This window comes from Streptomyces sp. NPDC088197 (genome assembly GCF_044741185.1).
GTDB lineage: Bacteria > Actinomycetota > Actinomycetes > Streptomycetales > Streptomycetaceae > Actinacidiphila.
In genome coordinates, this window is record NZ_JBIUSD010000013.1 from 54618 (window position 1) to 112288 (window position 57671).

At 74.0% G+C, this 57671-nt stretch carries 43 protein-coding genes, 3 pseudogenes and 1 riboswitch (2 of these 47 cut by a window edge); of the genes and pseudogenes, 28 read left to right on the forward strand and 18 right to left on the reverse strand.

Annotated features, from left to right (window positions below; genetic code table 11):
* A protein-coding gene (locus tag ACIOC1_RS26820; RefSeq protein WP_401313225.1) for a class II aldolase/adducin family protein crosses the window boundary here: on the reverse strand, positions 1-68 show its start. The gene continues 595 nt to the left of window position 1, outside the view; only the first 68 of its 663 coding nucleotides appear in the window; the start codon lies at positions 66-68; the stop codon falls past the left edge of the window.
* Between the two features lie 196 nt (positions 69-264).
* On the opposite strand from ACIOC1_RS26820, the gene ACIOC1_RS26825 reads away from it, so the two are divergent.
* The 15 genes and pseudogenes from ACIOC1_RS26825 (at position 265) to cobC (ending at position 21016) form a co-directional block, all read left to right on the forward strand.
* Positions 265-1515 carry an anion permease gene (locus ACIOC1_RS26825; RefSeq protein WP_401856586.1) on the forward strand — a complete coding sequence of 417 codons (1251 nt, stop codon included), beginning with the start codon at positions 265-267 and terminating at the stop codon, positions 1513-1515.
* Positions 1516-1569: 54 nt separating this feature from the next.
* A complete protein-coding gene (locus ACIOC1_RS26830) occupies positions 1570-1839 on the forward strand; it encodes a hypothetical protein (protein ID WP_355333741.1) in 270 nt (89 codons plus the stop codon).
* A gap of 115 nt (positions 1840-1954) precedes the next feature.
* A riboswitch (cobalamin riboswitch) is annotated at positions 1955-2084 on the forward strand.
* 159 nt (positions 2085-2243) lie between these two features.
* A pseudogene (locus tag ACIOC1_RS26835) lies at positions 2244-3179 on the forward strand (cobalamin biosynthesis protein); the annotation flags it as partial.
* Positions 3180-3325: 146 nt separating this feature from the next.
* Positions 3326-4870 (forward strand): cobyric acid synthase, encoded by a 1545-nt coding sequence (locus ACIOC1_RS26840; protein WP_401856587.1) that lies wholly within the window; start codon positions 3326-3328, stop codon positions 4868-4870.
* A 182-nt stretch (positions 4871-5052) separates the two neighbouring features.
* Positions 5053-8730: a cobaltochelatase subunit CobN gene (cobN, locus tag ACIOC1_RS26845; protein ID WP_401856588.1), complete on the forward strand. Its 3678-nt coding sequence runs from the start codon at positions 5053-5055 to the stop codon at positions 8728-8730.
* A 331-nt stretch (positions 8731-9061) separates the two neighbouring features.
* On the forward strand, positions 9062-11161 hold the full coding sequence (locus ACIOC1_RS26850; protein WP_401856589.1) for a putative cobaltochelatase: 2100 nt from the start codon (positions 9062-9064) through the stop codon (positions 11159-11161).
* Positions 11161-11757 (forward strand): cob(I)yrinic acid a,c-diamide adenosyltransferase, encoded by a 597-nt coding sequence (gene cobO, locus ACIOC1_RS26855; RefSeq protein ID WP_355333755.1) that lies wholly within the window; start codon positions 11161-11163, stop codon positions 11755-11757. The genes ACIOC1_RS26850 and cobO overlap by 1 nt, the downstream gene beginning before the upstream one ends.
* Positions 11754-13199 (forward strand): cobyrinate a,c-diamide synthase, encoded by a 1446-nt coding sequence (locus ACIOC1_RS26860; RefSeq protein WP_401856590.1) that lies wholly within the window; start codon positions 11754-11756, stop codon positions 13197-13199. The genes cobO and ACIOC1_RS26860 overlap by 4 nt, the downstream gene beginning before the upstream one ends.
* A complete protein-coding gene (cobI, locus tag ACIOC1_RS26865) occupies positions 13196-13939 on the forward strand; it encodes a precorrin-2 C(20)-methyltransferase (RefSeq protein WP_401856591.1) in 744 nt (247 codons plus the stop codon). Before ACIOC1_RS26860 ends, cobI begins: the two co-directional genes overlap by 4 nt.
* Positions 13936-14835 (forward strand): precorrin-4 C(11)-methyltransferase, encoded by a 900-nt coding sequence (gene cobM, locus ACIOC1_RS26870; protein WP_401856592.1) that lies wholly within the window; start codon positions 13936-13938, stop codon positions 14833-14835. Before cobI ends, cobM begins: the two co-directional genes overlap by 4 nt.
* A gap of 4 nt (positions 14836-14839) precedes the next feature.
* Positions 14840-16084, forward strand: coding sequence for a precorrin-6y C5,15-methyltransferase (decarboxylating) subunit CbiE (cbiE, locus tag ACIOC1_RS26875; protein ID WP_401856638.1), 1245 nt, complete (start codon positions 14840-14842; stop codon positions 16082-16084).
* Complete coding sequence (gene cobJ / locus ACIOC1_RS26880) at positions 16081-18279, forward strand: precorrin-3B C(17)-methyltransferase (RefSeq protein WP_401856593.1); 2199 nt, start codon at positions 16081-16083, stop codon at positions 18277-18279. Before cbiE ends, cobJ begins: the two co-directional genes overlap by 4 nt.
* 64 nt (positions 18280-18343) lie before the next feature.
* The gene (locus tag ACIOC1_RS26885; protein WP_355333767.1) at positions 18344-18994 is read left to right on the forward strand and encodes a precorrin-8X methylmutase; all 651 of its coding nucleotides are present in this window, start codon (positions 18344-18346) and stop codon (positions 18992-18994) included.
* On the forward strand, positions 18991-19887 hold the full coding sequence (locus tag ACIOC1_RS26890) for a sirohydrochlorin chelatase (protein WP_401856594.1): 897 nt from the start codon (positions 18991-18993) through the stop codon (positions 19885-19887). The genes ACIOC1_RS26885 and ACIOC1_RS26890 overlap by 4 nt, the downstream gene beginning before the upstream one ends.
* Entirely contained in the window at positions 19871-21016 is a 1146-nt protein-coding gene (gene cobC / locus ACIOC1_RS26895; RefSeq protein WP_401856595.1) for an Rv2231c family pyridoxal phosphate-dependent protein CobC, read from the forward strand. Before ACIOC1_RS26890 ends, cobC begins: the two co-directional genes overlap by 17 nt.
* Positions 21017-21045: 29 nt before the next feature.
* Here cobC and ACIOC1_RS26900 read toward each other — a convergent pair whose 3' ends face one another.
* The 4 genes from ACIOC1_RS26900 to ACIOC1_RS26915 all read right to left on the reverse strand — a co-directional run bounded on the left by ACIOC1_RS26900 (position 21046) and on the right by ACIOC1_RS26915 (position 28111).
* Positions 21046-24180 carry an ABC transporter substrate-binding protein gene (locus ACIOC1_RS26900; RefSeq protein WP_401856596.1) on the reverse strand — a complete coding sequence of 1045 codons (3135 nt, stop codon included), beginning with the start codon at positions 24178-24180 and terminating at the stop codon, positions 21046-21048.
* Between the two features lie 134 nt (positions 24181-24314).
* Positions 24315-25529: an SCO1860 family LAETG-anchored protein gene (locus tag ACIOC1_RS26905; protein ID WP_401856597.1), complete on the reverse strand. Its 1215-nt coding sequence runs from the start codon at positions 25527-25529 to the stop codon at positions 24315-24317.
* Between the two features lie 415 nt (positions 25530-25944).
* Positions 25945-27033, reverse strand: a complete 1089-nt coding sequence (locus tag ACIOC1_RS26910; RefSeq protein ID WP_401856598.1) for an amidohydrolase family protein — start codon at positions 27031-27033, stop codon at positions 25945-25947.
* A 106-nt stretch (positions 27034-27139) separates the two neighbouring features.
* Positions 27140-28111, reverse strand: coding sequence for a helix-turn-helix domain-containing protein (locus ACIOC1_RS26915; protein WP_355333782.1), 972 nt, complete (start codon positions 28109-28111; stop codon positions 27140-27142).
* Between the two features lie 70 nt (positions 28112-28181).
* Between ACIOC1_RS26915 and ACIOC1_RS26920 the strand changes: the two genes are divergently transcribed.
* Both ACIOC1_RS26920 and ACIOC1_RS26925 read left to right on the forward strand, forming a co-directional pair.
* Positions 28182-29684: an MFS transporter gene (locus ACIOC1_RS26920; protein ID WP_401856599.1), complete on the forward strand. Its 1503-nt coding sequence runs from the start codon at positions 28182-28184 to the stop codon at positions 29682-29684.
* 144 nt (positions 29685-29828) lie between these two features.
* Complete coding sequence (locus tag ACIOC1_RS26925; protein ID WP_391044287.1) at positions 29829-30209, forward strand: DUF488 family protein; 381 nt, start codon at positions 29829-29831, stop codon at positions 30207-30209.
* Positions 30210-30296: 87 nt separating this feature from the next.
* Here the strand turns inward: ACIOC1_RS26925 and ACIOC1_RS26930 are convergent, their stop codons facing one another.
* Complete coding sequence (locus ACIOC1_RS26930) at positions 30297-31829, reverse strand: aldehyde dehydrogenase (NADP(+)) (RefSeq protein WP_401856600.1); 1533 nt, start codon at positions 31827-31829, stop codon at positions 30297-30299.
* Positions 31830-32129: 300 nt separating this feature from the next.
* Between ACIOC1_RS26930 and ACIOC1_RS26935 the strand changes: the two genes are divergently transcribed.
* The 4 genes and pseudogenes from ACIOC1_RS26935 (at position 32130) to ACIOC1_RS26950 (ending at position 35528) form a co-directional block, all read left to right on the forward strand.
* Positions 32130-32900 (forward strand): IclR family transcriptional regulator, encoded by a 771-nt coding sequence (locus ACIOC1_RS26935; protein WP_355333788.1) that lies wholly within the window; start codon positions 32130-32132, stop codon positions 32898-32900.
* A 47-nt stretch (positions 32901-32947) separates the two neighbouring features.
* Complete coding sequence (locus tag ACIOC1_RS26940) at positions 32948-33715, forward strand: class I SAM-dependent methyltransferase (RefSeq protein WP_355333790.1); 768 nt, start codon at positions 32948-32950, stop codon at positions 33713-33715.
* A gap of 140 nt (positions 33716-33855) precedes the next feature.
* A pseudogene (locus tag ACIOC1_RS26945) lies at positions 33856-34401 on the forward strand (SigE family RNA polymerase sigma factor); the annotation flags it as partial.
* 197 nt (positions 34402-34598) lie between these two features.
* Entirely contained in the window at positions 34599-35528 is a 930-nt protein-coding gene (locus ACIOC1_RS26950) for a hypothetical protein (RefSeq protein ID WP_401856601.1), read from the forward strand.
* A gap of 278 nt (positions 35529-35806) precedes the next feature.
* Here ACIOC1_RS26950 and ACIOC1_RS26955 read toward each other — a convergent pair whose 3' ends face one another.
* Together ACIOC1_RS26955 and ACIOC1_RS26960 are read right to left on the reverse strand one after the other, a co-directional pair.
* A complete protein-coding gene (locus ACIOC1_RS26955; RefSeq protein ID WP_401856602.1) occupies positions 35807-37042 on the reverse strand; it encodes a hypothetical protein in 1236 nt (411 codons plus the stop codon).
* A gap of 22 nt (positions 37043-37064) precedes the next feature.
* The gene (locus ACIOC1_RS26960) at positions 37065-37997 is read right to left on the reverse strand and encodes a 5-dehydro-4-deoxyglucarate dehydratase (protein ID WP_401856603.1); all 933 of its coding nucleotides are present in this window, start codon (positions 37995-37997) and stop codon (positions 37065-37067) included.
* A gap of 252 nt (positions 37998-38249) precedes the next feature.
* Between ACIOC1_RS26960 and ACIOC1_RS26965 the strand changes: the two genes are divergently transcribed.
* On the forward strand, positions 38250-39080 hold the full coding sequence (locus ACIOC1_RS26965; protein ID WP_391159679.1) for an NAD-dependent epimerase/dehydratase family protein: 831 nt from the start codon (positions 38250-38252) through the stop codon (positions 39078-39080).
* Positions 39081-39161: 81 nt separating this feature from the next.
* On the opposite strand, the gene ACIOC1_RS26970 is transcribed toward ACIOC1_RS26965, so the two are convergent.
* The 3 genes from ACIOC1_RS26970 to ACIOC1_RS26980 form a co-directional block, all read right to left on the reverse strand.
* Entirely contained in the window at positions 39162-39602 is a 441-nt protein-coding gene (locus tag ACIOC1_RS26970) for a response regulator (RefSeq protein ID WP_355333804.1), read from the reverse strand.
* A complete protein-coding gene (locus ACIOC1_RS26975) occupies positions 39599-41395 on the reverse strand; it encodes an ATP-binding protein (protein WP_401856604.1) in 1797 nt (598 codons plus the stop codon). The genes ACIOC1_RS26970 and ACIOC1_RS26975 overlap by 4 nt, the downstream gene beginning before the upstream one ends.
* A 278-nt stretch (positions 41396-41673) precedes the next feature.
* Positions 41674-42885 (reverse strand): SpoIIE family protein phosphatase, encoded by a 1212-nt coding sequence (locus ACIOC1_RS26980; protein WP_355334674.1) that lies wholly within the window; start codon positions 42883-42885, stop codon positions 41674-41676.
* Positions 42886-43242: 357 nt separating this feature from the next.
* On the opposite strand from ACIOC1_RS26980, the gene ACIOC1_RS26985 reads away from it, so the two are divergent.
* Together ACIOC1_RS26985 and ACIOC1_RS26990 are read left to right on the forward strand one after the other, a co-directional pair.
* Positions 43243-44001, forward strand: a complete 759-nt coding sequence (locus tag ACIOC1_RS26985) for an alpha/beta fold hydrolase (protein WP_355333809.1) — start codon at positions 43243-43245, stop codon at positions 43999-44001.
* Between the two features lie 179 nt (positions 44002-44180).
* Positions 44181-45407 carry a TerD family protein gene (locus ACIOC1_RS26990; RefSeq protein ID WP_355333812.1) on the forward strand — a complete coding sequence of 409 codons (1227 nt, stop codon included), beginning with the start codon at positions 44181-44183 and terminating at the stop codon, positions 45405-45407.
* A 210-nt stretch (positions 45408-45617) separates the two neighbouring features.
* Here ACIOC1_RS26990 and ACIOC1_RS26995 read toward each other — a convergent pair whose 3' ends face one another.
* The gene (locus tag ACIOC1_RS26995; protein WP_355333815.1) at positions 45618-46034 is read right to left on the reverse strand and encodes a CBS domain-containing protein; all 417 of its coding nucleotides are present in this window, start codon (positions 46032-46034) and stop codon (positions 45618-45620) included.
* Positions 46035-46364: 330 nt separating this feature from the next.
* Here ACIOC1_RS26995 and ACIOC1_RS27000 point away from each other — a divergent pair, with 330 nt between their 5' ends.
* Complete coding sequence (locus ACIOC1_RS27000; protein ID WP_355333817.1) at positions 46365-47009, forward strand: HNH endonuclease family protein; 645 nt, start codon at positions 46365-46367, stop codon at positions 47007-47009.
* A gap of 139 nt (positions 47010-47148) precedes the next feature.
* On the opposite strand, the pseudogene ACIOC1_RS27005 reads toward ACIOC1_RS27000, so the two are convergent.
* The 3 genes and pseudogenes from ACIOC1_RS27005 to ACIOC1_RS27015 all read right to left on the reverse strand — a co-directional run.
* Positions 47149-47481, reverse strand: a pseudogene (locus ACIOC1_RS27005) (Tat pathway signal sequence domain protein); the annotation flags it as partial.
* 156 nt (positions 47482-47637) lie between these two features.
* A complete protein-coding gene (locus ACIOC1_RS27010; RefSeq protein WP_355333820.1) occupies positions 47638-49167 on the reverse strand; it encodes a hypothetical protein in 1530 nt (509 codons plus the stop codon).
* 304 nt (positions 49168-49471) lie between these two features.
* The gene (locus ACIOC1_RS27015; RefSeq protein WP_401856605.1) at positions 49472-50965 is read right to left on the reverse strand and encodes a carboxylesterase/lipase family protein; all 1494 of its coding nucleotides are present in this window, start codon (positions 50963-50965) and stop codon (positions 49472-49474) included.
* Between the two features lie 118 nt (positions 50966-51083).
* Here ACIOC1_RS27015 and ACIOC1_RS27020 point away from each other — a divergent pair, with 118 nt between their 5' ends.
* On the forward strand, positions 51084-52757 hold the full coding sequence (locus tag ACIOC1_RS27020) for an ATP-binding cassette domain-containing protein (protein WP_401856606.1): 1674 nt from the start codon (positions 51084-51086) through the stop codon (positions 52755-52757).
* On the opposite strand, the gene ACIOC1_RS27025 is transcribed toward ACIOC1_RS27020, so the two are convergent.
* Positions 52735-54138 (reverse strand): aminotransferase class V-fold PLP-dependent enzyme, encoded by a 1404-nt coding sequence (locus tag ACIOC1_RS27025; protein ID WP_355333828.1) that lies wholly within the window; start codon positions 54136-54138, stop codon positions 52735-52737. The genes ACIOC1_RS27020 and ACIOC1_RS27025 overlap by 23 nt on opposite strands.
* A gap of 224 nt (positions 54139-54362) precedes the next feature.
* The gene (locus ACIOC1_RS27030; RefSeq protein ID WP_401856607.1) at positions 54363-54827 is read right to left on the reverse strand and encodes a DoxX family protein; all 465 of its coding nucleotides are present in this window, start codon (positions 54825-54827) and stop codon (positions 54363-54365) included.
* A 207-nt stretch (positions 54828-55034) separates the two neighbouring features.
* On the opposite strand from ACIOC1_RS27030, the gene ACIOC1_RS27035 reads away from it, so the two are divergent.
* Entirely contained in the window at positions 55035-55649 is a 615-nt protein-coding gene (locus ACIOC1_RS27035) for a pyridoxamine 5'-phosphate oxidase family protein (protein WP_355333834.1), read from the forward strand.
* A 71-nt stretch (positions 55650-55720) separates the two neighbouring features.
* The gene (locus ACIOC1_RS27040; protein WP_401714623.1) at positions 55721-56686 is read left to right on the forward strand and encodes an NAD-dependent epimerase/dehydratase family protein; all 966 of its coding nucleotides are present in this window, start codon (positions 55721-55723) and stop codon (positions 56684-56686) included.
* A 22-nt stretch (positions 56687-56708) separates the two neighbouring features.
* On the opposite strand, the gene dapD is transcribed toward ACIOC1_RS27040, so the two are convergent.
* Positions 56709-57671, reverse strand: partial view of a 2,3,4,5-tetrahydropyridine-2,6-dicarboxylate N-succinyltransferase gene (dapD, locus tag ACIOC1_RS27045; protein ID WP_355333839.1) — the 3' portion only. It continues 18 nt past the right edge of the window; the window shows 963 of its 981 coding nt (coding positions 19-981); the start codon falls outside the window, past its right edge — the gene reads right to left on this strand; its stop codon occupies positions 56709-56711.

A 57671-nucleotide genomic window follows, 5' to 3' on the forward strand; every position in this document is an offset into this window, starting at 1 on the left:
CCGTCGGCGACCGTGCGCCGGGCGGTGTCCACCACGTCCGACCAAGCCTTCTCCAAGGAGTCCTGCACACGGGCATTATCACCGCCCGGCCCCCGACGGGCGCGGATCGCCTCCCCGAGGGGTCCGATCGGCCGGATCGGCTTGATACTGACTGAGGCCGCCCGACCGCTCCGGCACCACAAAGCCGCCGTCAGTTCATCTTCCGTTCATCCGCTCTCCGTACGGTCGCCTCGCCACTGTCCGATCAAACGAATGCCTGGGTACATGGAACACATCACGCTCCTGATCGGAATCGTGATCGTCACCGCACTCGTGTTCGACTTCACGAACGGTTTCCACGACACCGCCAACGCGATGGCCACCACCATCTCGACCGGCGCACTCAAGCCAAAGACGGCGGTGGCCATGTCCGCCGTGCTCAACCTCGTCGGCGCCTTCCTCTCGGTGGAGGTCGCCAAGACCATCTCCGGCGGCATCATCGACGAGTCCTCCGGCATCAGACCGGAAGTGATCTTCGCCGGGCTCGTCGGCGCGATCGTCTGGAATCTGCTCACCTGGCTGGCCGGGCTCCCGTCCAGTTCCTCGCACGCCCTGTTCGGCGGCCTCATCGGCGCCACCCTCGTCTCGGTCGGCACCCACGGTGTGCACGGCGAGGCGGTCGTCATGAAGGTGCTCATCCCGACCGTCGCCGCGCCGATCGTGGCCGGTCTCGCCGCCACGCTCGCCACCCGGCTCACCTACCGGATCGGCCGCCACGCCGACCCCGAGGCCACCTCGAAGGGCTACCGGGCGGGCCAGATCGCCTCCGCGGGCCTGGTCTCGCTCGCGCACGGCACGAACGACGCGCAGAAGACGATGGGCGTCATCACGCTGGCGCTGATCACCGGCGGCGTCGTCGCCCCGCACGCCGACCCGCCGCTGTGGGTCATCGTCTCGGCGGGCAGCGCCATCGCGCTCGGTACGTACATCGGCGGCTGGCGGATCATCCGCACGATGGGCAAGGGCATCACCGACATCCAGCCGCAGCAGGGCTTCGCCGCCCAGACCGGCGCCGCGGCCACCATCCTCGCCTCCTCGCACCTCGGCTTCGCGCTGTCCACCACGCAGGTCTGCTCCGGCTCCGTGATGGGCGCGGGCCTCGGCCGCAAGGGCGCGGTGGTCCGCTGGAGCACCGCGGGCCGCATGGTCGCCGCGTGGGGGCTCACGCTGCCCGCCGCCGGACTGGTCGCGGCCGGCGCCGCGCTGCTGGCCGACGAGGGCACCTGGGGCGTCACCGCCGTGGCGGTCCTCGGCCTGGCCGTGTGCGCGGTCATCCGTACGGCGTCGCGCCGCAAGCCGGTCACGCACGCCAACGTCAACGACCTGGACGGCGACCCGGCCGCAGGTCCGGACGCGGCGGTCGAGCCGCAGGGCGCGGTCACCGCGGCCATCGCGGCCGTCATCCCGCCGCCCGCCGGGCCCGTCGCGCCCGGCGCCCCCTCCGACACCGTTCCCGGCGCACCCGCCACGGCCTGACCTGCCCCTCCCCCGCGCCTCCCCGCTCTACCTCAAGGACCCAGGGACCCCCTCATGAGCATCGACTGGCACGCGCTCGGCACGGTCTTCGGCGTCACTCTCGTGGCGACCGTGGGCCTGGTCGGCCTGTTCACCCTCGGCATCGTCGGCCTCACCAAGCACGGCTCCGCTCCGGCGTCCGATTCCGGCTCCGGCTCCCCCGCCGCATCCGGGTCCGGCTCCGTTTCGCACGGGGGCGCCCTGCTCGCCCGGACCGGCGGCTACGCCTGCTTCGCCGTGTGCGCCGCGGCGGTCTCGTACGGCATCTATCTGATCGTGGCCTGAACTCACGGGTTTCGGCGGCGGATGTGGACCTCGCCACACTCCGTCTTCCCAGGTCAACGGTGAGTTGACCTGCCTGCGCGCACGTGGTGGACTGCGGAGGCCATGCGGCGGCAGGAGAGGAAGTCCGGTGCGAATCCGGCGCGGTCCCGCCACTGTCACCGGGGAGTGCACTCCCAACCCGTACGTCACGGCCGGAAATCCGGTTGGAAGGCCGGGAGTGCGTAGATCCGGGAGCCAGGAGACTCTCACCGCCGGTCACGTCGAACCAGGGCGCGGACCCTGAGTGAGGACCTCTGCCATGCCCGGCTGCGCTCGACTCGTCAGGGACCACCGCACGCAGGTGCGCACAAGTACGCCACCCTGTCCGGCACTTCACCTGGACGGCGTGGACGCGGGCTGAACCGGTGCGTGCCGATCGCGTGTTCGCGTACGGCGCCGCACTCGGCTTTCTCGGCGATCTCGTCGCGGGCGACCCGCGTCGCGGCCATCCGGTCGCGGTGTTCGGGCGCGCGGCGGGCGCGTTGGAGCGCCGGATGTGGCGTGACGACCGGGGCAGTGGGGCGGTGTACGCCGTGCTGTGCGCCGGGGGTGCGGTGGGTGCCGCCGCGCTGGCCGACCGGGCCGTACGGTCCTCCGTCGCGCTTCGCGTCGCGCTGACCGCCGCCGCCACCTGGTCGGTGCTGGGCGGGACGTCACTGGCCCGTGAGGCGCGGGCCGTCGCCGCCGCGCTCGACGCCGGGGACATCGAGGCGGCGCGCGCCCGGCTGCCGCACCTGTGCGGACGCGACCCGCAGGCTCTGGACGCGGCGGGCATCGCGCGCGCCGTGGTCGAGTCGGTCGCGGAGAACACCTCGGACGCGGTCGTCGGGGCCCTGGTGTGGGGCGCGTGGGGCGGGGTGCCGGGGCTGGTCGGCTTCCGCGCCGTCAACACGCTCGACGCGATGGTCGGTCACCGGTCGCCGCGCCACCTGAGATTCGGCTGGGCCGCCGCGCGGCTGGACGACGTCGTCGGCTACCCCGGCGCCCGCCTCACCGCCGCGCTCGCCGTCCTCGCCGGGCCCTCGCCGCGTACCGCCCTGCGCGTCTGGCGCCGGGACGCCGCCGCGCACCCCAGCCCCAACGCGGGACCCGTGGAAGCCGCCTTCGCCGGCGCCCTGCGCCTGCGTCTCGGCGGCACCCTCTCCTACGCGGGCCGCACCGAACACCGCGCCGTCCTGGGCGCCGAACACCCGGCCCCGGCCCCGGCCGACATCGCGCGGGCCGTCCGGCTGTCGCGGCGGGTCTCGGCCGCCGCGGCGGCGCTCTGCGTCCTGACAGCGGCGATACGGGGCGGCTCGGCGCCGGGCCACGGCCGGCCGGGGGAACGGCCCTTCGGGGGACGTGCCGTCGGCGTAGGGATACGTCCGCCGCGGCGGCGGGACGCACGAGGGTGGAGTCCGACGGTGTCGCGCCGGGCGCGGTCCCTCTCCGGCGCCGGGGGGACCTCGTGACGGCCCTCGGGGGCGGCCTGTTGGTCGCCGGGACGACCTCGGACGCGGGCAAGTCCGTGGTGACGGCGGGGATCTGCCGGTGGCTGGTGCGACAGGGCATACGCGTGGCCCCCTTCAAGGGGCAGAACATGTCGCTGAACTCGTTCGTGACGCGGGAGGGCGCCGAGATCGGCCGGGCACAGGCGATGCAGGCGCAGGCCGCCCGCGTGGAGCCGTCGGCGCTGATGAATCCGGTGCTGCTCAAGCCGGGCGGCGACCGCAGCAGCCAGGTCGTGGTGCTGGGCAAGGCCGTGGGCGAACTGAGCGCGCGCGGCTACCACGGCGGACGGCAGGCCGATCTGCTGGGCACGGTCACCGGCTGCCTCGAAGAGCTGCGCGGCCGGTACGACGCGGTGATCTGCGAGGGCGCGGGCAGCCCGGCCGAGATCAATCTGCGCAGGACCGACATCGTGAACATGGGCGTGGCCCGCGCGGCCGGACTGCCGGTGGTCGTGGTAGGCGACATCGACCGCGGCGGCGTCTTCGCGTCCTTCTTCGGGACGACGGCGCTGCTCGCGCCCGAGGACCAGGCGCTGGTCGCGGGCTATCTGGTCAACAAATTCCGCGGTGACGTCTCGCTGCTCCGGCCGGGTCTGGACATGCTGCACAAGCTGACCGGCCGGCCGACGCTCGGCGTGCTGCCGTTCGCCCACGGCCTGGGCATCGACGAGGAGGACGGGCTGGGGGTCCCCCGGGGCGGAGTTCGGGGGAGCGTGTCGCCGCGCGGCGCCGCCCATGAATCGCTGGTCGCGCCGCCGCACGGCGCGGAGTTGCTGCGGGTCGCGGTGGTCGCCGTACCGCTGATGTCGAACTTCACGGACGTGGACGCGCTCGCGGCGGAGCCGGGGGTGGTGGTGCGGTTCGTGGACCGGGCCGAGGAGTTGGCGGACGCCGACCTCGTGGTACTGCCGGGCACGCGCGGCACCGTGCGGGCGCTGGAGTGGCTGCGTGAGCGCGGCCTGGCCGACGCCGTCGTACGGCGGGCCGCCGAGGGGCGTCCGGTGCTGGGTGTCTGCGGCGGTTTCCAGATGCTGGCCGACCGCATCGAGGACGACGTCGAGTCGCGGGCGGGCTCGGTCCCCGGTCTTGGCCTGCTGCCGGTCCGGGTGCGCTTCGCCGCCGCGAAGACGCTGGCCAGGCCGGTCGGGACGGCGTACGGGGAGCGCGTCGAGGGCTATGAGATCCACCACGGGGTGGCCGAGGTCCTGGGCGGTGACGAGGAGTTCCTCGACGGCTGCCGGGTCGGCGCGGTGTGGGGCACGCACTGGCACGGCTCGTTGGAGAGCGACGGTTTCCGCCGGGCGTTCCTGCGACGGGTGGCCGCCGCCGCCGGGCGGCGCTTCGTCCCGGCGCCCGACACGTCCTTCGGGGCGCTGCGCGAGGCGCAGTTGGACCGGCTGGGCGATCTGATCGAGGAGCACGCGGACACCGGCGCGCTGCTGCGGCTGATCGAGCAGGGGCCGCCGCCCGACCTGCCGTTCGTGCCGCCGGGCGCGCCGTGAAGGGCAACCGGGACAACAGCCGGGACAACAGCCGGGGCAACGGCCGGGACAACAGCCGGAACGACGGCAGGACCGACGGCCGGGGCGGCACCCGTAAGGACTTCTCCGGGGCGGCCGGCCGGCCGCAGACCCACCCGTTCCCCCGCCGGGGAACGGGACGTGACGATGACGATGGGGCACACGTGAGCACCGTTCTGCTGCTGTCCACCGCCGACACCGACCTGTTGGCGGCCCGCGCCGCCGACTCGTCCGCCGTCTCCTACCGGATCGGCAACCCCTCCCGCGTCGATCCGGCGGCCGAACTGCCCGCGCTGCTGGACGGCGTGGACATCGCGGTGGTCCGGCTGCTCGGCGGCCGACGGGTCTGGGAGGAGGGGCTCGCGGCGCTCGCGGCCTCCGGGGTGCCGACGGTGCTGCTGGGCGGTGAGTCGGTGCCGGACGCGGAGCTGATGGCGCTGTCGTCGGTCCCCGCGGGTGTCGTCGCGGAGGCGCTGCGCTATCTGGTCGAGGGCGGCCCGGAGAATCTGACGGAGCTGGCCCGCTTCCTGTCCGACACGGTGCTGATGAGCGGCGAGGGCTTCGAGGCGCCCCGCCGGATGCCCGAGTACGGCGTGCACGGCGCGTACGCGTACGACGAGGCCCTGCCGACCGTCGCCGTCCTCTTCTACCGGGCGCACGAACTGTCGGGGAACACCGCGTTCGTGGACACGCTGTGCGAGGCGGTCGAGGCGAAGGGCGCCAACGCCCTTCCGGTGTACTGCGGTTCGCTGCGCAGCGCCGACGAGGGGCTGTACGCGCTGCTCGGGCGGGCCGACGCGATCGTGGCGACCGTGCTGGCGGCGGGCGGCACCGTCGCGTCCGAGGCGACGGCGGGCGGGGACGACGAGGCGTGGGACATCGGCGCGTTGGCGGACCTGGACGTGCCGGTGCTCCAGGGTTTGTGCCTGACCTCGTCGCGCGAGGCGTGGCTGGGGTCGGACGCGGCGCTGACGCCGATGGACGCGGCGATGCAGGTGGCGATCCCCGAATTCGACGGGCGGCTGATCACCGTGCCGTTCTCGTTCAAGGAGACCGGCGAGGGCGATGTGCCGGTCTACGCGGCCGATCCGGAACGGGCGGCGCGGGTCGCCGGTATCGCGGTCCGGCACGCGGCGCTGAAGTACAAGGCGAACGCCGACAAGCGGCTCGCGCTGGTCTTCACCGCCTACCCGACCAAGCACTCCCGGGTCGGCAACGCGGTCGGCCTCGACACCCCCGCCTCCGCCGTACGGCTGCTGGACGCGCTGCGCGACGCGGGATACGTGACCGGTGAATACCCTGCCGGGGGCGACGAGTTGATCCACCGGCTGATCGCGGCGGGCGGTCACGACGTGGAGTGGCTGACGGAGGATCAGCTCTCGGCGGCGCCCGCGCGCGTGCCGCTGGCCGACTACGAGAAGTGGTTCGCGACGCTCGACGCCGACCTGCGGGCCGGGATGCTGGAGCACTGGGGCGAGCCGCCGGGCTCCCTCTACCTCGACGGCGACGACATCGTGCTGGCGTCCCTGCGGTTCGGCAATGTCGTCATCATGATCCAGCCGCCGCGCGGCTTCGGCGAGAACCCGATCGCGATCTACCACGACCCCGACATGCCGCCGTCCCACCACTACATGGCCGCGTACCGCTGGCTGGAGACGGCGACCGCCGAGGGCGGTTTCGGCGCCGACGCGATCGTGCACCTGGGCAAGCACGGCACGATGGAGTGGCTGCCCGGCAAGGGCCTCGGGCTGTCGGCGGGCTGCGCGCCGGACGCCGTCCTCGGCGAACTCCCCCTGGTCTACCCCTTCATCGTCAACGACCCCGGCGAGGGCACCCAGGCCAAGCGGCGCGGCCACGCCACCGTCGTGGACCACCTCGTGCCGCCGATGGCCCGCGCCGACACCTACGGCGACCTCGCGAAGCTGGAGCAACTCCTCGACGAGTACGCCCTGGTGAACGATCTCGACCCGGCCAAGGCCCCGGCGGTCCGCAGCCAGATCTGGACCCTGGTGCGCGCCGCCGAACTCCACCACGACCTGCACGTGGACGAGCAGCCGGAGGAGGACGACTTCAACGACTTCGTGCTGCATGTCGACGGCTGGCTCTGCGAGATCAAGGACGTGCAGATCAGGGACGGTCTGCACATCCTGGGCGGCGGGCCGGTCGGCGAGGCCAGGACCAATCTGGTCCTCGCCGTGCTGCGCTCCGCGCAGGTGTGGGGCGGGGTCGGCGGCGCGCTGCCGGGGCTGCGGGCCGCGCTCGCGCTCTCCTTCGGCCTGGTGGAGAAGACGCTGCTCGCCGAGCCCGGCGCCCGCGTGGAGCTGCCGTCCGCGCTCACCTCGCTCGCGGCCGGCCCCGCGCGGACCGCCTCCGACGCCGTCGACCTGCTGGAGCAGCTCGCGCGGCGGCTCGCGGAGGCGATGGAGGCCGCCGACTGGCACCGTGACGCCGCCGCCGGGGTGGTCGCGCAGGTGCTGGGCGACCACGACGTGCCGGACGCGGTACGGGTGTTGGAATTCGCCGCCCGCGAGGTCGCGCCGCGCCTGGCCCGTACGACCGACGAGATCGACCACATCCTGCGGGCGCTGCGCGGCGGTTACGTACCGGCCGGGCCTTCCGGGTCGCCGACCCGCGGCCTGGTCAACGTCCTGCCGACCGGCCGCAATTTCTACTCCGTCGACCCCAAGGCCATTCCGTCCAGGCTCGCTTGGGATGTCGGCACGGCGCTCGCCGACTCGCTGCTGGCCCGGCACCTCGCCGACACCGGCGCGTATCCGCAGTCCGTGGGCCTCACCGTGTGGGGCACGTCGTGCATGCGCACCCAGGGCGACGACATCGCCGAGATCCTGGCGCTGCTCGGCTGCCGTCCGCTGTGGGACGACGCGTCCCGGCGGGTCACCGGCTTCGAGGTCGTCGGCGCGGAGGAGTTGGGGCGGCCCCGGATCGACGTCACCGTCCGCATCTCCGGCTTCTTCCGCGACGCCTTTCCGCACGTCGTCGCCCTCGTGGACGACGCGGTGCGGGCTGTCGCGGAGTTGGACGAGCCCGCCGACGTCAACTACGTACGCGCCCACGCCGACGAGGACTTCGCCGAGCACGGGGACCGGCGGCGCGCCACCGCCCGCATCTTCGGCTCCAAGCCCGGTGCCTACGGGGCCGGGCTGCTGCCGCTGATCGACGCCCGCAACTGGCGTTCCGACGCCGACCTCGCCGAGGTCTACGCCGTCTGGGGCGGTTACGCCTACGGCCGCGGTCTCGACGGGCGGGCCGCCCGCGGTGACATGGAGGCCGCCTTCCGCCGTATCCAGGTCGCCGCCAAGAACGTCGACACCCGTGAGCACGACCTTGTCGACGCCGACGACTACTTCCAGTACCACGGGGGCATGGTCGCCATGGTCCGGCATCTGACCGGCGACTCCCCGCGGGCCTATGTCGGCGACTCCGCGCTCACGGACCAGGTCCGCACGCGGACCCTCGGTGAGGAGACGCACCGGGTGTTCCGGGCGCGGGTCGTCAATCCCCGCTGGATGGCCGCGATGCGGCGGCACGGGTACAAGGGGGCTTTCGAGATGGCGGCGACCGTCGATTATCTCTTCGGGTACGACGCCACGGCGGGGGTCGTGGACGACTGGATGTACGAGAAGCTCGCCACCGAGTATGTCTTCGACGCGGAGAACCAGGAATTCATGCGGAAGTCCAATCCCTGGGCTCTGCGGGGGATTTCGGAGCGGCTGCTCGAAGCGGCCGAGCGGGGGCTGTGGTCCGCCCCCGACCCCGAGACCCTGGAGCGCCTGCGCTCCACCTATCTCGACCTCGAGGGTGACCTGGAGGGCGACGCGTGACCCCCACCGCCACCGCTACGCCTGCGGCGGGCCTTCTCCCCCACCCCGCCCCTCCCCGAAACCGGCGGCAAGCCCCCGTCCCCCCTGTCCTCAATCGCCGGACGGGCTCGTCGTGCCGCACCCCTCTCAGCATTCCCCAGCCCGCCCGGCGACGGAAGGCAGAGGTCGTCGAGGCATGCGCAGCACCCATCGTCCGGCAGCCGGAGGCGGAAGCCGCCCGCGCGCACCCCGCCCCGGCTCTCCAGCCCGCCCGGCGATTGAGGGCTTCGGGGAGGGGCGGGGTGGGGGGAGAGATGTCAGCGAACCGCATGTGCACGTACGAGGAGGCATCGTGAGTACGCCGTATCCGTTCACGGCCCTGGTGGGCCAGGAAGACCTGCGGTTGGCGCTGCTGTTGAACGCCGTGAGCCCGGCGGTGGGCGGGGTGCTGGTCAGGGGGGAGAAGGGCACCGCGAAGAGCACGGCGGTGCGGGCGCTGTCGACACTGCTGCCGGACGTACCGGTGGTGCAGGGGTGCAGGTTCTCCTGCGACCCGGCGGCCCCGGACGCGCAGTGCCCGGACGGCCCGCATGAGGCGGGCGGGGGAACGGCGCGCGCGGCGCGGGTGGTTGAGCTGCCGGTCGGCGCGAGCGAGGACCGCCTGGTGGGCGCGCTGGACATCGAGCGCGCCCTGTCGGAGGGCGTGAAGGCGTACGAGCCGGGCCTGTTGGCGGCGGCGCACCGCGGCGTGCTGTACGTGGACGAGGTGAATCTGCTCCACGACCACTTGGTGGACCTGCTGCTGGACGCGGCGGCGATGGGCGCGAGCTACGTGGAGCGCGAAGGCGTCTCCGTCCGGCACGCGGCCCGCTTCCTGCTGGTCGGCACGATGAACCCGGAAGAGGGCGAGCTGCGCCCGCAGTTGCTCGACCGGTTCGGCCTGACGGTCGAGGTCGCGGCCTCGCGGGAGACCGACGAGCGCGTCGAGGTGGTCAGGCGGCGGCTGGCGTACGACGCGGATCCGGCCGGTTTCGGGGCGCGTTGGGCGGCCGACGAGCAGGCGGTGCGTGAACGGATAGCCGAGGCGCGGCGGTTGCTGCCGTCGGTGCGCCTGGGCGACGGCGCGCTGCGGCAGATCGCGGCGACGTGCGCGGCGTTCGAGGTGGACGGGATGCGCGCGGACATCGTCATGGCGCGTACGGCGACGGCGCTGGCCGCGTGGGCGGGCCGCACGGTCGTCCTCGCCGAGGACGTACGGCAGGCCGCGCTGTTGGCGCTGCCCCACCGGCGGCGTCGCAACCCCTTTGACGCGCCCGGTCTCGACGAGGACAAGCTGGACGAGACGCTGGAGCGGGAGCGCGGGGCCGGCGAGGGAGAGGGAGAGCAGGGCGAGGGGCGGGACGGCGAGGGGGACGACGACCCGGACGGCCCCGGCGGCGGGCCGTCCGGGCCTCGGGAGCCGGAGGGCGGCCCGCAGGGCGGCTCGCGGGAACAGCCCGGCGGCGAGCAGGACGCGCCCGCGGGCCAGGACTCCCCCGCCGCGAGCGCGGGTGCGGGCGACAGCGCGGGCGACGGCTCCGGGCCCAAGGGCGAGCGCTCGGCGGTCGGCGCCGGGGACCCGTACAGGACGCGGCACTTCGATGTGCCGGGCATCGGCGAGGGCGCGGCCGGGCGCAGGTCCAGGGCCCGTACGGCGCACGGCAGGACGACCTCCGCCAGGCGCCCGCGCGGCTCGCTGGGCAAGCTGCATCTGGCGGCCACCGTGCAGGCGGCGGCCCCGTACCAGCGGGCGCGCGGCCGGTCGGGCGCGGGGCTCGTGATCCGCCGGGACGATCTGCGGCAGGCGGTCAGGGAGGGCCGCGAGGGCAATCTCGTGCTGTTCGTGGTGGACGCGTCCGGCTCGATGGCGGCGCGGGAGCGGATGACCGCGGTCAAGGGCGCGGTGCTGTCGCTGCTGCTGGACGCGTACCAGCGGCGCGACAAGGTCGGTCTGGTCACCTTCCGGGGCGCGGACGCCGACCTCGTGCTGCCGCCGACGTCGTCGGTCGAGGCGGGCGCGGCCCGGCTGGAGAAGCTGCCGACCGGTGGGCGTACGCCGCTGGCCGCCGGGCTGCTCAAGGCGCGTGAGGTGCTGCGCGTGGAACGGCTGCGGGACGCCACGCGGCGCCCGCTGCTGATCGTGGTGACGGACGGCCGGGCGACCGGCAGCCGGGCGGCGGCGGGCAGCACGGTCAAGAGCGGTCTGGAACCGATGGCGCTCGCCGCGCGGGCGGCCCGGCTGCTGGCCGCAGAAGGCACCGCCTCGGTGGTCGTGGACTGCGAGTCGGGCCCGGTCAGGCTCGGCCTCGCGGGCGCGCTGGCACAGGAGTTGGGCGGCGTCGCGGTGACGCTGGAGGAACTGCGCGCCGACACGGTGTCCGCGCTCGTCAACGACGTACGGAGGGCCGCGTAATGCCGCAGGGGCAGCCGAGTGCCGTACCCGACGACGGTTTGACGACCCGTCAGCGCAGGAACCGGCCGCTGACGATCGTGCACACCGGCGTCGGCAAGGGGAAGTCGACCGCCGCCTTCGGTCTCGCGCTGCGCGCCTGGAACCAGGGCTGGCCGGTCGGGGTGTTCCAATTCGTCAAGTCCGCCAAGTGGAAGGTCGGCGAGGAGCGGGCGCTGCGCGTGCTCGGCGACTCCGGCGAGGGCGGGACCGTCGCCTGGCACAAGATGGGCGAGGGCTGGTCCTGGGTGCAGCGGTCCCTGGAGTCCAGCGAGGACGCGGCCCGCGAGGGGTGGGAGCAGGTCAAGCGGGACCTGGCCGCCGAGACGTACCGGCTCTACGTGCTGGACGAGTTCGCGTACCCCATGCACTGGGGGTGGGTCGACACCGACGAGGTCGTCGCCGTGCTCCGCGACCGGCCCGGCGCCCAGCACGTCGTCATCACCGGCCGCAACGCGCCGCCCGCGCTGGTCGACGCCGCCGACCTCGTCACCGACATGTCCAAGGTCAAGCACCCCATGGACGCCGGGCAGAAGGGGCAGAGGGGCATCGAGTGGTGAACGTCCCGCGCCTCGTGGTGGCCGCGCCCGCCTCCGGCAGCGGCAAGACCACCGTCGCCACCGGGCTGTTGGCCGCCTTCGCCGAGGCCGGGCTCGCCGTGTCCCCGCACAAGGTCGGGCCCGACTACATCGATCCCGGCTACCACTCGCTCGCCGCCGGGCGGCCCGGTCGCAACCTCGATCCCTTTCTGTGCGGGCCCGACCGTGTCGTCCCGCTCTTCGCGCACGGCGCCGCCGGATGCGAACTCGCCGTCGTCGAGGGCGTCATGGGGCTCTTCGACGGTGCCGCGGGGCGCGGTGAGCTGGGCTCCACCGCGCAGGTCGCCAAGATTCTCCGGGCGCCGGTGGTTCTCGTCGTGGACGCCGGCGCGCAGTCGCGGTCCGTCGCCGCGCTCGTCCATGGCTTCGCCTCCTGGGATCCCGAGGTGCGGATCGGCGGGGTCGTTCTCAATCAGGTCGCTTCCGATCGGCACGAGGCCCTTTTGCGGGCCGCGCTCGACGAGTCCGGGGTGCCCGTGCTCGGTGTGCTGCGGCGCGCGCCGCTGCTTCATGTTCCGTCCCGGCACCTCGGGCTCATTCCTGTCGCCGAGCGGCGGGGGGACGCCGTGGGGTGGGTCCGTGAGCTCGCCGCGCTCGTGCGCGGTGCCTGCGACCTGCCAGCGCTCCTCTCCCTGGCGCGCAGCGCCCCGGACCTGCCGGGCACCGCCTGGGACCCGCTGTCCGAGCTGGCGGCCTGCGGCGCCGCTTTCCCCCACCCCGCCCCTCCCCGAAACCGTGGCTCCGCCGCGGCCCCTCCCCCAGCTGCCGCCGCGGGTGGGGCCGGGGGGTCGGGCTCGGCTTCGGGGAGGGGCGCGGTGGTGGCTGTCGCGGGTGGGGCGGCGTTCACGTTCGGGTACGAGGAGCAGGCGGAGCTGCTGCGGGCGGCGGGGGCGGAGGTGGTGGGGTTCGACCCGCTGCGGGACGAGGAGCTGCCGGAGGGTACGTCCGGCGTGATCCTCGGCGGCGGCTTCCCCGAGATGCACGCCGCCGACCTGTCGGCGAACGAACGGCTGCGCGAGGCGGTCGCCGCCTTCGAAGGCCCGATCGCGGCGGAGTGCGCCGGACTCCTTTATCTGACAAGGGAGTTGGACGGCGCCCCGATGTGCGGGGCGCTGAACGCCACGGCCACGATGACCGACCGCCTGACGCTGGGCTACCGCGAGGCCGTCGCGCTGAGCGACAGCGTGCTGGCGGCGGCCGGCACCCGCCTGCGGGGCCACGAGTTCCACAGGACCCGCGTGGAGCCGGGCGCGGGCGCCACCCCGGCCTGGGGTTTCACGGGAGAAGCCGCCCGCAGGGTCGACGGCTTCGTGGAGAAGAACGTGCATGCCTCGTATCTGCATGTGCACTGGGCCGCCGAGCCGTCACTGGCGCGGCGCTTCGTAGAGAGGTGTGCCGAATGACCGCGCTGCTGACCGGAGTCGGGGTGGGCCCCGGCGACCCGGAGCTGGTGACCGTCAAGGGAGTGAACGCGCTGCGGGCGGCGGCCGTGGTCGTCGTACCGGTACTCGACACGGGCGAGCGGGGACGGGCGGAGGCGACCGTACTGCACTACGTGGACGCGGCGCGGATCGTCCGGGTGGTGTTCGCGCTGAACGAGCGGACCGACCGGGCGCGGCGGGAGGCGGCGTGGGACGCGGCGGGCGCGCGGGTGGCCGAACTCCTGCGGGAGCACGGGACGGTGGCCTTCGCGACGATCGGCGACCCGAATGTGTACTCGACGTTCACGTATCTGGCGCAGACGGTCACGGAGTCGGTGGCCGCGGTGCGGATCGAGACGGTGCCCGGCATCACGGCGATGCAGGATCTGGCGGCGCGCAGCGGGGCCGTACTCACCGAGGGGACCGAGCCGTTGACGCTGGTGCCGGTGACGGCGGGGGCCGCGGTGCTGCGGGCGGCGCTGGAGGGGCCCGGCACGGTGGTGGCGTACAAATTCGGGCGGCTGGCCGGGGAAGTGGCGACGGCGCTGCGGGAGACCGGCAGGACCGAGGGCGCGGTGTGGGGCAGTTCGCTGGGGCTGCCCGGTGAATCCATCAGGCCCGCCAAGGAGTTGGCGGAGGAGCTGCGGGACGGCGCGCTGCCGTACCTGTCGACGCTGATCGCGCCCGCGCGGCGCGACGGCGGCCGGGGAGGAAAGCTGTGAGCGGCGCGACGGAACCGGGGACGAGCGCCGCAAACGGCGCGAAGGTGACGATCGTCGGCGCGGGCCCCGGCGCGGCGGATCTGCTGACCTTCCGGGCGGCGCGGGCCATCGCGGAGGCCGACGTCGTCATCTGGGCGGCGAGCCTGGTGCAGGCCGAGGTGCTGCGGCACGCCCGCGACGGCGCGGAGATCCTGGACTCGGCGGCGATGTCGCTGGAGGACGTGGTCGCGGTGTACGAGCGGGCGCTGCGCGAGGGGCTGCGGGTGGCACGGATCCACTCGGGCGATCCGGCGCTGTGGGGCGGCACGCAGGAGCAGGTGGACCGCTGCGCGGGGCTCGGCATCGAGGTGGAGATCGTGCCGGGGGTGTCGTCGTTCTCGGCCGTCGCGGCCCTGGCCGGGCGGGAGTTGACGATTCCCGAGGTCGCGCAGTCGGTGATCCTGACCCGGCTGGGCGGCGGCAAGACGCCGATGCCGCCGGGCGAGGAGGTCAGGGAATTCGCCCGGCACGGTACGACGATGGCGGTGTTCCTGTCCGCGGCGCGGTCCGGGCAGCTCGCCGCCGAGCTGCTGGAGGGCGGCTACGTCACCGGCACGCCGGTGCTGATTGCCCATCAGGTCACGTGGCCCGAGGAGCTGTTGCTGCGCTGCACGGTCGGCACGATGGAGGCCACCGTCAAGGAGCACAAGCTCTGGAAGCACACGCTCTTCCTGGTCGGACCCGCGCTCGCGGCCTCCGGGACGCGCTCGCACCTCTATCACCCCGGCCACTTCCACGGTTTCCGGCGGGCCGATCCGGTGGCGCGGCGCGCCCTGCGGGAGTCCCGTGCTCCGGGAGAGTCCCGTACGCCGGAGGAGTCCCGCGCTTCGGGGGAAGCGCGTGAGTCCCATGGGTGACGGCGTGATCACCGTCCTCGGCGTGGGTACGGGCGGCCCGGTGCCCGACGTCGGCGCCGCCGATCTGGTCGTCGGCGCCGCCCGGCACCTCGACGCGGTCCAACTGCCCGCCGGGGCACGGCGCGTGCTGCTCGGGCCGCTCGCACCCGCGCTCGACACGATCGCGGAGTACGCGGCCGCGCCCAGTGCCCGCGTGGTCGTGCTCGCCTCGGGCGACCCCGGATTCTTCGGGATCGTACGGGCGTTGGGCGCGCGGTTCGGCGCGGCGGCGCTCGACGTACGGCCGTCGTCCCCGTCCGTCGCGGTGGCCTTCGCCCGGCTCGGGCTGCGCTGGGACGACGCGGTGGTGGTCAGCGCGCACGGACGCGATCTGCGCACCGCCGTCCATGTGTGCCGGGCGCACCCCAAGACGGCCGTACTGACCGGACCCGGCGCGGGACCGGCCGAGTTGGGCGCGGCGCTGGCCCGTACCGGCCTGGACCGTACCCTCGTTGTCGCCTCCGCGCTCGGTACGGACGCCGAGCGCGTCGAGCGGGTCTCGCCCGCGCGGGCCGCCGAACGGGACTGGTCGGGGGCCGGGGTCGCGGTGGTGCTGTGCCTGGCGGCGGACTCCTTCGGCGAACGGGCCGACGTCTCCCGTACGGTCGCGGGGCCGCCGCCCGCACCCGCCCAATGGGCGCTGCCCGAGGAGGAGTTCGCGCACCGCGACTCCATGGTCACCAAGTTCGAGGTACGGGCCCTGGCCCTGGCCCGGCTCGGGCCGCGCACCGGGGACCTGGTGTGGGACGTCGGGTCCGGGTCCGGTTCCGTGGCCGTGGAGTGCGCGCGGTTCGGCGCCGCCGTGGTCGCCGTGGAGAAGACGGCCGACGGCGTCGAACGGATACGGGCGAACGCCGGCGCGCACGGCGTGGACGTGCAGGTCGTGCACGGGGACGCGCCCGCCGCGCTCGACGGACTGCCCGACCCCGACGCCGTCTTCGTCGGCGGCGGCGGGCGGGAGCTGGCCGCGATCGTCGAGGCGTGCGCCCGGCGGGCGCGGCGGACCGTCGTGGTGACGCTCGCCGCCGTCGACCGGGTGGCGGAGGTCCGCGGTGCCCTGCGGGCCGCCGGGCTGGTGCCCGACGGTGTCCTGCTCCAGTCGTCGCGGCTCGCGCCGCTGCCCGGGGAGGTGGCGCGGCTGGCCGCGACGAATCCCGTGTTCGTGCTGTGGGCCCGGCGCCCCGCACCCCAAGAAGGAGAGCTCTCGTGATCGGCCTCATCCACGCCACCGCGGCGGGGCGCACCGGATGCGAGCGGCTCGCCGCCGCGTGGCCCGGCAGGACGGTGCTGTACGGGGACGGCGCGGACCGTCCGCTGCGGTCCGTCGTGGCGACGGCCTTCGCCGAGTGCGACCAGCTCGTCCTCTTCCTCGCGACCGGCGCCGCCGTGCGGCTCCTCGCCCCGCTGCTGCGCGGCAAGGCCGAGGATCCCGGTGTCGTCACCGTCGACGAGGCCCACCGCCACGCCGTCGCCCTCCTCGGCGGGCACGGCGGCGGCGCCAACGCTCTGGCCTCCGCCGTCTCCTCCGTCCTCGGGTCCGCACCCGTCATCACCACCGCGACCGACTCCGTCGGCACCCCCGCGCTCGACGCCCTCCCCTACCCCACGGACGGGCCCCTGGCCCCCCTCACCCGCGCCCTCCTCGACGGCGCCCCCGTCCGCCTCCACACCGACCAGACCTGGCCCCTCCCCGCCTTTCCCCTGACGGTGGTCCCGGCAGAGTGGACCCCAGCGCATTCGGGGGAACCGTCATCCCCCGAAGACCCCCGGACCTTGGCCGGGCCCCGTACGGCTCCGCCGCCCCCCACCATCCCGCGTCCGCCGGACGCGGTGGATTCAGGGGAACCCACTTCCCCCGAAGGCCCCCAGACCTTGGCCGGGCGCCGCACGGCACCGCCGAACACCGCCGTCCCGCGTCCGCCGGACGCGGCGGATACAGGGGAACCCTCGTCCCCCGAAGGCCCCCGGACGTCGGCCGGGCAGGACCAGCCGTTCACGCTCCGCCCCGAGCCCCCGACCCAGCGCGAGCTGACCCCGGCACCGCCGAACACCGCCGTCCCGCGTCCGCCGGACGCGGTGGATTCAGGGGAACCCACTTCCTCCGAAGGCCCCCAGACCTTGGCCGGGCAGGACCAGCCGTCCACACTCCACGCCGAGCCCCCGGCCCAGCGCGAGCTGACCCCGGCACCGCCGAACACCGCCGTCCCCCGCCCGGCGGGCGCGGGTGGGTATGCGGTGTGGGTGACGGATCGGGTGGTGGAGGGAGATGAGGGGGGCGTCGCGGTGTTTGTGAGGCCGCCGTCGTTGGTGGTGGGGGTGGGGGGAAGCCGGGGGGTCGGGCGGGAGGAAGTGGTCGGGCTGGTGCGCAGCACCCTGGCGGAGGCGGGGCTGGCGCAGAAGAGCGTGAGCGCCCTGGCGACGGTGGACGCGAAGGCCGGGGAGGAGGGGATCGTGGCCGCGGCGGCGGAGTTCGGGGTGCCGTTGCTGACGTACGCGGCAGCGGAACTGGCGAGGACGGCCGTGCCGAACCCCTCGGCGGCGCCGCTCGCCGCGGTCGGGACACCGTCCGTGGCGGAGGCGGCGGCGATCCTGGCCGCCGGGACCGGCGGCCAACTGATCGCGGAGAAGCGGAAGTCGGCCATGGCGACAGCCGCCGTCGCGCGGCGCCGACCGCGCGGACGGCTGGCCGTGGTCGGCCTGGGCCCCGGCGCCCGCGACCTGGTGACACCGCGCGCCGTGGCGGAACTGCGCCGCGCTTCCGTGATCGTCGGCCTCGACCAGTACGTCGACCAGATCCGCGACCTGCTGATGCCCGGCACCCGCGTGCTGGAGTCGGGGCTCGGCGCGGAGGAGGAACGGGCCCGCACCGCCGTCGCCGAGGCCCGCGCCGGGCACGCCGTCGCGCTGATCGGGAGCGGTGACGCCGGGGTCTACGCGATGGCCTCCCCCGCGCTGGCGGAGGCGGCCGACGACATCGACGTGATCGGCGTACCGGGCGTGACCGCCGCCCTGGCGGCAGCCGCCCTGCTGGGCGCGCCGCTCGGCCACGACCACGTCTCGATCAGCCTGTCCGACCTGCACACACCCTGGGACGTGATCGAACGGCGCGTGCGGGCCGCCGCCGAGTCCGACCTGGTCGTGACCTTCTACAACCCCCGCAGCCGCGGGCGTGCCTGGCAGTTGCCCAAGGCGCTGTCCGTCCTGGCCGAGCACCGCACCCCGCTGACTCCGGTCGGCGTCGTCCACGCGGCGTCCCGCCCGGACGAGCGGGTCGAGGTCACGACGCTCGCCGACCTCGACGTCGGCACGGTCGACATGGTGACGGTCGTGACCGTCGGCAACACCGCCAGCCGTATCGTCTCCGGCCGCATGGTGACCCCCCGCGGCTACCGCTGGCAGACATGACGGCGCCCCGTCACCCGTTCCCACAAGCCCCGACCGCCCCCACCCCCTCCGGAGGAGAAGCCGCGTGAACCGTACGGTCCACCCCATCGAGCAGGAGTCCTTCCGCATCCTGCGGTCCCGGCTCGACACCTCAGGGATGACGCCGCTGCGACGGGCCGTCGTGGAGCGCGTGATCCATTCAAGCGCGGACCTCGGGTACGCGGAGGACCTGGTGTGCGAGGAGTCGGAACTCCGTTACGCGCACGCCGCGTTGCACGCGGGCGCGCCGATCGTGGCGGACGTGGAGATGGTCGCGTCCGGGATCACGGCACGGTCCTCGGTGTGCCGGCTCACGGACGCGGCCTCCGGGCCGGGACTGACGCGCAGCGCGCACGCGATACGGCTGGCGTACGCGGAGGTCGGGCCGGGCGCGGTGTGGGTGGTCGGATGCGCGCCCACGGCGCTGGAGGAGTTGCTGAACCTGGACGCGGCGCCCGCGTTGGTGATCGGGCTGCCGGTCGGCTTCGTCGGCGCGGCGGAGAGCAAGGCGCGGCTGCGGGCGTCGGGGCTGCCCGCGGTCAGCAACGTCTCGGAGAAGGGCGGCTCCGCGGTGGCCGCCGCGGCGCTCAACGCCCTGTTGTACACGGAATATCCCCTCGCGGAACATCACCTCACCGACCGTCCCCTCACCGACCATCACCTCACCGACCATCCCTTCAAGGAGAACGACCAGTGACCCACCCCCCTGCCCTTCTGCTCGTCGGCCACGGCACGCGTGACGCGGCCGGTGCGGCCGCCTTCCGCTCGTTCGTGGCGCAACTGGGCGCGGCCAGTCCGGAGTTGGCGGTCGGCGGCGGCTTCATCGAGCTGTCGCCGCCGCCGCTGGCGGACTCGGTGGCGGAGCTGGTCGGCGCGGGCGTACGCGACTTCGCCGCCGTTCCGCTGGTGCTGGTGTCGGCCGGGCACGCCAAGGGCGACATACCGGCGGCGCTGGCCCGTGAGGAGCGGCGCCATCCGGGGACGTCGTTCGCGTACGGGCGCCCGCTCGGGCCGCATCCGAATCTGCTGACGGTGCTGGAGCGGCGCGTGGACGAGGCGCTGGCGGGCGCCGACCGCGCGGAGACCACGGTGCTGCTGGTGGGCCGGGGTTCGACGGATCCGGACGCCAACGCCGAGGTGTTCAAGGTGGCGCGGCTGCTGTGGGAGGGCCGTGGTTACGCGGGGGTGGAGACGGCCTTCGTGTCGCTGGCCGAGCCGTCGGTGCGGGCCGGTCTCGACCGCTGCCGCAAGCTGGGCGCGCGCCGCGTCGTCGTCCTGCCGTACTTCCTGTTCACCGGTGTGCTGCCGGACCGGGTACGGGACCAGGCCCGCGAGTGGGCCGGGGAAGCGCCGGACGTGGAGCTGCGCTGCGCCGACGTGATCGGCCCCGAGCCGGAGTTGGCGGAGCTGGTGATGGAGCGCTACCGGGAGACGGTACGGGGCGACCTGCGGATGAACTGCGACTCGTGCGTGTACCGGGTCAAGCTCCCCGGCTTCGAAGACCGCGTCGGGCTGCCGCAGCAGCCGCACCACCACCCCGACGACCCGTCGCACAGCCACGGAAGCGGCCACCATGCGCACACCCACTGACCGCGACCGCGTGCCGGACCCGGCGGCGGGCGGCGGCCCGGACCCGTACGGCCGCGACACCCCCGACGGCCATGACGCCCGCCGCGCCGAAGTCGCCGCCGACGGCTACGACTTGCGGCATCACGGTGACGCCGAGGTCGGCGAGGGCCTGATCGACCTCGCGGTCAACGTCCGCGCGAACACTCCCCCGCCCTGGCTGCGCGAGCGCGTCGCGCGGTCGCTGACCGGCCTCGCCGGATATCCGGACGGCCGGGCGGCGCGGCACACGGTGGCCCTGCGCCACGGGCGGCCGGACGCCGAGGTGCTGGTGACGGCCGGAGCGGCGGAGGCGTTCGTGCTGCTCGCACGGGCACTGACACCGCGTCACACCGTTGTGGTACACCCGCAGTTCACCGAACCCGAGGCGGCGCTGCGGGCGGCCGGGCACGAGGTGCGGCGGGTCCTGTTGTCCGCGTCCGGCGGCTTCCGGCTCGCCCCGGCGGCGGTCCCGCCGGAGGCGGATCTGGTGGTGGTCGGCAATCCGACCAACCCGACGTCCGTCCTCCATCCGGCCGCGCTGATACGGGAGTTGGCCCGTCCGGGGCGCACGCTGGTGGTGGACGAGGCGTTCATGGACGCGGTGCCGGGCGAGAGCGAGTCGCTGGCCGGGTGCCGGGACGTGCCGGGGCTCCTCGTCCTGCGCAGCCTGACCAAGACCTGGGGCCTGGCCGGACTGCGGATCGGCTACGTGCTCGGCGACGCGGACACGGTCGCGGCGCTGGAGAGCGCACAGCCGCTGTGGGCGGTGTCGACTCCCGCGCTGGCGGCGGCCGTTGCCTGCGTGGAGCCGGACGCGGTCGCGGAGGCGGCGGAGGCGGCCCGTACCGTGGTCGGCGACCGCGCCTACCTGCTGGACCGGCTGGCCGCACTCCCCGGAGTCGAGGTCGCGGGCGACGCGCCCGCCGGTCCCTTCGTCCTGCTGCGCATGCCCGGAGCGGCCGACGTCCGGCTCCGGCTGCGAGAGATGGGCTACGCGGTCCGGCGCGCCGACACCTTCCCCGGCCTCGGACCCGACTGGCTGCGGATCGCCGTACGCGACCGCCGTACGACGGACGGCTTCGCGAACGCCCTGGCCACGGCCATGGCCTGAGAGCAGGGCGCTCAACCGGCCGCTTCTGCCTACTGCTTGACGCCGAGGGCGGTGAGGTCGACGCCGCCGAGGACCGGTTGCTCGTAGACGTTGGTGAGGCGGGGGGCGCGGTAGACGAGGTGCTGGGTGTAGATCAGCGGGACCATGGTCCCCTCGCCCATCACCTTGGCGTCGATGGCCTGCCACAGGGACGCGGCCTTGGCCGGATCGGTGACGCCGTCGGCCTGCGTGACCAGGCCGTTGATCTCGCTGTCGTCGAGCTGGGCGTAGTTGTTGATGCTGCCCGGCTGGATCAGCGAGCGCAGGAAGCCGCCGCCGGTGGGCCAGTCGGCGGCCCATCCGGTCATCACGATGCCCCACTTGGCGCTCTTGAGCTTGCTGGGCGACAGCAGCGTGTCGTAGAAGGTACTGGCGTCCTGCGTGACGATCTTGACGGTGATGCCGACTTCGGCGAGGGAACCGCGGATGGACTGCATGGCGTCCTCGACCCGCCCCGGCGCCTTGACCCCGGCCATGGTGACGGTGAAGCCGTTGGGCTTGCCGCACTTGCCCAGGTACTTGCGTGCCTCGTCGGGGAACGACACCCCCGCGTTGGTGCCGAAGGGCGTGGCCGAGGTGCTGTATCCGTCGGTGGTCGGCGGCAGCATCGTGGTGGCCACCTCGCCGCCGGCGTACTGCCCGCCGAGCACGGCGCGGACCTGCGCCTTGTCGATGGCGTACTGCACGGCCCAGCGGCACTCGTACCGGTCGAAGGGCGCCACCGTGGTCTGGAGGCTCAGGAAGCGGGTGGTGCCGTTGAAGACGAGGTCCGTATTGGCCTTCAGCGCCGGGTCGTTGAGGATCTTGGTCTCGGTCTGGTCGCTGACCGTCTGGCCGGCCAGGTCGAGGTCGGCGCTGCCGTCGAGCAGGTCGGTCTCGACCTCGTCCTGACTGCTGACGATCTTCAGGTCGATCGCGTCGGGCAGCGCGGAGTGCACGGTGTCGGTCCTGGGGTCCCAGTGGGTGTTGCGGACCAGGTGCAGCGAGGCGCCCGAGGTGTAGCTCGCGACGCGGTAGGGGCCGCTGCCGACGGGGTGCTTGCCGAAGTCCTTGCCGCCGCCGGTGTCGGCGGACTGCGGGACGGGCGCGCCGATCGACAGCGCGAGGACGTAGCGGAAGTCCGCGTAGGGCTTGGCGAGCCGGAAGACGATCGTGCGGTCGTCCGGTGTGGCCACCGAGCGCAGGCCGAGCTTGCCGGGGTCGCTGTCGGTGTACGGGCCCTGGTAGTTCTGCCCCTGGTCGAGGAGGTCCACGAGGTGGGTCGGGCCGCCGGGGAACTCGTCGCGGGCGAAGGTCCGCTCGATGCCGTACTTGACGTCCTTGGAGGTGATCGGCGCTCCGTTGTCGAAGGTGACGCCGTCCTTGAGGCGGAAGGTCCAGGTGCGGCCGTCGGAGCTGACCTGGCCGGTGTCGGTGGCGAGGTCGGGGACGACCTTGCGGCCCGCGCCGCCGGGCGCGGGCGCGTAGTCCACGAGCTTGCGCAGGTAGAGGCGCTGGAGATTCCACGACGGCTGGTCGTAGGTGGCGGCCGGGTCGAGGAGATTCTCCGAGGAGTAGGAGGAGATGAGTTTCAGCGTGCCGCCGGTGGCCGTCGAGGGTCTGACCACCCCGTTCAGCCCGCCGCTGTAGCCGGAACCCTCCTTCCCGCCGTGGAGTTGAAGCGCCGCGTTCTGCACGGTCGGCTTGTCGGTGGGCTTGTCGTCGCCGTGCTTCTTGCCGCCGAACGGCGCGAAGGTGAGCGTCACGGTCACGGCGACCGCGGTGACCGCCAGCCCGGCCGCGCCCGCCATCCACCGGCGGCGCCCGGCCCCGCCCCGCGACGGCTCCGCGGGCCTGCCCACATTGAGCGGCGGCGGGGTGCTCGGCAGATACTGCGGCGGCACCGGGCGCTGCGGGGCGCGGTACGCGGGGTGCTCCGGCTGGAGGTAGCCGGCCGCACGCGGCGGCGGGGTCGCGTCGCTCGCGGCGGCGGGCGGTATGGACGAGCCCCGGCCCGCGGACGGGGAGGGAGTGCCGGACGAGGGTGCGGGGGTGCCGGAGGACGGGGAAGGCGTGCCGGACGAGGGCGAGGGCGTGCCGCCGGACGGGGAAGGCGTGCCCGGCGACCCGGCGGGGGTCCGCGGTGCCCGTGGCGGCGTGCCTGCTCCGGCCGGGTCCGCCTTGGGCGGCAGCGCGGGCAGCCCGGCGCCCGGCACTCCGAAGGTCGCCCGGGGGTCGGCCGCCGACGACCGCTTGCCCGAACCGCCGTCCGCGGGTTCCGCGGCGGGCCCGGTCAGCGCGGAGGAGCCGGTGGCCGCCAGCCAGCCGCGCAGTTGGTCGCGGAAGGCGGCGGCGCCCTCGGGCCGCTCGGCCGGGTCCTTGGCGAGCGCGGCCAGCACCAGCGCGTCCAACTCCTCGGGCACCCGCGGATTGCGGGCGGACGGGGCCGGGGGTGGGGTGTGGACGTGCCAGTACATGAGGTTGATCGGGTTGCCGTCGGTGAACGGCGGTTTGCCGGTGAGCAGTTCGGTCAGGACGCAGCCGACCGCGTAGACGTCGCTGCGGGCGTCGACGTCGACGCCGTTGATCTGCTCGGGCGACATGTAGCTGGGCGTGCCGATCGCCGAGCCGGTGGCGGTCAGCCGGGCGTCACTGTGCAGGACGTGCGCGATGCCGAAGTCGGCGACCTTGACGGCGCCTTCGGTGGTGATCATCACGTTGGCGGGCTTCACGTCGCGGTGGACGGTGCCGTGGCTGTGCGCGTGGGCGAGCGCGTCCAGCACGTCGGCGGCGATGCGCGCCGCGCGCCCGGGCGCGAACCAGACCTGCTCGCGGACGAGTTGGGCGAGCGTGCTGCCCCGCACGTACTCCATGACCAGGTACGGCACCACGGTGTCGTCGTCGGTGCGGACCTCGTCCTGGTCGTGGACGGTGACGATGCCGGGGTGGTTGAGCGCTCCCGCGGCCTGCGCCTCGCGGGCGAACCGGCGGCGCGCGTCGGGGTCGCTGGCCAGTTCGGGCAGGAGCGTCTTGACCGCGACGGCGCGGCCCATGCGGGTGTCGCGGGCGCGGTGCACCCGGGCCATTCCGCCGGAGCCGAGAAGCTCCGCCAGTTCGTAACGACCCGCGAAAAGCCCGTCGACCATTACTCGTTCGCCCCGTTCGCCCATCCCCAAGTCGAACGGCAGTCGAGCCGCCGTTCGTAGGGAACAGAGTAGAGGGCGGCTCCCGGAGCGGAGCCGCCCTCCCCTGTATTCCCCCGATCCCCCCGTGGGCCGGACTACTCGCCGCGCGAAGCGACTGCCTTGCGGCGGCGGTTGGTGAGCAGGAAGGCCCCGCCGCCCACCGCGATCAGGCCGATGGCGCCGTACGCCATGTACGGCGTGGAGGAGCTGGCGCCGGTCTCGGCCAGGTTGCCGGTGTTCACCGAGGTGTCGGTGCCGGTCTGCGGGTGGGTGTTGCTGCCGCCGGAGGTGGAGCCGCCCGAGGTGCCCGCGGAGCCGGACGTACCGCTGGAACCGCCGTTGCCGGAACCGCCGTTGGACGAGCCGGAGGTGGAGCCGCCGGTGGAGTGACCGCCCGTGGAACCGCCGGTCGAGCCGCCGTTGGTGGACCCCCCGTTCGTGGAACCGCCGTTCGCGGCACCTCCGTTCGTGGAACCGCCGTTCGTGGAACCGCCGTTGGTCGAGCCTCCGTTCGTGGAACCGCCGTTCGTCGAGCCTCCGGAGTTGCCGCCCGACGTCGACCCCCCGGTCGAGCCGCCGGCCTGGGGCGTACGGCAGGTGGCCTGCGCCAGCGTGACGTCACCGGTGACCTCGGCGACCCCGAGGTTCAACGGGTTGATGTGGACCTTCAGTTGGAGGGCGGTGGCGGCGGCCGTACGGGAGGTGGTCACGGTGTTGGTGAGCTGGAGACTGACCTCACCGACCCCGCCGACGCGGACGTCGGTGGTGCCGACCGCGTTGAGCGAGATGGTCCTGCCGAGGATCGTCACCCCGACCAGCTTCGAGCTGGCGGTGGGCTTGTGGCCCACCTGGCAGGTCGCCTTGGACGTGACGGCGTCCAGCTTGATCAACGAGAGCAGCGGAAGTCCGGGGACATGGACCTCGGCCTTGGCCACGTTGGCGTAGCCCTCCGCCTTGTCACGGTCGGCGGTCGCGTTCGCCGTCGCGACGTCGGCCCGCAGGATGCTGATCTCACGACCCTGCTCCACACCGCTGCCGACCTTCACGGTCAGCGCGGTCTCCTTCGCGTCGGCGGGCGCCTTCACATCGTTGAGCGAGACATTCACCGGGACGTCCACGGTCTTGTTCAGCAGCGATACGTCGAGGCCCGCTCGCAGCACGGTCGCGGTGGACGTGCCGCCGCCCGACGGCGCGGGGGTCGCCTGCGCGCCCGGCGCTACGGCGAGGGTGCCCGCGGCGAGGGCGACGGCGGCGCCGATGGCGGCGGCCGAACGGCGTGCGGGCAGGCTGATGTTGATGGTGCGGTACACGGTGGAAAACCCCCACAAGTGGCATGGAGTCCCCGGCGCACGACTGTTGGGGACAGCCGCCGGGGACCTCGACCCGGCAATGTTTACGCACGGAGGGTGAACTGGCGGGCACACGGCGTCAGTTCACCCATAAGGGTGGTTTCCGTGAACTTCTTCGAATCTCGCCGCACGACCGTTCCCCAGCGTCACCCGGACCACGGGATGACACCCCTCACCTCGGTTGACGCCCCGGGCGTGCGCGAAGATGCCTAACGCGTCCCGGCTCCCGTACGTCACGGTCGGTCAACTCACGTCCTCGCACGTCGAACGGCCGTGGTGTACACGGGAGGCGTCCGCGAGCGGCGCCGCGCGACCGTACGCGCGCGGCGAACGGGACGGTGTGACCGCGAAGGTCCCGAGGGAGCTTGACGGTCCGTCAGGCGACGACCGTGCCGCGCAGCACGATCCGCCGCGGCGCCGCCAGCACCCGTACGTCCGCGCGCGGATCGCTCTCGTAGACCACCAGGTCGGCGGGCGCGCCCTCGGTGAGCCCTTCGCGGCCCAGCCATTGGCGGGCACCCCACGTGGTTGCGGAGAGCGCGGCGTTGACGGGCAGCCCGGCGGCGACCAGCTCCGCGACCTCGCCGGCGATCAGGCCGTGGGCGAGGCTGCCGCCCGCGTCCGTACCGGCGTAGACGGCGATACCGGCGTCGTACGCGGCGCGCACGGTGTCATGGCGGCGGGCGTGCAGCCGTCGCAAGTGGTCGGCCCAGCGCGGGAATTTGGCCTCGCCGCCCGCGGCCAGGGCGGGGAAGGTGGCGATGTTGACCAGGGTGGGGACGATGGCGACGCCGTGTTCCGCGAAGAGCGGGATGGTGTCCTCGGTGAGTCCGGTGGCGTGCTCGACGCAGTCGATGCCCGCGGCGACGAGGTCGGCGAGCGAGTCCTCGGCGAAGCAGTGCGCGGTGACGCGGGCGCCTTCCTCGTGCGCGGCGGCGATGGCCTCGGTGAGCGCGTCCTTCGGCCAGCACGCCGCGAGGTCGCCCGCCTCTCGGTCGATCCAGTCGCCGACCAGCTTCACCCAGCCGTCGCCGCGACGCGCCTCGCGGCGTACGTACGCGGTCAGGTCGCCGGGCTCGATCTCGTGGGCGTAGTTGCGGATGTACCGGCGGGTGCGGGCGATGTGGCGGCCCGCCCTGATGATCTTGGGCAGGTCGGCGCGGTCGTCGGTCCAGCGGGTGTCGCTCGGCGAGCCCGCGTCGCGCAGCAGCAGCGCGCCGGCCTCCCGGTCGGTGAGCGCCTGCTTCTCCGCGGTGTCGCGGTCGACGGCGCCGTGCGCGTCGAGTCCCACGTGGCAGTGCGCGTCGACCAGTCCCGGCAGGGTCCAGCCGGTGACGGTCGCGGCCGGAGCCGCGGCCGGGCGGCCGTAGCTGATCCGCCCGCCGACCACCCACAGCTCGTCCCTGACCTCGTCGGGCCCGACCAGCACCCGTCCCTTGATGTGCAGCACGTCGCGTTCACCCATGCACCGCACTGTACGAGGCACCCGGCGGTCACGGGTCGTACGGCCGCCGGTCGTACGGTCGTACGGCCCGGACCGGCGAGAAGCGCCGCCGCCCACCGGCCAGAGGTCAGGCCGTCGTCAGGCGGGTGAACGTCGCGCGGTAGTCGCTCGGCGTCAGCCCGGCCCTGCGCAGCAGGTGCTGCCGCAGCGAGTCGGCGGTGCCGAGACCGCTGGCGCGGGCGACCTGGTCGACGGGCAGGGTCGTGGTCTCCAGCAACTCCTTGGCCCGCTCGACGCGTTGGTGCAGCAGCCACTGGAGCGGGCTGAGTCCGGTCTCGGCGTGGAAGCGGCGGCTGAGGGTGCGGACGCTGACGGCCGCGTGGCGGGCGAGGTCGGTGAGGGTGAGCGGCGCGTCGAGCCGGGTCATCGCCCAGGCGCGGGTCGCGGCGAGCGACGTGCCGGTCTCCGCGGGCAGCGGTGTGTCGGTGAACTGCGCCTGCCCGCCGTGCCGTACGGGCGCGACCAGTGCCAGCCGGGCCACCGTGTTGGCGACGGCCGCGCCGTAGTCGGTGCGGATGATGTGCAGGCACAGGTCGATGCCCGCCGCGTACCCGGAGGACGTCAGCATCTGGCCGTCCTGGACGAAGAGCACGTCGGGCTCCATGACCACCGCCGGGTAACGCGCGGCGAGTTGGCCGGTGTACTCCCAGTACGTGGTGGCCTGGCGGCCGTCGAGCAGTCCGGCCTCGGCGAGCAGGAAGGCGCCCGTGCAGATGGACGCCACCCGCTTGCCCGCCCGCGCCGCCTGCCGCAGGACGGCCACGACACGCGGGTCCGGGTCCTCCCGCGACCCGGTCCCGGCCACGACCACCGTGTCGGCGCGCTCCACCGCGTCCAGACCCTGCCCGATCACCAGCTCGGCCCCGCCGCCGGTCCCGACGCTGCCGGGGTCAGACGTGCACAACTCCACCTCGTAGCCGGGCCCGCCGTCCACCCGGACCTTGCCGAACAGCATCTCCGGCACGGCGAGGTTGAACATCGACACCGGCCGCGCGGCGATCACCGCGACCCGGTGCGGGCGGGGACACGTGAAGGGCATGGCCAGAACCTCCGGGACCGTGGCATTCAGGCCACTACTGTACGGCGACGGCCGCGGCCACGCTGATCGCATGTCTCCGCGTCTCTCCGGTCCGGACTGTGCGGCCCCGCCCGCCGCCCGGAAACCCGTCGCCGCACCCGCACCCGCGCCCGCGCCCTCGTCCGCGTCCGCGCCCGTACCCTCGCCCGGCCGCACCCTGGCCGCCGCCCTGCTCGGCTTCTTCGTGATCACCCTGGACGCCTCGGTCGTGACGGTCGCCCTGCCGTCCATCGGCACCGATCTGCACGGCGGCCTCGCCGCGCTCCAGTGGGTCGTGGACGGCTACACGCTGGTCTTCGCCGCCTTCATGCTCTCCACCGGGGCGCTGTCGGACCGGATCGGCGCCGGGCGCGCCTTCGGCGCGGGCATGGCGGTCTTCACCGCCGCGTCGGCCGCGTGCGGTCTCGCGCCCGGCCTCGGCGTACTGATCGGCACCCGCGTGGTGCAGGGCACGGCCGCCTCGGTGATGCTGCCCGCCTCGCTCGCCTTGGTGCGGCAGGCGTATCCGGACGCCGAGTCCACCCCGCATCCGTCCGGCGCGGCGTCCGGCAGGATCGGCAGGGCCCGCGCCATCGCCCTGTGGGCGGCGGGCGGCGCCTCGGCCGTGGCACTCGGGCCCGTCGCGGGCGGCGCCCTCACCTCGGCGTGGTCCTGGCGCGCCATCTTCTTCATCAACCTGCCGGTCGGTCTGCTCGCCGCCGTGCTGCTGGCGCGGACGCCCCGCTCGCCGCGAAGGCCCGCGCCGCTGGACGTGCCGGGGCAGCTCACGGCGGTGCTGGGGCTGGCCGCGCTGACCTTCGCGGTCATCGAGGGCGGCGGGCTCGGGCTGGTGGCGGCGGCCGTCGCGGTGGCCGTCCTCGCCGGTTTCTTCCTGATCGAGGCGCGCAGCGCGCATCCGGTGGTGCCGCTCGGCCTGTTCAGGGACCGTACGGTCGCGGTCTGTGTGGCAGTGGGCGCCGCGCTGAGCTTCGCCTTCTACGGGATGATCTTCGTACTCAGCCTCTTCTTCCAGCAGGTGCGCGACCAGTCACCGCTCGGCGCCGGGCTCATGTTCCTGCCCATGACGGCGCTGATCCCCGCCGTCAACATCGTCTCGGGCAGGCTGTCCGCCCTCTCCCCGCCTTCGGCGGGAGGTGCCCCCGTCGGCGCCCGGCTGCCCATGCTCGCCGGTCAACTCCTCATGGTCGCCGGGCTGTTGGTGCTGCTGCCGGTCACCGCCCGCACCCCGGCCGCGCTGCTCGCGGTCGTCATGGTGCCGCTCGGCCTCGGCGGCGCGCTCGCAGTACCGCCGCTGACCGCCGCGCTGCTGGACGCGACCCCCGCCGACCGCGCCGGGCTGGCGGCCGGGGTGCTCAACGCGGGCCGCCAGATCGCGGGCGCCCTGAGCGTGGCCGCCTTCGGCGCGCTGGTCGCGGACCGGGACCGCTTCCTGTCCGGCATGCGCGTCTGCCTCCTGCTGTCCGCCGCCCTGCTGACCGTCACCGCCGTCGCCACGGCGGCGGCCCTGCGTCCCGGCCGCCCGGCCGACTCCTGACCCGGTGGCCCGCGACCGACCGGGCGGCCAGGTCCCGACAAGACCGCCCGGTCCCGACAAGGCGGCCCGGTCCCGACGCGGTGGCGGATCGGCGGCCGGAGGCGTGGACTGGAAGGAGTGAGACGGAGCGGAGAGGCGGACGGGATGGCGAAGGACGCGGGCGCGGCGACGGGTTTCCGGGTGCGGCGGATCTACGACGACGTGGACGCCGGGGACGGCCTGCGCGTGCTGGTCGACCGGCTGTGGCCGCGCGGGGTGTCCAAGGAGCGGGCGGCGGTGGACGACTGGTGCAAGGTGCTCACGCCGTCGGCCGAGCTGCGCACCTGGTACCACGCCCACCCGGACCGCCACGCGGACTTCGCGCGGCGCTACCGGGCCGAGTTGGCGGGTCCCGAGCAGGTCCCCGCCACCCAGCGGCTGCGCGAGCAGGCGCGCGCCGGGAGCGTCACCTTGCTGACGGCGGTGAAGGACCCGGAGCACAGCCACGTCCCGGTGCTCCTGGCCCATCTCACGGACGCGCCCTAGGACATGCCCCGAGGTCCCGTCCGGCGGCACCGGACGGGACCTCGGGGTCAGTCCGGCCCGGGGCACGTACCGACGTGCCCCCGGGGATCACCTGACCAGGACGCCGTCGACCCGGCGCGGGACGCCCAGCGGGTTGGCGTCGGCCAGCTCGGGCGGCAGCAGCGCGGGCGGGGTGTCCTGGTACGCCACCGGCCGCAGCCAGCGCTCGATGGCGGTGCCGCCGACGGAGGTGGAGGTCGAGGTGGTGGCCGGGTAGGGGCCGCCGTGGTGCTGGGCGGGGGCCACCGCGACACCGGTCGGCCAGCCGTTGACCAGGACGCGCCCGGCCAGGCCGGTGAGCCGGGCCAGCAGCGCCGCCGCCTCGCCGCCGGGCTGCCCGGCCTCCTCCGTACCGAGGTGCGCGGTCGCCGTGAGACTGCCCGGCAGCCGGTCGAGCACGGCGGCCAGTTCGGCGGCGGACCCGTACCGTACGACGACGGTCAGCGGCCCGAAGCACTCCTCGAAGAGCAGGTCGTACGCGCCCTGCTCGGTGAGGTCGGCCGCGGCGACGGTGACGAAGCCGGGCCGCACCGCGTGCTCGCCGCCGTCGCCCGCGGTGACGGGGGTCTCGACGCCGGGCAGGGCGGCGCGGGCGGCGACGCCCTTGAGGAAGTTGTCGCGCATGCGGGCGTCGAGGAGCACACCGGGGCCCGCGTCCGAGGCGGCGCCGGTGAGCGCGGCCACCAGCCGGTCGCCGTGCTCGCCGCCGGGGGCCAGGACGAGGCCCGGCTTGGTGCAGAACTGGCCGACGCCCAGGGTGAAGGAACCGGCGAGCCCGGTGCCGATCTGCTCGGCGCGCTCGGCCGCCGCGGCCTCGGTGACGACGACCGGGTTGAGGCTGCCCAGTTCGCCGTGGAAGGGGATCGGGCGCGGTCGTGCGGCGGCGGCGTCGTAGAGGGCGCGTCCGCCGGGGACCGAGCCGGTGAAGCCGGCCGCGGCCACCAGCGGGTGCTTGACCAGCTCGACCCCGGCCTCGAAGCCGTGCAGCAGGACGACGGTGTCGGCGGGCAGGCCCGCGGCGACGGCGGCGCGGCGCAGGATGTCGGCGCAGAGCGCGGAGGTGGCGGGGTGGTCGGGGTGCGCCTTGACCACGACCGGGCACCCGGCCGCGAGCGCGCTGGCGGTGTCGCCGCCGGGTACGGAGAAGGCGAGCGGGAAGTTGCTGGCCGCGTAGACGGCGACGACGCCGAGCGGGATCTTGTAGCGGCGCAGATCGGGGCGCGGGATGGGCTGGGCCGCCGGATCGGCGTGGTCGATGATCACGTCCAGATAGCCGCCCTCGTCGACCACATCCGCGAACGCGCGCAACTGATAGGCGGTGCGGGCGAGTTCACCGGTGAGGCGGGGCAGCCCGAGCGCGGTCTCGGCGTCGGCCGCCGCGATGACCGCCGCGCCCTCGTCCTCCAGCAGCCCGGCGGCGCCGCGCAGCAGGCGGGAGCGTACGCTGCGGTCGGCGAGCGCGGGAACGGCGGTCGCCGCCGCGCGCACGGCGGCGTCGACCTCGTCGGCCGTGGCCTCCACCGCGACCTGCTCCCGCTGCTTCCCGGTTCGGGGGTCGACGCTCCAGACTGGTACTGCCACCGGAAGAACCTCCACATTTCCGTACTGCACGACGGCATCGTTCTCTATACTGAACAACGTCTTCAGATATGAATCACCGATCGTCCGGAGCCTACGTCCACGGGCCCGGCCGGACAAGGCGGGCGCCGGGCACGGCGCGCGCACGGACACGCACGACGGACACGCAACGACGTGACGCACGACGGACACGCACGACGAACGGTCACGACAACCGAGCACGACAGACAGACACGACGAACACGCACCACACACGAGCACGACTGAACGAGCACCACGAACGTCTTAGAGGGGTCGTACGCGATGGCTGTTGCCGAGGGAGCCGGTTCCCAGGTCAAGTCCGCGGTCCGCACGGTGGAACTGCTGGAGTTCTTCGCGGGCCGCCCCGGCATGCACAGCCTGGCCGCCGTGCAGGAGTCGGTGGGGTACCCGAAGTCCAGCCTGTACATGCTGCTGCGCACCCTGGTCGACCTCGGCTGGATCGAGACGGACGCCACCGGTACGCGGTACGGCATCGGCGTGCGCGCGCTGCTGGTCGGCACCTCGTACATCGACGGTGACGAGGTGGTGGCCGCCGCCCGGCCCACGCTCGACCGGCTGTCCGACGACACCAGCGAGACCATCCACCTCGCGCGCCTCGACGGCACCAACGTGGTCTACCTGGCCACCCGGCAGTCGCAGCACTACCTGCGGCCGTTCACCCGGGTCGGGCGCAGGCTGCCCGCGCACTCCACCTCGCTCGGCAAGGCGCTGCTGGCCACGTACACCGACGAGCAGGTGCGCAAGCTGCTGCCGGAGACGCTGGAGCCGCTGACCGAGCACACCCACACCGACCGCGAGAAGCTGATCGAGGAGCTGGCCCAGATCCGCGAACAGGGCTACTCCGTCGACCGCGAGGAGAACACCCTCGGGCTGCGCTGCTTCGGGATCGCGATCCCGTACCGCACGCCCGCGCGGGACGCGGTGAGCTGCTCGGTGCCGGTGGCCCGGCTGACCCCTGGGCACGAGCAGATGATCAAGGACACGCTCTTCGACGCGCGGGACCGGCTGCTGCTCGCCACGCGCCGCCTCTGACGGTCGTACGGCCGGCGTCGTAGGGTCGGCGTCGTAGGGTCGGCGGCATGCGCGAATCCGATACCCAGATGTTCGCCCGCCGGGCCTCCTCCTTCGGCGCCGAGGCCGCCGCCTATGCCGCGCACCGGCCCGACTACCCGGTGGCGGGCGTGCGGTGGGCGCTGCACGCGACCGACGACGAGCGCGGCACGCTCGACGTGCTGGACCTCGGCGCGGGCACCGGCAAGCTGAGCCAGTCGCTGGTGGCGCTCGGGCACCGGGTCACCGCCGTGGAGCCGGACCCCGGCATGCGCGCGGAGTTGGAGCGGCTGCTGCCGTCGGTGACGGCGCTGGCGGGCGGCGCGGAGGAGATCCCGCTGGCGGACGCCTCGGTGGACGCGGTCGTGGTGGGGCAGGCGTTCCACTGGTTCGACCAGGAGCGGGCGATGCCGGAGATCGCGCGGGTGCTGCGGCCCGGCGGCACGCTGGGCGCGCTGTGGAACACCGACGACGACCGGGTGGAGTGGATCGCCGGGCTCAACACGGTGACGGCGAGCCGGGTGTCGTACATCGACTGGCGGCCGGGCAAGGGCATCGACCCGCACACCGGCTTCACGCCCGTCGAACACGGCGAGTTCCCGCACCGGCAGCCGCAGACGGTCGACTCGCTGCTGGCCACCGTCGCCACCCACTCCCACGTCCTGGTGCTCGAACCCGCCGAGCGCGAGGCGCTGGTGGGGCGGATCAGGGACTATCTGACGTCCCGTCCCGAGACCTCCGGCGGCCCCTTCGACCTGGAGATCGTCACCCGGGTACAGCGCTGCGCCCTGACGTGACGAGCCGTCAGTCGGCCTGCTGATCCGGGGTTCGCCGCCCGTCGCCGAAGTGCTGTTTCCCGACCTCTGCCCATGGCCTTCCACCGCTGCTACGCTCACGCCGCGCCGTGGCGGGGAGGTCCGGGCAGGAAGAGGTGACCGTGGGCACAGCCATCGGCGACGACGCCGACGCCGCCGCTGATTTCCACGCGTTCTTCGAGCAGCACTACGCGGAACTGGCGCGTCTGGCACACCTGTTGACCGGTGAGGCGGACGCGGCCGACGATCTCGCGGCCGACGCCCTGGTCGCCATGTGGCGGCACTGGGACCGGGTGCGGGCGGCCGACCACCCGGTCGCGTACGCCCGCGGTGTGGTGACCAATCTGGCCCGCTCGCGCATTCGCAGCGCGGTACGGGAGCGGCGGCGGATCGCGCTGTTCTGGTCGCAGCCGCAGGACCGGACTGACGGTCCCGACGTACCGGCGGTGCTCGACGTGCGCGAGGCGTTGCAGCGGCTGCCGTTCCGCAAGCGGGCGTGCGTGGTGCTGCGGCACGCGTTCGACCTGTCGGAGCGGGACACGGCGGCGGTGCTCGGCATCTCGGTGGGTACGGTGAAGAGCCAGACGTCGCGCGGCGTCGCGGAGTTGGAGCGGCTGCTGGCGCCGCGGACGGGCGGCGCCGAGCTGGACCCGGCCGCGGGCGACGGGGTGCGGGCGGTGCCGGGTGCCGCTACGGTGCCGGGCGCGGGTACGGTCCCGGGCGCGGGCGCCCCCGGCGGTGCGGGCCCTGTACCCGGCCCCGCCGTCCCCGGCGCCGCGGGCCCGGTCGTCACCGGCCCCGGCGCGGCGCGCATCATGGGTGCGGCGGGTCCTGCGGCTCGTACTCGTACGGGACGGGGAGTGTGATGGCCGACAGGACCGACAGGGCCGAGCTGCCGGAACGGCTGCGGGACGCGGCCGGGTCCCACCGGCCGGACCGGGAGCGGATGCTGGCACGGGTCGAGCAGGGCATGGCGGAACGCGACATGGCCGGGCACGGGATGGCGGAGCCGTCGCGCACCGGCGGGCGGTCCGACGGGCACGGCGGCGGGACCGGGGCGCCGTGGATGCGGATCGCTGCGGTGACGGCGGCCGTCGCGGGCGCGATCGGCCTCGGCGGCCTCGCGGTCGGCGCCGTGACCGGCAACGGCGAGCCGACGCAGTCCGTGGTGACCTCCGGCGGGCCCGGCGTCACACACTCCGCGACCTCCAGCCCGGTCGGCACCGACTCCCCCGCCGCGCAGCCGCGTTCACCGGCCGCGTCGTCGCACCCGTCCGGCCGCCACGGCGGCACCGGCGGTACGCGTCCCACGGGCACGCCGTCCGGCGGCGCGTCCTCCCCCACCGGCACTCCCCCGTCGTCGGCGGCCACCACCTCGGGCATCGACGGCGGCGCGCCGGGCTCGGTCGAGACCGCGCGGAACGGCACGCTGACCGCGCGGGGTTCGGTGGACAGCGCGAGCAACGACTACTGGACGCAGAGCGATGTGGTGCTGACCACCGGCAAGCCGCTCACGTCGCTCAGCGTCGAACTGCGCGTGGCCCGTACCGAAGGCGTCAGCAGCACCGGTTCGTGGACCTCCGTCTCGGGCGGCACGAACCCCACGGTGACCGTGGAGGGCGCGGAGCTGGTCTACCGCTGGACGCTCGACGCGAACAACACGCTGGCGCCCGGCACGTACACGTTCTCGGGCCAGTTCAACCACGCGGCGGGCGCCCGCGCCACCGGCGGCGACACGTACACCGCCCGCTGGACCGGGCCCGACGGCACGTCGTCGGTCGACGGCGGATTCTGACCGGACGGCTCCCGTAGCCCGCCGGAAATATTCGCGTCATACGCGGCAACCTCCGGTGCCCCGGTGGCGACTTGAGTACGCACAGCCCTCCCGCCTCACCTGAGGGTGACGCTCCGGGGCGCGGCGGTACCCCCATGATCGCCGCGCCCCGGCCCGTCTCGTGCTCCCGCCCGCCCCCGGCGGGCCCGCGCCGCGCGGGCCCGCGCCGCGCGGGCCCGCGCCGCGCGGGCCCGTCGTCGGCGCGTGCCGTCGGCGCGCGCCCGCGAAGGCTCCGTGCCTCAGGCCAGCGCCGACCGTACGGCCCTCAGGTCGGCGTCCGAGGCCAGGCCCGCGTGGTACAGGCGCAGTTCGGTGGCGCCGAGCGCGGCGGCGTGCGCGGCGTCCTCGGCGAGCGTGCCGGGGCTGCCGCCCATGCCGGAGACGACGGTGAGGTTCGCCGCCAGTACGGTGCCTTCGCGGCGGTGCGGCGCGAGCGGGGTCAGCATCGCCTCGCGGGCGGCCGGACCGCCGGCGCAGGGCAGGACGAGCCCGTCGGCGTGGGCCAGGACGCGGGCCGGTTCCACGCCCGCGTTGGCGCCGCAGCGGTACGGCGCCGGGTCGGCGTGCATCAGCACCTGGAAGCCGGGCGCGGCGGCGGCCCGTACGGCGGCCACGGCCCGCTCCTGGAGCGAACCGGCCGTCTGTGTACGCCAGGTGAGGGTGAGCGCCGTCAACTCCGCGCCGAGCAGCCTCTCGATCGCCGGGAGCCCGGCGGCGTCGCCCGGGGCGTCCCCCTCGAAGACGGGTGCCAGCGCGCGGCGGACGGCGGCGGCCACGTCGGCGGGATCGGCGCCGAGCCCGGCGTAGCCGTCCCGGCAGTGCGCGCAGAAGCACAGCGACATCAGGTACTGGGCGGCGTCGCCGAGCGGCACCCCGGCGATCTTGTCGTGGGCGTGCAGGTGGGCGAGGCCGTACCAGCCCAGGGACTCCAGTTCGGTGCCGCCCGCGCCGGGGCGTACGGCGGCCTCCGCCGCGAGGTCCACCAGGTAGGTACGGACGGCCGGTTGGGCGATGCAGGGCGCCCACGGGTAGCGGTCGCCGTAGGCGTTGACCACCGAGGTGGCCGGATGCTCGGCGCCGAGGCGGGAGTTGTGGGCGAGCACGACCCAGGTGTGGACGTCGAGCCCGGCGGCCGCCAGCGCGCGGGCCGCCGTACCGAAGGCGTCCCCGCCGCCGTCCCGGTCGAAATCCCCGGCCCCGACCCCGGCCCCGACCCCGACCCCGCCCCTCGCCCAGCTCCCGGCCGGGTAGGGCCGCAACTCCCTTCCCTCCCAGCGTTGTTCGTCGGGCGGGTAGAGCACGGCGGAGTGTTCCGCGGTGACGATCCGGTGCCGGGGGTGACGGGGGGTCAGCGCGCGGGTGGAGTGGTAGGCGGAGGCGAGGGTGACCTGCTGGACGCCGAGGGCGGCGATCCGTTCGGCCGCCTCGGGGTCGCCCACGACGTCCCAGGGGTAGACGAAGGCGGAAGTCCTCATGGTCGGCACGTCCGGGGCCCGTTCAGCGGTCGCCGAGCAGCGCGAGGCCCTGCTCGATCAGGTCGGCCAGTTCCTTGACGTGCGCGGCGGACGGCTCCGACAGCGGCGGCCGGACCTCGCCGACGTCCAGGCCGCGCATCCGTACCCCCGCCTTGACCAGCGAGACGGCGTAACCCCGGCCCTGGTTGCGGAGGTTGACCAGCGGGCGGTAGAAGCCGTCGATCAGCTTGTCGACGGTGGCGTCGTCGCCGGTGGTGAGCGCCTTGTGGAAGGCGAGGGCGATCTCGGGCGAGAAGGCGAAGACCGCGGAGGAGTAGAGCAGTACGCCGATGCCGCGGTAGGCGAGGCCGGTGAGTTCCGCGGTGGGCAGGCCGTTGAAGTAGAGGAAGTCCTGGCCGGGGAGTTCGGTGCGGACCGCGCTGATGATCCGCTGCATCAGGTCGAGGTCGCCGAGGCCGTCCTTGAGGCCGATGATGTTGGGCACCTTGGCGAGTTCGACGACCGTCTCGGGGGTGAAGACAGCGTTGTCGCGCTGGTACACGATGACATCGAGGCCGGTGCCCGCGGCGAGCGCCGCGTAGTGCCGCAGCATGCCCTCCTGGCCGGGGACGACGAGGTAGGGCGGCATGGCGAGCAGGCCGTCGGCGCCCGCCTCCTCGGCGAGCCGGGCGTACTGGACGGCGAGCGCGGTCCCGTATCCGGCCCCGGCCACCACCGGCACCCGCCCCGCGACCTCGTCCACCGCCGCCGCGACGCACGCGCGGAACTCCTCGGGGGACAGCGCGTGGAACTCGCCCGTGCCGCAGCACGCGAAGACGGCGGCGGCGCCCGCCTCCACCCCGGCGCGCACATGCGCGCGGAACGCGTCGAGGTCGAGAGCGCCGTCCGGGCCGAAGGCCGTCACGGGGAAGAACAGCAGGCCGTCGAGGCGCTCGGCGAGGGCGGGTGAGGTCATCGGGTTCCCCCTGAAGTCTGTGCGCTCATCTGATCCATGTCTATATTCATGAACGCTGCCACGCTAGGCGAGGTGACCTGGGCGGGTCAAGCCGACGGGCACCTCCAAGAGCCCCCGCGCCGCCCGCGCCCACCGCCAGGAACTGTCCATATACTTGAACGTCGTCCATGGACATACCCACGGCGGACGTCAGCCGTCTACAGTGACCCCTGAGGTCATCAGCGAAGCCCCCGCCAGACACGGAGACCCCGTATGCCCGCTCCCCGCACCGTCCTGCTCACCGGCGCCGCAGGCGGCCTCGGCACCCTCATGCGCGGCCTGCTGCCGTCGTACGGATACGACCTGCGGCTGTTCGACGTCCGCCCGGTCGAGGGGGCGCCCGACGGCACGCGGGTGATCACCGCGGACCTGTCCGACCGGGACGCGCTGCGCGAGGCGGTGCGCGGCGTCGACGCGATCATCCACCTCGCCGGTATCTCGCTGGAGTCCTCCTTCGACAAGATCCTGCGCGGCAACATCGAGGGCACCTACCACCTCTACGAGGCCGCCCGCGAGGAGAACGTCCGCCGGATCGTCTTCGCCTCCAGCAACCACGCCGTCGGCTTCACCCCGCGGCCGCAGGGCTCCCCGGTGCCGGACGAGGCGCTGATCCCGATCACCACCCCGCGCCGCCCCGACACCTACTACGGGCTCTCCAAGTGCTTCGGCGAGGACCTGGCGCAGCTCTACGCGGACCTGCACGGCATCGACACCGTCTCCGTACGCATCGGCTCCTGCTTCCCCGAACCCACGTCGGTGCGCATGCTGTCGGTCTGGATGAGCCCGGCCGACGGCGCCCGGCTCTTCCACGCCGCGCTCAGCGCCGGGACCACGGGGCACACCGTCGTCTACGGAAGCTCCGCCAACACCCGCCTGTGGTGGGACCTTTCGGGCGCCCGCGCGCTCGGGTACGAACCGCGGGACGACTCGGAGCCGTTCGCCGCGAAGCTCATCGCCGAGCAGGGCGAGCTGGACCCGGACAATCCCGCGCACGCCAACCTCGGCGGCCCGTTCTGCACGGACCCCCCGATCTGGCCGTACTGACGGACGAGACGCGTTGCGAGACGTACAGGTGGACGCGCGGAGCCGTACGGACCGTGCGCGGACGCGCCGCCCGCGGGCCGCTCAGCGGCCGGGCAGCCGTACCACCGACAGGAAGAAGTCGTCGATCTGCCGCACCGCGCTGATGAACTGCTCCACGTCGACGGGCTTGGTGACATACGCGTTCGCGTGCAGCTTGTAGCTGCGGAGGATGTCCTCCTCGGTGGCGGACGTGGTGAGCACCACCACCGGGATCATGGCCAGGTCCCGGTCGCCCTTGATCATCTCGAGCACCTGACGCCCGTCGTACTTCGGCAGGTTGAGGTCGAGCAGGATCAAGTCGGGCCGCACCGCGTCCTGGTGGGCGCCGCGCCGGTAGAGGAAGTCCAGCGCCTCCTCGCCGTCGCGGACCACGTGCAGGGTGTTGCCGATCCTGTTGTCGGCGAACGCCTCCCGGGTCATCAGTTCGTCGCCCGCGTCGTCCTCGACCAGCAGGACCTCGATCGGCTGTACGGGTTGACTCATACGCGCGGTGCTCCCTCTGCTCCCTCGATGCCAGGCGCCGCCGCCTGGTCAGGTGACTCTTCTGCCCCGGCGGGCAGCGTGAAACGGATGCGGGTGCCGCCGGTGTACTCGTTGTCCACCGAGATGCGCCCGCCGTGGTGCTCGATGATCTTCCGGCACATGGCGAGGCCGATGCCGGTGCCCTCGTAGGTGTTGCGGCTGTGCAGCCGCTGGAAGAGCACGAAGACCTTCTCGCTGAACTCCTCCTGGATGCCGATGCCGTTGTCGGTGACGCTGAAGACGAGCGTGCCGTCGGGGGCGGTTCCCGACTCCACCGTGATCACCGGCGGCCGGTCGGGGGAACGGAATTTGATCGCGTTCCCGATCAGGTTCTGCCAGACCAGGGCCAGCAGCGTCGCGTCGCCGACGGTGTCCGGCAGCACGGCGGGCCGCTCGACGCGCGCCCCGGACTCCTCCAGCCGCTCCGCGAGGTTGTACAGCGCCTGGTCGAGCGTGTTCTCCAACTGGACCGGCCGGTGGTCGTCCTGCGCCCGGCCCACCCGCGAGAAGGCCAGCAGGTCGTTGATGAGGATCTGCATGCGCTTGGCGCCGTCGACCGCGAAGTCGATGTACTGCACGCCGCGTTCGTCCAGCGCGTGCCGGTAGCGCTTCTCCAGGAGCTGGCAGAAGGACGCGACCTTGCGCAGCGGCTCCTGGAGGTCGTGCGAGGCGACGTAGGCGAACTGCTCCAACTCGGCGTTGGAGCGGCGCAGTTCCTCGGCCTGCTCGGTCAGCTCCGCCGCCTGGGCGGCCAGCAGTCCGCGCTGGCCGTGCGCCTCGGCCAGCGCGCCCGCGATACCGCTGCGCATCGCCTCCACGGCCTCGGCCAGCACCCGCAGATCGGCCGGGCCGCTGGGCTCGATCCCGGTGTCGAAGTCGCCGCCCGCGACCCGCAGCGCGTCGTCGCGCAGCCGCCCCAGCGGCAGGCCGACGATCCGGCGCAGGAGCAGCGCCAGGAAGACCATGGCCACCAGGAAGCAGGCCAGCATCGCCAGGAACACCGCGTCGCGTTCGTTGCGCACGCGCCGCAACTGATCCTGACTGTGCTGCCGGTCCTCCTTCAGGTGCGTGTCCTGGATCGTGAACTGGGTGCGTACGGTGTCGAAGCCCCGCTTGCTGCTGTCCAGCAGCGAGGTGTCGGCGGAGGCGGGCAGGCCCTCGCGGGCGTGCTCGATGAGCGGCAGCGCGTACGTGGTGCGCCAGCGATCGGCCGCCTCCTCCAGCGCCAGCAGGTCGGCGGAGGCGCGCTTGTTGCCGCTGATCAGCGGGCGCAGCCTGGCGGTGATCGTCTTCTGGTCCGCGAGGCCCTCGGTGTAGGGCTGGAGGAATTCCGTCGAATGGGTGAGCACATAGCCGCGCACGCCGGTCTCCTGGTCCAGCAGCGCGGTCTGCAACCGCACCCCCTCCACCCGCGCGGGCTGCACCCGGTTGGCCAGGTGGTCGGAGATCGACGTGGTGTGCGCGAGCAGTTGCGCGCCGATCACCGCGAAGACGAGGACGAGCAGCGTCATCCCGCCGAGCACGAGGTTGAACGCGCCCTGAACCGTGATCCGGCCCTTCTCGCGCGGCCGGAAGCCGGACCTCGTCCGGGGGGCCTTCTGCCCGCGAGCGGGTACGGGGGCGGGCACGACGTCGGGCGCGGGATCGGTATCCCGCGCGGGTTCGACGTCCGGAGCGGGTTCGACGTCCGGAGCGGGTTCGACGTCGGGGCCGGACTCGGACCGCGGCCCGGGTACGGGCGCGCTCTCGGACACGGGCCCGGCTTCGGATACGGACTCGGATACGGCCTCAGGCTCGGATACGGGCTCGGGCTCGGACACGGGCGGCGGGTCGGTCGGGGGATGCGGCACGGACGCGGACTCCGGAACTGGCGTGGGATCGGGCGTGGACTGGGCGACGGGCGCGGTCTCGGGAGCGGGCGCGGTCCCTGAAGCGGGCGCGGCCCCGGCAGCGGCTTGAGGCGTCGGCTCCGGCGCGGGCGCCGTGGGTTGCGTCGGCTCCGAACCGGGCCCCGGGACGGGCGGGCGTTCCGTCATGACCTCGCCCGCCATCCCGCGTGCATCACGGCCGCGTCGTCCTCGAGACCGCCGCGCCCCGCCGTCGCCGTCTCGGCCGCGTTGATCAAGGCGTCGACGAACGCCTCCGCGGGCAGTGCGCCGTTCTTCCGGGCCAGCTCCAACAGCCCGTCCTCGCCGAGCCGTTCCGGCCCGTCGCCGTACCGCCACTCGAAGAGGCCGTCGGTGAACAGGACCACGGACGCGCCGTCCAGCGTCTCGGTCGTCACCGGCCAGACGCCCTGCCCCGGCAGCAGCCCGAGCGCGGGCCCGTACGCCGGCTCCCACCACTGGACGTCGGCGCCGCGGCGCAGCAGCACCCCCGGATGCCCGGCTCTGACGATCTTGACGGTGGTGCGGTCGGGGGCGAACTCCAGGGAGCTGAGGGTGGCGAAGACGTGTTCGCCCGCGCGCTCGGCGACCAGCATCTGCTCCAGCATCCCGGGCAGTTCGGCGCCGCGGGTGCCGGCGAGGACGAAGGACCGCCAGGCGACCCGCAGGCACACGCCCAGGGCCGCCTCGGCCGCGCCGTGCCCCGACACGTCGCCGATGACGACGTGCACCGTGCCGTCCTCGGTCTGCACGACGTCGTAGAAGTCACCGCCGAGCAGCGCGTGGTCGCGGCCCGGCCGGTAGCGGGTGGTCACCTGCCAGTCGTCGCCGCGCAGCAGCGGGGTGGGCAGCAGCCCGCGCTCCAGCCGGGCGTTCTCCTCGGCCCGCATCGAGCTCTCGCGCAGCGCCACGTGCGCGCGCTCGATCTGCTTGCGCTGGACGGCGTAGCGGATGGCGCGGCTGAGCGACTGGGGTTCGAGGGCGCTCTTGGACAGGTACTCCTGGGCGCCGGAGGCGACCGCGGCGAGCCCGGCGTCCTCCTCCGACAGACCGGTCAGCACCACGACGGCCGCGCCGGGCGCGTCCTTCAGCAGCCGGGACACCGCGTCCACGCCGAAGGCGTCGGGCAGGTGCAGGTCGAGCAGGACGCACTCGGGCGCGGCGCGGCGGGCCAGCAGCTCCAGCGCCTCGGCGAGATTGCTCGCCCTGACCACCTGGGTCGCGGCGTCGCTCAGCGCGAGGTACTCCTCGACGAGCAGGGCGTCGCCGTCGTCGTCCTCGACCAGCAGGACCGTCGCGGGGCCCGACTGCCCGAAGGAGGCGGGCGGCGCCGTGCGCGGACTCTGACTGTCGCGAATGTCACGAACATCACGGCTGTCACGCCCGTCGCGGGTGTGCGGGATGCCCACCGGAAGTCCGGCCGGAACTCCGACCGGGCCGCTCTGCACCACGTTTCTTCCTCCGCCTTCGGCTGCCCGACCATTGAGATTGCGCTGAGCGTACTTGCCCAGGGCAGGAGCGTATATGCGGGAGCCTCCGGACCCCTGTTCGATCCGGCAACCTGTGCGTCGGGTCCGCCGCGCGACCCATCCGGAACCGTCGTCGCTACGAATGACGGAGGATTGACGGGGTACGTCGGAACGGGGATTCCGGAACGTCCGTTCGTACCTGTCACGGCACGTCGGCGGAGGGAACGGACACGGGTGGAGGCACGGGTGGCAGAGGACCGCGACGGCGACAGCGCACGCGCGGGGTATCGGGGCCTGGTGATGCGGCGTTCCGCGGCGGCCCCCGAGGCGGCGGTGCTGGTGCTGCACGGCGGCCGGGAGCGCGGTATGGGCCGGCCGTCCCGGCTGAACGCGCCGGGGCTGCGGATGCGCCCCTTCGTCCGGGCGCTGGCCCGCGCGACGCGGGGCCGCCGGGTGGTGCTCGCCGAGGCCCGCTACCGGCACCGCGGCTGGAACGGGGAGCGGGCGGACGCCGCGCGGGACGCGGCCGACGCGCTGGCGGAGCTGTCCCGGCGGACCGGCGGGGCGCCGGTCGTGATGGTCGGGCACTCCATGGGCGGCAGGGCGGCGCTGCGGGTGGCCGGTACGGACGGGGTGGTCGGCACGGTGGCGCTGGCCCCCTGGTGCCTGCCGGGGGAGCCGGTGGAGCAGCTCTCGGCGGCCCGGCTGGTGTTCCTGCACGCGGAGGCCGACCGGATCACCTCGCCCGTGGAGTCGCTGCGGATGGCGGAGCGGGCCAGGGCCGAGGGCGCCGAGGTGTGCCGCTTCGTGCTGCCGGGCGGCGACCACGCGATGCTGCGCCAGGCGGCCGTCTGGCACGCGCTCACCACTCGGGCCGTCTGCGGCCTGCTCGGCCTGTCCGCGCTCCCGCCCGAGGTCGCCTCCGCCTTCGCCCTGCCGCCCGGCTCCCCGGACGGCCTCGACGTGCCCGCGACCGCCGGTGACGGGCGGGGCGTGCGGGTGTGAGGGTACGGGGCTGCCGATACGGGTCCGACCGTACGCGACCGCGGGCGCGACGCTGCCGGTACGAGCCGGCGCGGGCGCCGGAATGGGCGCCGGGACCGGGTGCCCATAACGGGCCGGAAGCTGATCTCCGGGTCATGGAACCGCAAACAACAGTCGGTCGTTACGGGGGCATGACCGCTATGACGCCTGGCTCGAATGTGCCGCTCTCCGTGCCCCGAGTGGCCGTGGACGTCGCCGCCTCCTCCGCGCGGCTCGATGTCTCGGGCCTGCTCCTGACCGGTGACGGGAAGGTGCGCTCCGACGACGACTTCGTCTTCTACAACCAGCCCCAGGGGCCCGGCGTCAGCCACCGCTCCGGGGGCGGTTCCGGGCCCGACTCGATCACCGTGGACACCGCGGCCGTCCCGGCCGGGATCGAGAAGGTCGTGGTGACCGCGAGCCTGGACGGCGGCGGTCCCTTCGCGGGTACGACGCCGACGGCCACGGTCCGCAGCGCGGACGACGGCTCGGTGATCGCCACCTTCACGCCCACCGGGCTCGGCCCGGAGACCGCGCTCGTCGTGGTCGAGGTGTACCGGCGCGGCGGCGCCTGGAAGGTCCGCGCGGTCGGCCAGGGGTACGCCAACGGGCTGGGCGGCATCGCCAGCGACTTCGGGGTGAATGTGGAGGAGCCCGCGGCCCCCGCGGCCCCCGCCGCCGCGTTCACCCCGCCGCCGCCCGCGCCGGGACTGCCCAGTGCGCCGCCGCCCTCCGGCGCGCCCGCCGCGTATCTGCCGCCGCCGCCCTCCGCTCCCCCGGCCGCGCCGCCCGCTCCCGCGCCGGGCGCGGGCAAGGTCAATCTGGACAAGGGCCGGGTCAATCTCCGCAAGAACGAGACGGTGTCACTGGTCAAGGCGGGCAAGCCGTTCCTGTCCTCGGTGCGGATGGGCCTGGGCTGGGAGCCCGCCTTCGGCGGCCGGGACATCGACCTGGACGCGTCGGTGATCGCCTACGGTCCGCAGCGCAACCACATCGCGACCTGCTACTTCGGCAAGCTGTCCATCCTCAACGGCGCGGTCCAGCACTCCGGTGACAATCTGACCGGCGCGGGCTCGGGCGACGACGAGACGATCACCGTGCACCTGGGCGGGCTGCCGCCGGAGGTCACCGGTCTGGTCTTCACGGTGAACTCGTACTCGGGGCAGAAGTTCAACAAGGTCGCCAAGGCGTACTGCCGGCTGCTCGACGCGGGCACCGGCGAGGAGCTGGTCCGCTTCGACCTGACCGGCAGCGAGCCGCGCACGGGTGTGCTGATGGCGAAGCTGATCAAGCAGTTCTCCGGGGAGTGGGAGATGACCGCCATGGGCGACTTCATCGACTCGCGTACCGCCAAGGGGATGGTGCGGCCCGCCTCCGCGGCGCTCTGAGGCACCGCGGACCGGATGTGTGCCCTGCGGGGCCGCCGCCGGTCCGCGCAGGCTGGCATGAGTCCGCGCGGACGGGCGGCGGCCCGAGAGACCGGTCCCAGGCGGCGCGGGACCGGCCTCAGGCGGCGCGGGCCGGGCTCACACCGCAGGCCGGTCTCACACCGCGCGGCGGCCTCAGACCACGGGCCGCGCTCGGACCGCGCGTCGGGCTCAGACCGCGCGGATCGCCGTCGCCAGGGCGCCCGCCTCGGCCGGGCCGAGGTGCCGGGCGATGTCGGCCTCGCTGATGATGCCGACCAGGCGGCTCCCCTCGACCACCGGTACCCGGCGGATGCGCCGGGAGGACATGGTCGCGACGACGCTCCCCGCGTCGTCGTCGGCCGCGGCCGTCACCGGGCTGCCGTCCATCAGATCGGCGGCCCGGACCGCGCCCGGGTCGTGGCCGGTCGCCACACAGCGCAGCACGATGTCCCGGTCGGTGAGCACCCCTTGGAGCCCGCCGTCGTCACCGGTGACCGCCAGGGCCCCGATGTCCGCGTCCCGCATCCGCTTGGCGGCCACGTCCAGGGTCTCGTGGGCGGAGATCGTCTCGACGCCCTGATGCATGATGTCGCGCGCAGTGGTCACAGCAGCTCCATTCGTCCCGGGCCCCCGCGCCGACCATAAAGTCCCGCGCGCCGCCCCGCACGGCGGCGGGAGCCGGGGCCAGGACCGGTAGCGGGCGGGCGCGGGGGCGCCGTGCGCACGGCGCTCGGAGGCCGTGGGACCCCGGCACGCACCGGCTCGTGCGCCGCGCGGGCCTCGTACGGGCCGGACCGCCACCGGACGTTCGCACATCAACATGTCATGGTCACATAAAATTTACCGCTGACGGTCTACCCGCATAGACCCGTGGCCGGGACCCTGGTCGGGAACCACCCGTACCGCTCGACCCCCTAGCCACGGGAGCGCTCAGTCATGCCCAAAAACCGTCTCGTGCACGGAATCTGTGCCGCCGTCAGCGCGGCACTGCTCGCGCTGACCGTCCTGTTCGTCAGCGGCGGCCCCGCACAGGCCGCTCTGCCGACCCCGATCGCCGCCTCCACCGCCCGCAGTTACCTGTCCGGCATGACGGCCACCGCGGAGACGCACGCCTCGACGTACGACCGGAATCTGTTCCCGACCTGGATCACCATCTCGGGCACCTGCGACACCCGCGAGTACGTGATCAAGCGCGACGGCACGAGCGTGGTGACCGACAGCTCGTGCAAGGCGACCTCGGGGAACTGGACCAGCCCGTACGACGGCGTGACCACCACCGACCCGTCGACCTTCGACATCGACCACCTGGTGCCGCTCGCCGAGGCGTGGGCCTCGGGCGCCTGGGCCTGGACCACCGCGCAGCGCCAGGCGCTGGCCAACGACGTGACCCGCCCGCAGCTCGTGGCCGTCTCCGCGCACTCCAACCGCTCCAAGGGCGACGGCGACCCGGCCGAGTGGCTGCCGCAGGCGTCGTACCAGTGCACGTACGCCCGCGCGTGGGTGCAGGTGAAGCACTACTACGGTCTGACCGTGGACAGTGCGGAGAAGTCGAAGCTCACGTCGGTCCTCAGCGGCTGCTGAAACGTTCCGGCCGCACCCGGCCGCACCCGGCCTCGCTCGTCACGGCGGTGACGAGCGCGGCCGGGCGGCGGTCCGCCCCTCAGCCCGGCCGCCCCTCAGCCCGGCAGCCCGTCAGCCCGTCAGCCCGTCAGCCCGGCGTCTTCAGGGTCAGCGTGCGGCGGCCGGGCGCGTAGAACCAGACGGCCCCCTCACGCACGAGGTACACCCCGTCGTCCGCCCACCACAGGCCCGTCAGCCCGTGCGCCCGCGTGACCTCGCCCGCCGCGAACGGCGTCTCCACCCAGTCCACGCCGTACACGGTGCCGGGCCCGGTCGCCCGCGACAGGTCGTCCACGTAGCGGCCCCCGGAGTCGATGCACCGGAACGCCTGGAGCACGCCACCGTTCTGCGCCGACGGCGGCGTCCGCCGGCACAACGACGTTCCCGCGGTCAGATACGCGTGACCTCGCTTCGGGTCGGCCACCACGGCCTCCCGCGTACGGCTGACCGGCACCGGGGCTCCTCACGTCGCGCTGAGCACCCACGGTGCCGCCCCCCGGCCAACCCCGGATGAACGGCGTCCTTCCGCGAGGCGGCCACCCGGTTGCCCCCGGCGCGGGGGGCGCCCCGAGCGGTGGCCCGCCGCGCGTCAGCCCGAAAGGCCCTGGCGGGAGCGGGCCTTGAAGGCCGCCTTGCGGGCGTCCTTGGCGGATTTGCGGTCCGGGTGGAGACGCCCCATGGCTTCGAGGACGTCGGCGGTGGCGGGGTGGTCGACGCGCCAGGCGGCGTCGAAGAAGCCGTCGTGCCGGGCGACGAGGTCACGGACGAGGTCGGCCAGGATCTCGGGGGCGTCGTCGGCGGCGAGCTGCGCGGCGAGGGTGTCGATGGTGAGCCAGAAGACCATGTCCGCGTCGGGCGCGGGGATGTCGGCGGCGCCGCTCTCGGTGAGCCAGACGCGGGCGAGGCCGCCGAGCGCGCGGTCGTCGAGGACTTCGCGCAGCGCGGGCTCGGCCTCGGCGCCGAGCAGGGTGAGCGTCTGCTGGCAGATGAGACGACGGCCCGGCGCACCGGCGTCGTCGCCGCGCGCGGCGGCGAGCAGTTCGCGTGCGGCGTCGGCCGGCTTGCGGTCCTCCAGCCACAGCTCGGCCTCCACGCGCGCCGCCTGGTCGGGGTAGCCGGTCAGCGCTTCGAGGAGGTCGACGCCCGACCCGCCCGCGAGGTCGCCGATGGCGGGGGCCTGCGCGCCCGCGTCCACGAGCCGTTCGCGCATGCCGTGCACGCCGAGCGGCGTGAGCAGGACCATGCCGTAGCGGGAGACCTCCTCGGGGTCGAGGTCGTCCCCGACGGCCCCCTCGGGGAACTCGGGGAAGGAGCCGGTTTCCCCGTCGCCCTCCGCCTCCTCGATCAGCGCCTCGTCGACCGGCTGGTAGTCCAGCAGTCCGGTCGTGGCGAGCAGCCGGAAGTGGTCGTCCAGCCGCATCATCACCTCGGTGACCTCTTCGAGGACGGCGTCGCTGGGCTGGTCCATCTCGTCGGGCACGACGAGGGACGCGGCGAGCACCGGCAGCGGTACGGCGTCGGGCCCGTCCTCGGCGACCGCCGAGTCCTCCACGGCCATCAGCGCGTAGAGGTTGACCAGCGCGCTGTCGAGGAATTCGGCCTCCTTCTCCGGGTCCCAGTCCAGCTCGTCCAGGAGCACCTGGTCGCCGTCGTCCATGACCTCGCGCAGACTCTCGAAGTCCGGTGCGGCGGCGTCGGCGAGGGCCGACTCGGCGGCGGCCAGCCAGATGTCGAGCACGTCCTGCGGGAGGCCCGCGGTGATCCGCTCGTACGCCTCGCCGGGCAGCGCGCGACCGGCGACCTCGCCGACCGGCGTGGACTCCTCGGCCTCCTCGTCGATCTCCAGGACCAGCAGGCCGGTGTCGACGGCGACGCCCCACGCCTGGGCGGTCTCGGCGAGCCCTTCCTCGTCCTCGTCCACCGGGAGGCCGAGTTCCGCGGCGGCGGCCACCAGGTCGTCGTCCAGCAGCTCGCCCATCGCGTCGACCGGCCGTTCCGGTGTCGCCCACCGGGTCAGCCGCAGCGCTCGGTCCAGCAGCGGCACGGCCAGTGCCAGCCGCGCGAGGTCGTCCGCGGGGAGCAGCCGTACGGGCGGCAGGACGAGGGGACCTTCGGACATGGGGTGACTCCTAGAGGGCTCTACGGCTGTACGGCGTGAGGGGTGGGCCGGTCCGGCTCACCCCTGGCGGGTGGATCGGACCGGCACACGCGAACCGGTACGCGCGCCGGACGCGCGCACTCAGCGTAGGCCCTGCGACCCCCCGACCGTCGGCCTCCCGGCCCCGTCGCACCCGTCACCCCGCCGGTTCACCCGCCCGTAGCGACACGTTCCGGCCACCGCCGCCCGCCGCCGGGTGCGTACCGGCCACGCGTCCCTCAGGCGTACGGGAGTTCGGCGCGCGGGAGGGGCCGGCGCGAAGGGCTCAGCGCACCCCGTCCCACAGCGCGCGCTCGTCCGGGCGGGGGTCGCGTACCGGACCGCAGTGCGCGGGGTCTTCCGCCGTGCCGAAGACCATCGTCGTACGGTCCCGGGTGTCGTACGCGGGCCAGCCGGGATCGCCGGTGACGGCGAAGGAGACCCAGGCGGCGTGCATGGTGTCGGCGAGCGGCTGCGGCGGGGCCTCGCCGAGCAGCATGGTCTCGCCGGGCGCGTCCAGGTTGTCGAAGGCGAAGGCGATCTCGGAGGCGTGGCAGGCGCCGAGGCGGCCGTCGAAGGCGGTGGAGCGGCGGCCGAATTCGTAGACGTGGGCGCGCGGCACGGACTCGGCCAGGCGGACCGCGGGTATCCGGAAGAACCAGTCGGTGAGGACGGCGGAGAACAGGTCGCCGGTGGTGGCGCCGGGGCGGTTGGCCGCGTAGAGCGGCAGCGCGGTGTCGGGGTCGAGGCCGTGCCGGGCGATCGCGGCCCGCAGGTGCCTGTCGTCGATGTAGTCGATGACGCCGCTGGGCACGGTGAAGAGCCGGTACTCCTCGGCGGTGGTGCCGATCAGCAGGTCGACGGCGCAGTCGGCGCCGGGTCCCGGCACCGGGTGGGCGCGGGCGGCGGTGCTCGCGGTGTCCGCGATCGGCTCGAAGGGCATGGCGTTCAGCGCGACCTCGCCCCACAGCGCGGGGTCGGGGTTGGCGGTGACCTCGTTGCGCAGGGCGGTCTGCGCGGGCAGCAGGACGTCCAGCGGGAGTGCGGCGAAGGCGGCGGCGGTGGGTTCGACGCCGAGTTTCGCGGCGAAGTGCGCGGCGACCTTGCGGGCGGTGTCCCGGCCGATCGTGTGGTGCGCGGCACCGCTCTGGAGGATCGCCCGGTGGAAGAGTCCTCGGGCGCCGGGGGCGGTGAGCAGCACCCCGATGCTCATCGCGCCGGCCGATTCGCCGAAGACGGTCACGCGGCCGGGGTCGCCGCCGAAAGCGGCGATGTTGTCGCGGACCCATTCGAGGGCGGCGATCTGGTCGAGCACTCCGCGGTTGTCGGGGGCCCCGTCGAGGGACAGGTAACCGTCCGTCCCCAGGCGGTAGTTGACGCTCACGCAGACGACGCCGTCGCGGGCGAACGCGGCGCCGTCGTAGATCGGCAGCGAGCCCGAGCCGTTCATGAAGGCGCCGCCGTGCAGCCACACCATGACCGGTGCGCCGCCCGCGGTGTCGGGTGTCCACACATTGAGGTTGAGGCAGTCCTCGCCCGCGATGTCCGGGTCGGGCAGCAGCACGTCGAACGGCTTGACGTAGGGGCCCTTGGGCACGGTCGGGCCGAACGCGGTCGCGTCGCGTATGCCCTCCCACGCGGCGGGCGGTTGCGGCGCCATGAACCGGTGCGGTCCGAACGGCGGTGCGGCGTAAGGGATGGCGCGGAAGACGGCGACGCCGTCCTGGCCGGCCGCTCCGCGTACGTCGCCCTGCCGGGTGGTGCAGACCGGTCCGTCCATGCGTCAGACTCCTTCGTCCTGTGCCCGCTCCCGGGGCTCGCGTACGCTACCGGCGGCCCGCCCCTGCGGGAGGCGCCGCGACACCTTCAACGTACCAAGCGGTCGGTCAGGGGGCACGATGAGCGACGGCGGTCTCCGCGTCGAGGCGTACGGCGTGGGGCAGCGGGTCGCCTCGGGGCGGCAGACGCTGCGGGGGGTGAGCGTACGGATCGCGCCCGGCGAGCTGCTGGCCGTGGCGGGCGGCAGCGGGTCGGGCAAGACGACGCTGCTGGAGATCCTGGCCGGAATCCGTACCCCCTCGGCCGGTCGCGTCCTGCACGACGGTACGGAACCGGCCGTCCTGCGACCGGCGTTGGGGTATCTGCCGCACGGCAACGTGATGCACGACGACCTGCGGCTGGACCGGGCCCTCGGCTACGCGGCCCGCCTGCGGATGCCCGCCAGGACCGCCGCCGCTCTCCTGGACGCGGCCGTACGCGACGCGCTGGCCGCCGTCGGCCTCGCCGACCGCGCCCGCCAGCCCCTACGCACCCTCAGCGAGGGCGAGCGCCGCCGCGCCTGCATCGCGGTCGAACTCCTCACCCGCCCCCGCGTGCTGTTCCTGGACGAGCCGACGACCGGACTCGACCCGGCGACCGGCGCGGAACTCCTGCGCACCCTGCGGGACTTGACCGCCGACGGCGTCACCGTCGTGCTCACCACGCACGCGCCCGCCGATCTGACCCGCTGCGACCGCGTCCTGTTCCTCACCCCTGAAGGACGCCCGGCCCACCTGGGCACGGCGGCCACCCTCACGGCGGCGTACGGCGTCCCGACGCTGGAGGAGGTGTACGGGGCGGTGGCCCGCGGGGCACGGGCGGCGGACGAGGCTGCCGCGGAGGAGACCGGCCCCGCGCCCGAGGCGGCGCCCGTGGCCGACGGCGCCGCCGCCACGCGTCCGGCGCCGCTCGGGGCGGTCGGGCAGTGGTGGCTGCTCACCCGGCGGGCCGGGGAGTTGATGGCGCGCAATCGGCTGACGGCGGCGGTCGTCGTGGGGTCGCCGTTGGTGATCGTGGCGATGTTCGCGCTGCTGTTCCGGCCGGGGGCCTTCGATCCGGCGGCGCCGAGTCCGGGATCCGCGGCGATGATCCTGTTCTGGATCGCCTTCGGCGGCTTCTTCTTCGGCCTGACCTACGGCCTGTTGCAGATCTGCGCCGAGATGGCGGTGGTGCGCAGGGAGCGGCTGACCGTGCTGCGGCTCGGGCCCTATCTGCTGTCGAAGGCGGCGCTGCTGCTGCCCGTACTGGCCCTGGCGGACGCGGCGTTGCTCGCGGTGCTGCGCGGTCTGAACCGGCTGCCCGCCGCCGGGTGGGGCACGTACGGGTCGCTGTTCCTGACCGTGCTGCTCGCGTCGGCCGCCGCGCTCGCGCTGGGGCTGCTGGCGTCGGCGGCGGTGGGCGATCCGGGGCAGGCCACGCTGATGCTGCCGATGCTCTGCTTCCCGCAGGTGCTGTTCTCGGGGGCCTTTGTGCCGGTGCCCCAAATGGCGTGGGCGGGACGGGTGTTGAGCGCGGCGATGACCAACCGGTGGGCGTTCGAGGCGCTGGGCGGCGGGATCGGTCTGCGGGAGCTGTGGGCGCACGGCGCGTCGCCGCTGGGGCCGCCCCTGCTGGCCTCGTACGGCGGCTCGTTCGACCGGGCGGTGTGGGCGGGCTGGCTGCTGCTGGCCGGTTTCACGGCGCTGTTCCTGGCCGCCGCGTGGGCGGTGCTGGCGCGCAAGTGCCGCACGGTCAGCAGACCAGCCGCGGGCTGAGCCCCGCCGGGTCGGGCGAGCGGTCGCGGTAGGTCTGCGCGGCGAAGGCGAGGAAGGCGGACACGTCGGCCGCGTTGGAGGACAGGCCGAGCGAGACGCGGACGGCGCCGCCGGAGGGGAGGCCGAGGCGGCCGAGGTAGTCGTCGATGGTGCCGGTGGCGGTACGGACGGCGCCGCCGAGTACGTCGCGGTCGATGGCGAAGGCGACCTCGCCCGTGCCGGGGTTGCAGAAGCAGCCGGTGCGCAGCGATATGCCGTGCGCGGCGCTGTCGCGGCCGACGATCCGCTCGTCGATCACCCGTCCGTCGGCGCCGAGCAGATTCAGCGCGACCGTGCCGCCGCGGCCGGTGGTGTCCTGCGGACCGTAGATCCGTACCAGCGGGCTGCCGTCGGCGTGCCGCAGCCCGCGCAGCCCGGCCAGTAACTCGGCGGTGAGCGAGGTGACATGACGGTGTATCGACTGCACGCCGACGCCGGTGATCCAGTCGAGGCCGAATTCGATGTCGGGAATGCTCAGGTAGTTGACCGTGCCGTCCTCGAAGGCCGCCTCGCCGTCGGCCATGTGGTGCCACAGGCCCTGGGCGCTCACCACGTGGATGGTGCCGCCGGAGAACCACGGCCGCCGCAGCCGCGTCAGCGCCTCCCTGCGGGCCAGCAGACAGCCGATGCCGGTCGGGTAGCCGAAGACCTTGTACCAGCTCACGGCCACGAAGTCGGGGCTGAACCGGCCGAGGTCGAGCACGTTCGCGGGCACGTAGGCCGCCGCGTCCAGCAGGACGTCCCAGCCCGCCGCCCGCGCCCTGGTCACCCAGTCCAGCGAGTGCTGGACCCCGCTGAAATTGCTCTGCGCGGGGTACGCGAGCAGTCCGGGTCCCCGGGCCCCGGACTCCGTGCCCGCCCGCGGCCTCGCGCCCGTCAGGACGGCGTCCATCGCCGTCGCGTCGATGCCGAGGCCCGGCGCCTCCAACGGTACGTACACCGTCCCCGCGCCCCGGCCGCGGGCGTACTCCCGCAGGCCGTTGACGGAGTTGTGGTTGTCGAGGGTGAGCACCAGCCGGTTGTCCGGCCCGAACGGGTAGGCCTCGCCGACCAGTCGGCACGCCCCGGTGGCGTTGGCCGTGAACACCACGGCGTACTCGGCCGGATCGGCCCTGAAGTGCGCGAGCACCCGTGCGCGGGCCCGCTCCACCAGTTCGCCCGACGCCTGCGAGGCCGGGCTGACCGAGTGCGGATTGCCGTAGCAGCCCGCCGCGATCCGGTCGGCGTGCGCCCGCACTTGGGCGCGGGCGGGAAGTCCCGCGCCGGTGTGGTCGAGGTACACCTGCCGTCGCTCGTCGAGATACCCGTATTCGACCGCGCGCAGCGCGCCAAGGCTGTCCATGAGCGACCCCCGGTCTTCCGGTCTCCGGTCCTCCGCGACGCGACCCCGCGCGACCCCGCGCGACCCCGAACGGCCGCCCGTACGACCGCCGTTGCGCCAGTCGTCGCGCCGGCCGTACGACGCCCGCGCGACATCCGTGCGACGTCTGTACTCAGGATCGCACCGCGAGCCGTCCGCCGTGCGGCGTTGCGTACGGTCGTCGGCCGCGGCCGACGGGAGCGCGGTCAGGTCCGGGCGACCGCGCCGCGGACCAGGGCCAGCAGCGCCTTCGTACTGTCCCTGCGGGCCCAGGCGATCAGGGCCAGCGGCAGGATGAGGATGATCGGCGTCGCCGCGTTGTCGCCGTCGAAGACGGTGATCTGGGTAATGGTGGCGCCGATCATCAGGCCGATCATCGCGACCGCGGCGACCTGGTAGAGCACCGGGATCAACAGGGCGACGGCGCCCGCGAGTTCGAGCGCGCCGGTGAGGTACATGAACCAGTCGCCGAAACCGATGCGGTCGAAGGAGTCGGCCGCGGCGTCGATGCCGAGGAGCTTGGGGGCGGCGCTGGCCACGCCGTAGAAGAGGGCCAGCACGATCTGGAGGGCGAGCAGCGCGGTGCGCGCCCGGCTACGGGCGGGGCGGGCGGTGACGGCTGTCGCGGTACCGGTCGCGGTGGCGCTGGTGGGGGTGGAGACGACGGACACGAGGGGCTCCTCTGATCGGGTCGATGCGGTGCTGTCGTATGCGCCGTGGCGCTGTCGAAGAGGTAGACCGGGGACCGCCGCGGAACTCATCGCAGGCGCGGGAAAGACAGGGGAAGGCCAGGGGAAAGGCGCGAGGAAAGCCCGGAAAAGCCACCCTGTACAGTGTGAGTTCCCAGAAGGTACTCACTCACCGGGGGTGTACGGCACATGCAGGAGATCACCGACGAGGCCGAACTGCGGGAACTGCTCGGCGAGCCCACCGCGGTCGTCCGCGACAAGGCGCGCGACCGGCTGCACGAACTGGACGTGGCCTGGCTGAAGGCGGCGCCCTTCTGCCTGATGGCCACCTCGGCGGCCGACGGCACCTGCGACGTGTCGCCCAAGGGCGACCCCGCCGGTTTCACCGTCGTCCTGGACGACCGGACCATCGCGGTCCCCGAGCGGCCGGGCAACCGCCGCGCGGACGGCTTCCGCAACATTCTGTCCAACCCGCACATCGGCCTGCTCTACTTCGTCCCCGGGCGCGGCGACACCCTCAGGATCAACGGAAGGGCGCGGCTCCTGCGCGACGCCGACTTCTTCGACCGCATGGTCGTCAAGGGCCACCGCCCGCAGGTCGCGGTCCTGGTCGACATCGAGGAAGTCTTCTTCCACTGCTCCAAGGCGTTCCTGCGCAGCGCGCTGTGGAAGCCGGAGACGTGGCAGCCCGACGCGCTGGCGTCGCGGGCGCGGATCTCCAAGACGCTGGAGCGGACCGAGGACTCGCTGGCGGAGCTGGAGACGTACTACGGGGCCGCGTACGCGGAGAAGATCTACCACTAGGGCCTGTCCGGCGGATCACGACCGCGATATCCGGGTGACGGCCGCCGGGACCGGCAGTAGGGTCGCCCCTTATGCGCATTCTCGTTCTGGGCGGTACCGCCTTCGTCGGCCGCGCCATCGTGGAGGACGCACTCCACCGCGGGCACGACGTCACCCTCTTCGGCCGCGGCAGGACCGGCACCGGCCTCTTCCCGGGCCTCCCCCGGCTGACCGGCGACCGCGACACCGGCGACTACGCGGCGCTCGCGGGCGACACCCGGTGGGACGCCGTCGTGGACGTCAGCGGCTACGTCCCGCGGCACGTCGCGCAGGCCATGGACGCGCTGGGCGACCGGATCGGCCGGTATCTGTTCATCTCCAGCCACGCGGTGTACCAGCGCGAGGGTGTGGCGCCCGGCTCCGACGAGGACACCCCGCGCCGCCCGCCGGTCCGCGACACCGAGGTGCTGAGCGAGGCCACGTACGGGCCGTGCAAGGTCGCCTGCGAGGACGACGTGACCGCGCGCCACGGGCAGCGCGCCACGATCGTGCGGGCGGGGAAGGTCGCCGGTCCGCACGACCCCTCCGACATGTTCACCTACTGGGTGCGCGCCGCCGCGCGCGGCGGCCGGGTCGCCCTGCCCGCCGACCCCGCCCAGCCGGTGCAGATCATCGACTCCCGCGACCTGGCCCGGCTGGTGATCCGGCTGCTGGAGGACGACCGGCCCGGCGCCTTCCACGCCGTGGGCCCCGAACAGCCGGTCACCCTCGGCGAGTTGATCGAGACGTGCGCGCGGGCCGCGGGCACCGAGGTGGAGATCGTACGGGTCACGCCGGACGTCGTACCGCCGATGTTCCCGCTGGTCCGGGAGGACACCGCCACACAGCAGCGCAGCGCCGCGCGCGCCCGGGCCGCCGGGATGCCCGCGACCCCGCTGGCGGTCACCGCCGCCGACGTCCTGGCCTGGGACCGGGAACGCGGCGAGCCGCCGCTGGAGGCCGGCTGGTCCCCCGAGGAGGAGCGGGCGGTGCTCGCGGCGGCGGCTCGTACGGCGTGAACCGGTCACGCGTGACGCGTCGTCAGTTGTGGCTGTGCAGCGCGTCGTTGAGGCCGCCCCACGAACCCGTGCGCTGAAGGACCTCGACCTTGCCGGTGGTCGAGTTGCGGCGGAAGAGGATGTTGTTGGCGCCGGAGAGCTCCAGCGCCTTGACGATCTTGCCGTCCGGGAGCGTCACGCGGGTGCCCGCGGTGACGTACAGGCCCGCCTCCACGACGCAGTCGTCACCGAGGGCGATGCCCAGGCCCGACTCGGCGCCGAGCAGGCAGCGTTCGCCGACCGAGACGACCTGGGTGCCGCCGCCGGACAGGGTGCCCATGATGGACGCGCCGCCGCCGATGTCCGAGCCGTCGCCGATGACGACGCCCTGCGAGATGCGGCCCTCGACCATGGAGGCGCCCAGCGTGCCCGCGTTGAAGTTGCAGAAGCCCTCGTGCATGACGGTCGTGCCGGACGCCAGGTGCGCGCCGAGGCGTACGCGGTCGGCGTCGGCGATCCGCACGCCGGACGGGGCGACGTAGTCCGTCATCCGCGGGAATTTGTCCACGCCGTACACCGCCAGGTGCAGGCCCTCCGCGCGGGCCGCCAGCCGCGCCCCTTCGACCGCCGCCACCGGCACCGGGCCGATCGACGTCCACGCGACGTTCGCCAGCAGGCCGAACAGCCCTTCCAGATTGGGCTCGTTGGGGCGGACCAGGCGGTGGCTCAGCAGGTGCAGCCGCAGATACGCGTCGTGCGCGTCCAGCGGCTTGTCGTCCGTCGAGGCGATGACGGTCCGCACCGCCACGACCTCCACCCCGCGCCTCGGGTCCTTCCCGAGCGCCTTGGGCGCCGCCGCTCCCAGCAGCTCCGCCGCGCGCTCGGCGCTCAGCCGCTCGGTGCCCGCGGGGCCCGCCTCCGCGGCGAGTTCCGGTGCGGGGTACCAGGTGTCCAGGACGGTGCCGTCGTCGGCGACGGTGGCAAGGCCGACGCCGAGGGCGCCGGG

What these genes read in the sequence shown, in the direction of transcription:
- ACIOC1_RS26965 (WP_391159679.1), top strand. Translation starts at nt 38,250, where the DNA reads ATGCCCGCTCCCCGCACCGTCCTGCTCACCGGCGCCGCAGGCGGCCTC.
- ACIOC1_RS27020 (WP_401856606.1), top strand. Translation starts at nt 51,084, where the DNA reads ATGAGCGACGGCGGTCTCCGCGTCGAGGCGTACGGCGTGGGGCAGCGG.
- ACIOC1_RS27035 (WP_355333834.1), top strand. Translation starts at nt 55,035, where the DNA reads ATGCAGGAGATCACCGACGAGGCCGAACTGCGGGAACTGCTCGGCGAG.
- ACIOC1_RS27000 (WP_355333817.1), top strand. Translation starts at nt 46,365, where the DNA reads ATGCCCAAAAACCGTCTCGTGCACGGAATCTGTGCCGCCGTCAGCGCG.
- ACIOC1_RS26950 (WP_401856601.1), top strand. Translation starts at nt 34,599, where the DNA reads ATGGCCGACAGGACCGACAGGGCCGAGCTGCCGGAACGGCTGCGGGAC.
- ACIOC1_RS27015 (WP_401856605.1), bottom strand. Translation starts at nt 50,965, where the DNA reads ATGGACGGACCGGTCTGCACCACCCGGCAGGGCGACGTACGCGGAGCG.
- ACIOC1_RS26915 (WP_355333782.1), bottom strand. Translation starts at nt 28,111, where the DNA reads ATGCCCTTCACGTGTCCCCGCCCGCACCGGGTCGCGGTGATCGCCGCG.
- cobO (WP_355333755.1), top strand. Translation starts at nt 11,161, where the DNA reads ATGCCGCAGGGGCAGCCGAGTGCCGTACCCGACGACGGTTTGACGACC.
- ACIOC1_RS26935 (WP_355333788.1), top strand. Translation starts at nt 32,130, where the DNA reads ATGGCTGTTGCCGAGGGAGCCGGTTCCCAGGTCAAGTCCGCGGTCCGC.
- ACIOC1_RS26940 (WP_355333790.1), top strand. Translation starts at nt 32,948, where the DNA reads ATGCGCGAATCCGATACCCAGATGTTCGCCCGCCGGGCCTCCTCCTTC.
- ACIOC1_RS26970 (WP_355333804.1), bottom strand. Translation starts at nt 39,602, where the DNA reads ATGAGTCAACCCGTACAGCCGATCGAGGTCCTGCTGGTCGAGGACGAC.
- cobC (WP_401856595.1), top strand. Translation starts at nt 19,871, where the DNA reads ATGCGCACACCCACTGACCGCGACCGCGTGCCGGACCCGGCGGCGGGC.
- ACIOC1_RS26910 (WP_401856598.1), bottom strand. Translation starts at nt 27,033, where the DNA reads ATGGGTGAACGCGACGTGCTGCACATCAAGGGACGGGTGCTGGTCGGG.
- ACIOC1_RS26830 (WP_355333741.1), top strand. Translation starts at nt 1,570, where the DNA reads ATGAGCATCGACTGGCACGCGCTCGGCACGGTCTTCGGCGTCACTCTC.
- ACIOC1_RS26925 (WP_391044287.1), top strand. Translation starts at nt 29,829, where the DNA reads ATGGCGAAGGACGCGGGCGCGGCGACGGGTTTCCGGGTGCGGCGGATC.
- ACIOC1_RS26960 (WP_401856603.1), bottom strand. Translation starts at nt 37,997, where the DNA reads ATGACCTCACCCGCCCTCGCCGAGCGCCTCGACGGCCTGCTGTTCTTC.
- ACIOC1_RS26955 (WP_401856602.1), bottom strand. Translation starts at nt 37,042, where the DNA reads ATGAGGACTTCCGCCTTCGTCTACCCCTGGGACGTCGTGGGCGACCCC.
- cobI (WP_401856591.1), top strand. Translation starts at nt 13,196, where the DNA reads ATGACCGCGCTGCTGACCGGAGTCGGGGTGGGCCCCGGCGACCCGGAG.
- ACIOC1_RS27025 (WP_355333828.1), bottom strand. Translation starts at nt 54,138, where the DNA reads ATGGACAGCCTTGGCGCGCTGCGCGCGGTCGAATACGGGTATCTCGAC.
- ACIOC1_RS26900 (WP_401856596.1), bottom strand. Translation starts at nt 24,180, where the DNA reads ATGGTCGACGGGCTTTTCGCGGGTCGTTACGAACTGGCGGAGCTTCTC.
- ACIOC1_RS27010 (WP_355333820.1), bottom strand. Translation starts at nt 49,167, where the DNA reads ATGTCCGAAGGTCCCCTCGTCCTGCCGCCCGTACGGCTGCTCCCCGCG.
- ACIOC1_RS26825 (WP_401856586.1), top strand. Translation starts at nt 265, where the DNA reads ATGGAACACATCACGCTCCTGATCGGAATCGTGATCGTCACCGCACTC.
- ACIOC1_RS26990 (WP_355333812.1), top strand. Translation starts at nt 44,181, where the DNA reads ATGACGCCTGGCTCGAATGTGCCGCTCTCCGTGCCCCGAGTGGCCGTG.
- ACIOC1_RS26920 (WP_401856599.1), top strand. Translation starts at nt 28,182, where the DNA reads ATGTCTCCGCGTCTCTCCGGTCCGGACTGTGCGGCCCCGCCCGCCGCC.
- ACIOC1_RS27040 (WP_401714623.1), top strand. Translation starts at nt 55,721, where the DNA reads ATGCGCATTCTCGTTCTGGGCGGTACCGCCTTCGTCGGCCGCGCCATC.